The 57,671-nt window shown below is 51.1% G+C and carries 50 protein-coding genes (1 of these 50 running past the window's edge); 23 read left to right on the forward strand and 27 right to left on the reverse strand.

The window, feature by feature from the left end:
• Positions 1-469 precede the first annotated feature (469 nt).
• The 4 genes from glgX to CHB92_RS05565 all read left to right on the forward strand — a co-directional run bounded on the left by glgX (position 470) and on the right by CHB92_RS05565 (position 5,028).
• Positions 470-2,596 carry a glycogen debranching protein GlgX gene (glgX, locus tag CHB92_RS05550; RefSeq protein WP_089318200.1) on the forward strand — a complete coding sequence of 709 codons (2,127 nt, stop codon included), beginning with the start codon at positions 470-472 and terminating at the stop codon, positions 2,594-2,596.
• Between the two features lie 166 nt (positions 2,597-2,762).
• Positions 2,763-2,987, forward strand: a complete 225-nt coding sequence (locus CHB92_RS05555) for a phosphopantetheine-binding protein (protein WP_179222964.1) — start codon at positions 2,763-2,765, stop codon at positions 2,985-2,987.
• Positions 2,988-3,585: 598 nt separating this feature from the next.
• Positions 3,586-4,164: a hypothetical protein gene (locus tag CHB92_RS05560; protein WP_089318202.1), complete on the forward strand. Its 579-nt coding sequence runs from the start codon at positions 3,586-3,588 to the stop codon at positions 4,162-4,164.
• Positions 4,165-4,443: 279 nt separating this feature from the next.
• Positions 4,444-5,028, forward strand: a complete 585-nt coding sequence (locus CHB92_RS05565; RefSeq protein ID WP_089318203.1) for an EF-hand domain-containing protein — start codon at positions 4,444-4,446, stop codon at positions 5,026-5,028.
• 60 nt (positions 5,029-5,088) lie between these two features.
• Here the strand turns inward: CHB92_RS05565 and CHB92_RS05570 are convergent, their stop codons facing one another.
• The 3 genes from CHB92_RS05570 to CHB92_RS05580 all read right to left on the reverse strand — a co-directional run bounded on the left by CHB92_RS05570 (position 5,089) and on the right by CHB92_RS05580 (position 8,286).
• Positions 5,089-6,108 (reverse strand): LLM class flavin-dependent oxidoreductase, encoded by a 1,020-nt coding sequence (locus CHB92_RS05570; protein WP_089318204.1) that lies wholly within the window; start codon positions 6,106-6,108, stop codon positions 5,089-5,091.
• Positions 6,109-6,344: 236 nt separating this feature from the next.
• Positions 6,345-7,325, reverse strand: a complete 981-nt coding sequence (locus CHB92_RS05575) for an aldo/keto reductase (protein ID WP_089318205.1) — start codon at positions 7,323-7,325, stop codon at positions 6,345-6,347.
• 85 nt (positions 7,326-7,410) lie between these two features.
• Entirely contained in the window at positions 7,411-8,286 is an 876-nt protein-coding gene (locus CHB92_RS05580) for an aldo/keto reductase (protein ID WP_089318206.1), read from the reverse strand.
• A 213-nt stretch (positions 8,287-8,499) separates the two neighbouring features.
• Here CHB92_RS05580 and CHB92_RS05585 point away from each other — a divergent pair, with 213 nt between their 5' ends.
• Positions 8,500-9,504 (forward strand): FUSC family protein, encoded by a 1,005-nt coding sequence (locus tag CHB92_RS05585; RefSeq protein ID WP_089318207.1) that lies wholly within the window; start codon positions 8,500-8,502, stop codon positions 9,502-9,504.
• A gap of 85 nt (positions 9,505-9,589) precedes the next feature.
• Here the strand turns inward: CHB92_RS05585 and CHB92_RS05590 are convergent, their stop codons facing one another.
• Positions 9,590-9,877, reverse strand: coding sequence for a hypothetical protein (locus tag CHB92_RS05590; RefSeq protein WP_089318208.1), 288 nt, complete (start codon positions 9,875-9,877; stop codon positions 9,590-9,592).
• A 384-nt stretch (positions 9,878-10,261) separates the two neighbouring features.
• Between CHB92_RS05590 and CHB92_RS05595 the strand changes: the two genes are divergently transcribed.
• Entirely contained in the window at positions 10,262-10,942 is a 681-nt protein-coding gene (locus CHB92_RS05595) for a site-2 protease family protein (RefSeq protein ID WP_089318209.1), read from the forward strand.
• 71 nt (positions 10,943-11,013) lie between these two features.
• A complete protein-coding gene (locus CHB92_RS05600) occupies positions 11,014-11,622 on the forward strand; it encodes a MarC family protein (RefSeq protein WP_089318210.1) in 609 nt (202 codons plus the stop codon).
• 15 nt (positions 11,623-11,637) lie between these two features.
• Here CHB92_RS05600 and CHB92_RS05605 read toward each other — a convergent pair whose 3' ends face one another.
• From CHB92_RS05605 to CHB92_RS05620, 4 genes are all read right to left on the reverse strand, one after another.
• Entirely contained in the window at positions 11,638-12,513 is an 876-nt protein-coding gene (locus tag CHB92_RS05605; RefSeq protein ID WP_089318211.1) for a universal stress protein, read from the reverse strand.
• A gap of 17 nt (positions 12,514-12,530) precedes the next feature.
• Complete coding sequence (locus tag CHB92_RS05610; RefSeq protein WP_218824234.1) at positions 12,531-14,177, reverse strand: BCCT family transporter; 1,647 nt, start codon at positions 14,175-14,177, stop codon at positions 12,531-12,533.
• Between the two features lie 17 nt (positions 14,178-14,194).
• Positions 14,195-15,340: a hypothetical protein gene (locus CHB92_RS05615; protein WP_245842317.1), complete on the reverse strand. Its 1,146-nt coding sequence runs from the start codon at positions 15,338-15,340 to the stop codon at positions 14,195-14,197.
• 205 nt (positions 15,341-15,545) lie between these two features.
• Positions 15,546-16,385 carry a hypothetical protein gene (locus tag CHB92_RS05620; RefSeq protein ID WP_245842318.1) on the reverse strand — a complete coding sequence of 280 codons (840 nt, stop codon included), beginning with the start codon at positions 16,383-16,385 and terminating at the stop codon, positions 15,546-15,548.
• Positions 16,386-16,562: 177 nt separating this feature from the next.
• Between CHB92_RS05620 and CHB92_RS05625 the strand changes: the two genes are divergently transcribed.
• Together CHB92_RS05625 and CHB92_RS05630 are read left to right on the forward strand one after the other, a co-directional pair.
• Complete coding sequence (locus CHB92_RS05625; protein ID WP_144266272.1) at positions 16,563-17,141, forward strand: hypothetical protein; 579 nt, start codon at positions 16,563-16,565, stop codon at positions 17,139-17,141.
• Positions 17,142-17,352: 211 nt separating this feature from the next.
• Complete coding sequence (locus CHB92_RS05630) at positions 17,353-18,159, forward strand: NIPSNAP family protein (RefSeq protein WP_089318215.1); 807 nt, start codon at positions 17,353-17,355, stop codon at positions 18,157-18,159.
• Positions 18,160-18,238: 79 nt separating this feature from the next.
• On the opposite strand, the gene CHB92_RS05635 is transcribed toward CHB92_RS05630, so the two are convergent.
• On the reverse strand, positions 18,239-19,087 hold the full coding sequence (locus tag CHB92_RS05635) for a sugar phosphate isomerase/epimerase family protein (RefSeq protein WP_089318216.1): 849 nt from the start codon (positions 19,085-19,087) through the stop codon (positions 18,239-18,241).
• Positions 19,088-19,622: 535 nt separating this feature from the next.
• On the opposite strand from CHB92_RS05635, the gene CHB92_RS05640 reads away from it, so the two are divergent.
• The 3 genes from CHB92_RS05640 (at position 19,623) to CHB92_RS05650 (ending at position 24,097) form a co-directional block, all read left to right on the forward strand.
• The gene (locus CHB92_RS05640; RefSeq protein WP_218824235.1) at positions 19,623-22,229 is read left to right on the forward strand and encodes a zinc-dependent metalloprotease; all 2,607 of its coding nucleotides are present in this window, start codon (positions 19,623-19,625) and stop codon (positions 22,227-22,229) included.
• Between the two features lie 199 nt (positions 22,230-22,428).
• Positions 22,429-22,950 carry an ankyrin repeat domain-containing protein gene (locus CHB92_RS05645; protein ID WP_089318217.1) on the forward strand — a complete coding sequence of 174 codons (522 nt, stop codon included), beginning with the start codon at positions 22,429-22,431 and terminating at the stop codon, positions 22,948-22,950.
• 109 nt (positions 22,951-23,059) lie between these two features.
• Positions 23,060-24,097: a carboxypeptidase-like regulatory domain-containing protein gene (locus CHB92_RS05650; RefSeq protein WP_089318218.1), complete on the forward strand. Its 1,038-nt coding sequence runs from the start codon at positions 23,060-23,062 to the stop codon at positions 24,095-24,097.
• 16 nt (positions 24,098-24,113) lie between these two features.
• On the opposite strand, the gene CHB92_RS05655 is transcribed toward CHB92_RS05650, so the two are convergent.
• The 7 genes from CHB92_RS05655 to CHB92_RS05685 all read right to left on the reverse strand — a co-directional run bounded on the left by CHB92_RS05655 (position 24,114) and on the right by CHB92_RS05685 (position 33,825).
• Positions 24,114-24,578, reverse strand: coding sequence for a hypothetical protein (locus CHB92_RS05655; protein ID WP_089318219.1), 465 nt, complete (start codon positions 24,576-24,578; stop codon positions 24,114-24,116).
• Between the two features lie 126 nt (positions 24,579-24,704).
• Positions 24,705-25,154 (reverse strand): hypothetical protein, encoded by a 450-nt coding sequence (locus tag CHB92_RS05660; protein ID WP_245842319.1) that lies wholly within the window; start codon positions 25,152-25,154, stop codon positions 24,705-24,707.
• A 53-nt stretch (positions 25,155-25,207) separates the two neighbouring features.
• Positions 25,208-26,440, reverse strand: a complete 1,233-nt coding sequence (locus CHB92_RS05665; RefSeq protein WP_089318428.1) for a nucleoside recognition domain-containing protein — start codon at positions 26,438-26,440, stop codon at positions 25,208-25,210.
• Positions 26,441-26,686: 246 nt separating this feature from the next.
• The gene (locus CHB92_RS05670; RefSeq protein ID WP_245842321.1) at positions 26,687-28,177 is read right to left on the reverse strand and encodes a M14 family metallopeptidase; all 1,491 of its coding nucleotides are present in this window, start codon (positions 28,175-28,177) and stop codon (positions 26,687-26,689) included.
• Positions 28,178-28,364: 187 nt separating this feature from the next.
• Positions 28,365-29,759, reverse strand: coding sequence for a SusD/RagB family nutrient-binding outer membrane lipoprotein (locus CHB92_RS05675; protein WP_089318221.1), 1,395 nt, complete (start codon positions 29,757-29,759; stop codon positions 28,365-28,367).
• An 11-nt stretch (positions 29,760-29,770) separates the two neighbouring features.
• Positions 29,771-32,956, reverse strand: coding sequence for a SusC/RagA family TonB-linked outer membrane protein (locus CHB92_RS05680; protein ID WP_089318222.1), 3,186 nt, complete (start codon positions 32,954-32,956; stop codon positions 29,771-29,773).
• Between the two features lie 242 nt (positions 32,957-33,198).
• Positions 33,199-33,825 carry a hypothetical protein gene (locus CHB92_RS05685; protein ID WP_089318223.1) on the reverse strand — a complete coding sequence of 209 codons (627 nt, stop codon included), beginning with the start codon at positions 33,823-33,825 and terminating at the stop codon, positions 33,199-33,201.
• 280 nt (positions 33,826-34,105) lie between these two features.
• Between CHB92_RS05685 and CHB92_RS05690 the strand changes: the two genes are divergently transcribed.
• Entirely contained in the window at positions 34,106-34,663 is a 558-nt protein-coding gene (locus CHB92_RS05690) for a hypothetical protein (RefSeq protein WP_144266273.1), read from the forward strand.
• Positions 34,664-34,916: 253 nt separating this feature from the next.
• Positions 34,917-35,993, forward strand: coding sequence for a flavin monoamine oxidase family protein (locus CHB92_RS05695; protein WP_089318225.1), 1,077 nt, complete (start codon positions 34,917-34,919; stop codon positions 35,991-35,993).
• Positions 35,994-36,099: 106 nt separating this feature from the next.
• Here the strand turns inward: CHB92_RS05695 and CHB92_RS05700 are convergent, their stop codons facing one another.
• Both CHB92_RS05700 and CHB92_RS05705 read right to left on the reverse strand, forming a co-directional pair.
• Positions 36,100-36,333, reverse strand: coding sequence for a hypothetical protein (locus CHB92_RS05700; protein ID WP_089318226.1), 234 nt, complete (start codon positions 36,331-36,333; stop codon positions 36,100-36,102).
• Positions 36,334-36,700: 367 nt separating this feature from the next.
• The gene (locus CHB92_RS05705) at positions 36,701-37,729 is read right to left on the reverse strand and encodes an SDR family oxidoreductase (protein WP_089318227.1); all 1,029 of its coding nucleotides are present in this window, start codon (positions 37,727-37,729) and stop codon (positions 36,701-36,703) included.
• A gap of 420 nt (positions 37,730-38,149) precedes the next feature.
• On the opposite strand from CHB92_RS05705, the gene CHB92_RS05710 reads away from it, so the two are divergent.
• The 4 genes from CHB92_RS05710 to CHB92_RS05730 all read left to right on the forward strand — a co-directional run bounded on the left by CHB92_RS05710 (position 38,150) and on the right by CHB92_RS05730 (position 41,699).
• The gene (locus CHB92_RS05710) at positions 38,150-39,067 is read left to right on the forward strand and encodes a lytic transglycosylase domain-containing protein (protein WP_089318228.1); all 918 of its coding nucleotides are present in this window, start codon (positions 38,150-38,152) and stop codon (positions 39,065-39,067) included.
• A 246-nt stretch (positions 39,068-39,313) separates the two neighbouring features.
• Positions 39,314-39,685, forward strand: coding sequence for an acyl-CoA thioesterase (locus CHB92_RS05720; protein ID WP_089318230.1), 372 nt, complete (start codon positions 39,314-39,316; stop codon positions 39,683-39,685).
• Between the two features lie 226 nt (positions 39,686-39,911).
• Positions 39,912-40,784 carry a pirin family protein gene (locus tag CHB92_RS05725; RefSeq protein ID WP_089318231.1) on the forward strand — a complete coding sequence of 291 codons (873 nt, stop codon included), beginning with the start codon at positions 39,912-39,914 and terminating at the stop codon, positions 40,782-40,784.
• Positions 40,785-41,153: 369 nt separating this feature from the next.
• On the forward strand, positions 41,154-41,699 hold the full coding sequence (locus tag CHB92_RS05730) for a YceI family protein (RefSeq protein WP_089318232.1): 546 nt from the start codon (positions 41,154-41,156) through the stop codon (positions 41,697-41,699).
• Between the two features lie 120 nt (positions 41,700-41,819).
• On the opposite strand, the gene CHB92_RS05735 is transcribed toward CHB92_RS05730, so the two are convergent.
• The 8 genes from CHB92_RS05735 to hisC all read right to left on the reverse strand — a co-directional run bounded on the left by CHB92_RS05735 (position 41,820) and on the right by hisC (position 50,144).
• Positions 41,820-42,131 carry a metal-sulfur cluster assembly factor gene (locus tag CHB92_RS05735; RefSeq protein ID WP_089318233.1) on the reverse strand — a complete coding sequence of 104 codons (312 nt, stop codon included), beginning with the start codon at positions 42,129-42,131 and terminating at the stop codon, positions 41,820-41,822.
• An 8-nt stretch (positions 42,132-42,139) separates the two neighbouring features.
• Entirely contained in the window at positions 42,140-42,568 is a 429-nt protein-coding gene (locus tag CHB92_RS05740; RefSeq protein ID WP_089318234.1) for a SufE family protein, read from the reverse strand.
• Between the two features lie 11 nt (positions 42,569-42,579).
• Positions 42,580-43,830 carry an aminotransferase class V-fold PLP-dependent enzyme gene (locus tag CHB92_RS05745; RefSeq protein WP_089318235.1) on the reverse strand — a complete coding sequence of 417 codons (1,251 nt, stop codon included), beginning with the start codon at positions 43,828-43,830 and terminating at the stop codon, positions 42,580-42,582.
• Between the two features lie 6 nt (positions 43,831-43,836).
• Positions 43,837-45,180, reverse strand: coding sequence for a Fe-S cluster assembly protein SufD (gene sufD, locus CHB92_RS05750; protein WP_089318236.1), 1,344 nt, complete (start codon positions 45,178-45,180; stop codon positions 43,837-43,839).
• Between the two features lie 5 nt (positions 45,181-45,185).
• Positions 45,186-45,953, reverse strand: coding sequence for a Fe-S cluster assembly ATPase SufC (gene sufC, locus CHB92_RS05755; protein WP_089318237.1), 768 nt, complete (start codon positions 45,951-45,953; stop codon positions 45,186-45,188).
• A gap of 18 nt (positions 45,954-45,971) precedes the next feature.
• Positions 45,972-47,426 (reverse strand): Fe-S cluster assembly protein SufB, encoded by a 1,455-nt coding sequence (gene sufB, locus CHB92_RS05760; RefSeq protein ID WP_089318238.1) that lies wholly within the window; start codon positions 47,424-47,426, stop codon positions 45,972-45,974.
• Positions 47,427-47,460: 34 nt separating this feature from the next.
• Positions 47,461-47,787: a HesB/IscA family protein gene (locus CHB92_RS05765; RefSeq protein WP_089318239.1), complete on the reverse strand. Its 327-nt coding sequence runs from the start codon at positions 47,785-47,787 to the stop codon at positions 47,461-47,463.
• Between the two features lie 206 nt (positions 47,788-47,993).
• Positions 47,994-50,144 (reverse strand): histidinol-phosphate transaminase, encoded by a 2,151-nt coding sequence (gene hisC / locus CHB92_RS05770; protein ID WP_245842322.1) that lies wholly within the window; start codon positions 50,142-50,144, stop codon positions 47,994-47,996.
• Between the two features lie 274 nt (positions 50,145-50,418).
• Between hisC and CHB92_RS05775 the strand changes: the two genes are divergently transcribed.
• Together CHB92_RS05775 and CHB92_RS05780 are read left to right on the forward strand one after the other, a co-directional pair.
• Positions 50,419-51,003, forward strand: a complete 585-nt coding sequence (locus CHB92_RS05775; RefSeq protein WP_089318241.1) for a nitroreductase family protein — start codon at positions 50,419-50,421, stop codon at positions 51,001-51,003.
• 8 nt (positions 51,004-51,011) lie between these two features.
• Positions 51,012-51,725: a pirin family protein gene (locus CHB92_RS05780; RefSeq protein WP_089318242.1), complete on the forward strand. Its 714-nt coding sequence runs from the start codon at positions 51,012-51,014 to the stop codon at positions 51,723-51,725.
• Between the two features lie 59 nt (positions 51,726-51,784).
• Here the strand turns inward: CHB92_RS05780 and CHB92_RS05785 are convergent, their stop codons facing one another.
• Positions 51,785-52,450, reverse strand: coding sequence for a TIGR02117 family protein (locus CHB92_RS05785; protein WP_179222965.1), 666 nt, complete (start codon positions 52,448-52,450; stop codon positions 51,785-51,787).
• A gap of 434 nt (positions 52,451-52,884) precedes the next feature.
• Here CHB92_RS05785 and CHB92_RS05790 point away from each other — a divergent pair, with 434 nt between their 5' ends.
• From CHB92_RS05790 to CHB92_RS05800, 3 genes are all read left to right on the forward strand, one after another.
• Positions 52,885-55,440: a M14 metallopeptidase family protein gene (locus tag CHB92_RS05790; protein ID WP_089318244.1), complete on the forward strand. Its 2,556-nt coding sequence runs from the start codon at positions 52,885-52,887 to the stop codon at positions 55,438-55,440.
• A gap of 125 nt (positions 55,441-55,565) precedes the next feature.
• Positions 55,566-56,120, forward strand: coding sequence for a DinB family protein (locus CHB92_RS05795; protein WP_089318430.1), 555 nt, complete (start codon positions 55,566-55,568; stop codon positions 56,118-56,120).
• Positions 56,121-56,259: 139 nt separating this feature from the next.
• Positions 56,260-57,671, forward strand: partial view of an outer membrane protein assembly factor BamB family protein gene (locus CHB92_RS05800; protein WP_089318245.1) — the 5' portion only. The gene runs 148 nt beyond the window's last position; 1,412 of the gene's 1,560 nt are visible here — the first part of the coding sequence; it begins with the start codon at positions 56,260-56,262; its stop codon lies off the right edge, out of view.

Here is a 57,671-nt window from a genome sequence, read left to right on the forward strand (position 1 = left end):
GGACTATGTATTTGTAACGCAGGAGTTCGGCGTTGTGGAGCTGGAGCGCCTACCGGATTTCGGGTCTGACCACTTCCCTTTTTATGCCAAGTTAAACTTAGTGCGCTAAAAGCACCGGGGTAAGAGAGGCCACGCAGGCACCAAAGAAGACAGCAGTTGACCAGGGAGAGGGACTGTAGGCAAAATAACACAACAGGTATAAAGCAGCGAGAAGCTTCGTGCAGAACAACGTTTGAAACAGCCTAGCACGTAAAAGCCATTGGACAAAAAGCCCGATGGCTTTTTATGTGTTTGGGCTTCCTGTATGTCTGTTGCCGGAGCTATTTGTACGCAAGTTAACCCATTAGGCGGCAATAAGGTATAACAGGAAAGCCCGCAACAGGTGGGTTTGAAGCTAGGTTGTTGCACTACTATCAAAGCAGGGCATCAGCATACAGCGTTAAGCAAATCAAAAGAACGATAGACCTATATGAAGCTAACTACATATCCTGGAAAACCATACCCCCTGGGTGCCTCCTGGGACGGCAACGGCGTTAATTTTGCGCTATATGCCGACAATGCCACAGGGGTAGACCTTTGTCTTTTTGATTCGATTAGAGAGGGAAAAGAATCAGCCAAAGTTAAAATGGAGGAACGCACGCACCAGGTGTGGCACGTGTACCTGCCGGGCATTAAGCCAGGGCAGCTCTACGGCTACAGAGTGCACGGTCCTTTTGACCCTTACCAGGGGCACCGGTTTAACCCCAACAAGTTGCTGATAGATCCCTATGCAAAGGCGATTTCCGGTACCATTGAGTGGCACGACTCCTTGTTTGGGTATCAGTTGGGGCATGAGGAGGAAGACCTGAGTTTTAGTAAGTCCGACAGTGCCCCGTTTATACCAAAGTCTGTGGTCATTGACTCTACCTTCGACTGGGGCAATGACAAGCCTCCTAAAATAGCCTATAACAACTCTATCATTTATGAGATGCACGTCAAGGGCTTCACCATGATGCACCCAGACATTCCGGAGGAAATCAGGGGAACCTATGCTGCCCTTGGCCACCCTGTCACTATCAAGTACCTGAAAGAGTTGGGCATTACGGCTGTGGAGCTGATGCCGGTGCACCATTTTATTACCGACCGTTACCTGTTGGATAAAGGGCTGACCAACTACTGGGGCTACAACACCATCGGCTTTTTCGCGCCCGATGTGCGCTACTCCAGCAGCGGCGTGTTAGGCGAGCAGGTCGTGGAGTTTAAGCAGATGGTAAAGGACCTGCACGAGGCAGGGATAGAGGTGATCCTGGACGTGGTGTATAACCATACCGGGGAGGGCAACCATTTCGGGCCCACGCTGTCTTTCCGGGGGATTGACAACGAGGGCTATTACCGCTTAACGGAAGACAAGCGCTATTACATGGACTACACCGGCACCGGCAACACCCTGAACGCTAACCTCCCCAGCGTGCTGCGCCTGATCATGGACAGCCTGCGCTATTGGGTGGTGGAGATGCACGTGGACGGCTTCCGCTTCGACTTGGCCTCGGCCCTTGCCCGGGAGTTGCACGCGGTGGACCGCCTGAGCTCTTTCTTCGATATTATCCACCAGGATCCCATCATATCCCAGGTAAAGCTGATCGCAGAGCCGTGGGATGTGGGCGAAGGAGGCTACCAGGTGGGTAACTTCCCGCCGGGATGGACGGAATGGAACGGGAAGTACCGGGACTGTATGCGCGATTATTGGCGGGGAGAGAACAGTATGCTGGCAGAATTTGCCGACCGCTTTACCGGCAGCTCCGACCTCTACCAGGATGACTTCCGCAGGCCGACTGCCAGTATTAACTTTATCACTGCCCATGATGGCTTTACGTTGAATGACCTGGTGTCGTACAACGAGAAGCATAACCTGGAGAACGGGGAAAACAACAACGACGGGGAAAGCCACAACCGCTCCTGGAACTGTGGGGTAGAGGGGCCTACCAAGGACCCCAAAGTCCTTACCCTACGTGCAAAGCAGAAAAGGAATTTCCTGACGACACTGTTCCTCTCGCAGGGGGTGCCGATGTTGGTAGCGGGCGATGAAGTGAGCCGTACGCAGTTTGGCAACAACAACGCCTACTGCCAGGACAATGAGATCTCCTGGATCAACTGGGAGAAAGCCGATACCGACCTGCTGGCCTTTACCCGAAAGCTCATAGACCTTCGAAAAAATCATCCTGTTTTCTGCCGCCGCCGCTGGTTCCAGGGGCAGCCGATCAAAGGAGTTGGGGTAGAGGACATTGCCTGGTTCCTGCCGGAAGGCACCGAAATGACAGAGGAAAACTGGAACCACGATTTTGCCAAATCACTGGGTGTTTTCCTGAGCGGGCGGGGCATTCACTCCCGCGGGCCGAAGGGCGAGCAAATTGTGGACGATAGCTTTTACGTGATCTTTAACGCCCATTATGAGCCTCTGAAATACAAGTTGCCGCCCAGTAAGTACGGTACCAAATGGACAAAACTGCTGGATACCAGCGCCAATAGAATTGAAGAAGAGGGGATCACGTACGCAGCCCAGGAAACGATCAAAGTAGACGGCCGCTCGGTGGTACTGCTGCATCATCCTATGCGGTAACGTGTTGCCTGGCAGTTCTTTTTCCTGAATAATGCGACTTTGGTAGTAAGGTGCGAAAAAAACAGAGTATAAGTGCAAACTTTATTCTTTACAATGTGTTTATGACTAATATGTTGTAATTATTGTAAATTGTAAGCGTATGTATGATGTGTTTTGCACTATCCGAATGGAAGTTTCCAAAATAGTAAGCGAATATAAAGAGAAAGAACTTGACAGAGTACTATTTAGTGCGAACTTTAAACAACTAGGGCTGGATCTCATAGATGTGGCAGACATTGTGTTAGCAGTGGAGAAGGAATACTCCATCACGATACCGGAAACCGAGCATATAGGATCTGTGGATGACCTGGTAACTTGTATATGTGCTAATGCCCTGCCGAAAGCCGTATAGCCCCTTTTAATCATGCTGTGAACATGATTAGATAGCTTTATACTAAGTGCGCAAGCCTGATAGGGAGCAACTGCTGTCTGTTGTTTCCTGTCGGGTTTGCTTTTGCTTTTTTATGGAATGCCCGGTGCCTGCGTGCTCCTGCCAGGGCCAAGGCAGGACAGGTCGTACCTGTAAAAAGCGCTTATTCCTCCTGCCGCCCACACGCTTCTACGGCAGGTATTATTTTCAATTTTTCTCAGTTCAGAAGTCCTGATAAGCCATGGGAGACCAACGGTATTTCGCCTTGATTTTTATGCTTGTTAGGTACCGGGCTGCTGCTCTTCAGGAAGCTTTTGTCTTTGAAAAAGGATAAAACAAATAGGGCAAAAGTGCACTGTTACTACCTCATGGCGGGTTTAATATATAGGATAAAAATCTCTGTTTAACTTTTGTATTCCGGTAAAATTTGTCTCTTCTTATCGTGTTTTCTGCCTTTTTTATCTGTCTGTTTTGTACTGTTTTTCTTAGGGTTACACCAAAAACATTAAACTTTGTGTAGCTGCCGCCGTAAGTTTTAACAAGCTTGACAATAATATTTCAAACTTAAAGTGCAAAAACTATGAAAATGAACAGAACAGAAGCTACAGAAGCTATTAAAATGAATAAGACAGGCCTTTGGCGCAAGATGGGGATGGGACTTTGCATGTTCCTGATGCTAGGTGCCGTAAGCTGTGACGACGACGACGAAGACGAAGTAGAGGTGTTTGACAACAACACTTTCTTTCAAGATATGACTGCAAACAGCATGTTCGATGATTGGGATGCTGATAGTGACGGTGTTTTCAACGATGATGAGTTTACGGTTAGTTTCTTTGAAACCTGGGATACAGACGACAATGGCGTACTGAGTGATAGTGAACTGACTGCGGCAGAGAATGACTTTGCTATAACAGGGGCCGACTGGGACACTTGGGATTACGACGCAAACGGTACGATTGAAATGAGCGAGTTCCAGACAGGAGCCCAGTCTACCAACTTGTTTGATACCTGGTACACCACTTGGGATGCCGACGCTGATGGTATGTTAGAGGACCGTGAGTACACCGACGGCGTTTTTGACCTGTGGGATACGGATGCTGATGGTATGTTGACTGATGTCGAGTATACTACCTTCTACGATACATACTATGGTGTGTAATCCCTGCAAGGGTTAATCACGAAACAGAATAAGCTAGGCCTGTGTCGGGAGTTACCTGACACAGGTTTTGTTTTTAAATTTGTTTTTAAAAAGGCGAATCCCAAAACAGAAAACCTGAGCGGACAGCTGCCTTTACCACCTTTACATTGGATAGAAGGAAAATTAGCTTTTGCGAGACGAGGGCAGACATGAACAAGTATGGTGAAGCTTTCCCATACTTCATCGTTTTTGTTACGTAGTCTCTTTATAACAGCAAATATTAACCTAAAAGAAACAGCTATGAAAAAGAATGAAATGAACATCCTGAAAGGAATCAGAAATGGACTATGCTTTTTTCTGGTGGCCGGTATGGTTGCCTGCGGTAACGAGACTGGCGTTGCAGAGACTGAAGCCCTGGAAGACGAAGTTGTGGCCGATGATGTGGCTGCAGTAGAGGCCGATACCTGGGACGAGAACGAGTTCAACACGACTTTTGTGTCCACGGACTACTATGAGACCTGGGACGAGGACGATGACAACTTTCTGAGCGAGAATGAGTACTACGGTGGCTTCTACGACACCTGGGACGTGAATGACGATAACCAGCTGGACGAGAACGAGTGGAACACCGCTGTGAATGACTTCGGCCTGGAGAACGAGACCTGGTCAGCGTGGGACACCAGTGGCGACGGCATCTTAGATGAGAACGAGTACAACACCGCCTTCGCTAACACCGGCTGGTATGGCGAGTGGGACGAAGATGACGATAACCTGCTGAGCGAGGAGGAGTATACCGGAGGACTGTTTAGCCAATGGGATGAGAACGATGACAACTACCTGGATGAGAATGAGTATGGCCTTTACAACACATACTACGGCGTTTGATAGACAAACATAAGTGTAATAAAAAAAGGAGGTCCTGTAAGGACCTCCTTTTTTTATTTGTTACCTGCCGGTGTTATGGTCCTGTAACTGAGAGAGGATTTCATAGGAGCGTAGCCTGGCTGCATGTTCGTAGATATGGGAGTTGACCATGATTTCATCTACCTGTGTGCTGTCCAGAAAGCCCTGTAACTCTTCCTGAACTGTTGTAGGCCCTCCTATAAAGGAGTACTGCAGCATCTGGAGCACAGAGTACTTTTCGGAGGTGTCCCAAAGGCCGTCCATGCTCTCTACCGGCGGCTGCATTTTCTTTGCTGTTCCCCGTACTACGTTCAGGAAGGACATGTACATGGTGGTAGCCAGAAACTCGGCCTCTTTATCGGTGTCTGCCGCCACTACGTTTACGCAGGCCAAAGCATAGGGCTCCTGCAGCGACTCCGAAGGCCTGAAGTTTTCTTTGTACAGTTTCAGCGCAGCGTGGAGACTGGCCGGGGCAAAATGGCTGGCAAACGCATAGGGCAGGCCCAGGTAGGCCGCTAGTTGTGCCCCGTAGGTACTAGAGCCCAAGATCCAGATCGGAACCTCCAGGCCCTCGCCAGGTACCGCACGTACCCGTGCGGTAGGGTCTGCCGGGGCAAAATACTGTCTGATCTCCTCCACGTTCTGCGGAAAGTCGTCTACAGCCCCCCTCAGGTCCCGGCGCAGCGCCATAGAGGTCAGCTGGTCTGTGCCCGGCGCACGTCCCAGCCCCAGGTCAATGCGGCCCGGGTACAGCGACTCCAGTGTGCCGAACTGCTCTGCTACGATCAGGGGGGCATGGTTAGGCAGCATCACACCGCCGGAGCCGACCCGTATCGTAAAGGTCTCCCTGGCTACGTGCCCGATCAGGATAGAGGTGGCCGAGCTGGCTATACCGGCCATATTATGATGCTCCGCCATCCAGTACCGCTTGTAGCCCCAGCGCTCCACGTGCTGTGCCAGGTCCACGGTGTTGCGGAAAGAGTCTGCCGGTGTTTTCTCCGTCAGAACAGGTACCAGGTCCAGGACGGAGAGGGGAATATCTGCTAGCTTCTTGCTACTCATAGTGTTCTTGGTTTATGTCATACTTGCTTCATGCCCAGGCAGGGCACGGTGCAAAATAAATTTCTTTTTAATATTAATGCTTAAACATTGATACTGGTGCTCCTCCCTAAACCAGGAAGTGTTCCGAATGTTTACAGTCCTCTTTCTGTACGTACAGGCGGTTGAATGATCTGCAATGGTCGAGCAGCTGCCTGTTTTATTTCTGTAAGGCGCAGGAGGTAAGGTTGCTGAAGAGATCAGGAAAAGCCGAGTACCGGGTGCGGCTGATAAGGGGCCTCCAATCGTTTGGTCTCATCCTCCGATAGTGTCAGGCTGAGGGCACCAACGGCATCTTTCAGGTGCCCGGGCTTGCTCGCACCCACAATTGGGGCCGTGACAACAGGCTTGGAAAGCAGCCAGGCGAGTGCTACCTGTGCGCTCGATACACCTTTTTCCCGTGCTACTTCATCTACCAGTGCGGAAATAGCAAAATCGTCCTCACGGGCGTAGAGGTGTTTACTGAAATTGTCTGTCCGGGCACGCTCTGTTTCGCCGCCACCTTTTGTGCGCTTGCCGGTGAGCAGGCCGCGGGCAAGGGGCGACCAGGGAATAACGCCTATTCCCTGGTCCTGGCAGAACGGCAGCATTTCGCGCTCCTCCTCCCGGTACACCAGGTTGTAGTGTGGCTGCATAGATACAAAACGCGTCCAGCCATGCAGGTCGGCGGTGTAGAGCGCCTTGGCAAACTGCCAGGCGTACATGGAGGAGGCCCCGATGTAACGCGCTTTCCCTGCCCGCACAATATCATGCAGTGCCTCCAGTGTTTCTTCTATGGGTGTCTCATTGTCCCAGCGGTGAATCTGGTAAAGGTCCACGTAGTCTGTGCCCAGTCGCTTCAGGCTGGCGTCTATTGAGCGCATGATGTGCTTGCGGGACAGGCCTTTGTCGTTAGGCCCTGGCCCCATGGCGCCACGCACTTTCGTGGCAATCACCACGTCGTCTCGGGAGGCGAAGTCTCGGACAGCTCTCCCAAGCACTTCTTCGCTGGCTCCGTTGGAGTAGACATCTGCGGTGTCAAAAAAGTTAATGCCCAACTCCAGCGCTTTCTGCAGGAAAGGACGGCTTTGTTCCTCGTTCAGTGCCCAGGGCCAGCGCTCGGTAGGCTTACCATAGGTCATGCAGCCGAGGCAGATCGCAGAAACCTTCAGGCCTGTGTTGCCTAATCGAATGTAGTTCATGGTAATTTAGAAGAAGGGGTATCACCCGTTGTAAAAGAAAAGGCCCCGGCACGCAGGTGCCGGGGCGGTAACTGAAGCAGTTGTGTTAACCGGATATGGGGGCAGAGCCTAGTCCGTTAAGCTGGTCCATCTCTTCTTTGGAGAGCGAAATAGACGTGGCCTGGTAGTTCTGCTCCAGGTGCTTGACTTTGGAAGTACCTGGAATCAGCAGGATATTAGGGGCATGGTGCAGCAGCCAGCTTAGCGCTACCTGGTGCGCTGTGGCATCATGGTTTTTAGCGATCTGTTCCAGCTTTTCCATTACTTCTATGTTTCCTCCTCCTAAAGGGTACCAGGGGATAAAGGCTATATCATGCTGGCGGCAGTACTCCAGTTCTTTCTCCCACTTGCGGTTCTCGACGCTGTACATGTTCTGCACCGACACTACCTTTACATACTCCTGTGCTTTCTTGATCTGGGCTACCTCTACCTCTGAAAGACCGATGTGTTTCACTAGGCCCTCTTCCTGTATCTGCTGCAGGAACTCCAGCGTTTTCTCAAACGGCACTTCCGGGTCTACCCGGTGTAGCTGGTACAGGTCTATCTTGTCGAGCTTCAGGCGCTTCAGGCTTCCTTCCAGGGCTTCCCGCAAATGATCAGGGTGGGCGTTGATCGGCCACTCGTTAGGACCCGTGCGCAGCAATCCGCCTTTGGTGGCAATCACCAGGTCTTTTGGATAAGGGTGCAGGGCTTCCGCGATGAGTTCCTCCGATACATTCGGGCCGTAGCTATCGGCTGTGTCTATGAAGTTAATGCCTAGCTCTACGCTTCTTTTCAGAACCCGTATTGCCTCTTCTCTGTCTTTCGGTGGTCCCCAGATGCCTTCCCCTGTAATGCGCATGGCGCCATAACCCATTCTGTTTACAGTGAGGTCGCCACCTATGGTATAGGTTTTCTCGTAAGTTGTTGCTTCGTTTGCCATAGCTTGGTTTTGTAGGTAATAACAAAATGTATATTCATGTTTGTACGCTGGCCGGTTCCTCTGGTTTAGAGCCCCGGTCTTTTAGCTCTTGCAGCTGCAGCGGCTTTATCTTTGAACGTGTGTTTGCAAAACTGCGGCTCACGTACAGAAGAAGGATGCTTAGCAGGAGCGCTTTGTTACAAGAGCTGACTGGTACATGTGTGTTAAGTTAAAATGAAGAATATCCCTACCGAAAGCAGGCAAGTTGTTATTAGCAATACCCAGAACGCCCTTTTTTCAGCTGTGGTCGTTGTGCTGGCACTTTGGCTGAGTAATTATTACCGGCTCGCCTCACTCACGGGTTTTTTAGTGGTGGCGATGCTCAGCGTGACAGGCGTGAACTTAAAAGAAACCTTCCGGGCACGGATGACGACCGCCGCCCAGGCCGCGTTGGTTTTAACAGGTACCGTTGCCCTCGCCGTAGTCGTGAAAGATAGCCTATTGCTTTCCGCGTTCGGCGTCGTGGTGCTGGCCTTTAGCCTTGGCTATTGGCGGCGGGCCTTCCCGATGAACTGGCCTGATATCAACATTCCTGCAGGGGTTCTCTTTTTTATGGCGCTCGCCGAGCCTGAGGTTGCCGCCCCGATCGGTACCACTGCGCTGGGGGGTGGGGTAGCTCTGGTCTTTCAGGCTGTTTTAAGTATTGCCTTCCGGCAGCGTACACGACAAGGAGAAAGTTCAGGAGAAGAACAACCCAAAGCAGCAGCTCCGGAAGGCAAGCCAGGCAATGTGTTTTACTTAGGCCCCGACCTGCTGATTTACTGTATAGAGCTAAGCATCCTGCTGGTGATCGGCCTGCTTGTTTACAGGCTGACTGGCTATGCCCATGGCTATTGGATGCCCTTCACGGCCATTGTAGTACTGCAGGTAAGCCATACGCATACTAAAAAGCGAATCGGGGAGAGAATGATTGGTACCCTGATCGGGTGCGTCATTGGCAGCGGCTTACTACTGCTACATGTAAACGTACTAATACTGACAGCGCTGATAGCCCTTAATGTTTTTCTCTTCCTCTATTTTGTGCGGAAGAACTACGCGGTGGCGGTAACCTTTATCACTATTTTCGTTTTGCTGTTGCTTGGCAGTATTTCCAGAGAACCTTTGCAAATTGCCCTGGAGCGCATTGCCTTTACCTTAGCAGGTGGGGCCCTGACGTTTATGAGTTCCTTTGCTTTCTGAAGGAGGAAGGAAGGGTAGGGGCAAAAAAAAGGGGAAGCATTGCTCCCCCTTTCTACTGATAAAGGTTGTTACTACCTCTTAGTTTTTAGTCGTGGCCCTGTACTTTTACGATCTTGTTATAGTTTCCTAAAATCAGGAAAGTAGGTGCCCATTGTCCTACAAACAAGGCCGTCTTATCTTTGTCCATCATTTTCAGTACAAGAGAGGCCGCTATAGAACCGAATGCAGCCCACAGGTACACATCGGATGGTAGCCTGGAGGTATACTCTTCTATAGTGCTGGCTACTTTACCTTCTCTATGCTCCGGGTTGAATCTGTTTGCCTTCTCTGTTACGTCTTTTGCTTTGTCTTTTAAGTCTTTAGGTGTTTCCATAGTTATATCTTGGTTTACAATGAATACTTGTACTAGAAAACGTGATAAGCATTTTTATTGTTCTAAAAAAATAAAGAGGGCCTAATAAGAAAGCACTGATGCGTCTTTTAGGTGTATTTGGTAGTGAAGCCTTCCCCTTCACTACCTCATTGGCTGTTTCACGTTTTATTTCTACCAAAAACCTCAGACACCGTAAAAGGTCGCTACTAACAATTGGAAGAAATTGAATTTATCAGTGCATGGTGTACCTGATCCTGTGTAAAAGGTGAGAAGCTACAGTAGCGTTTCTCACTAAGTATCTTTAGCTACAGCACTTAGCTGTTCTAGGTAAAAAGAGGGAGAAACAGTTATAACACCTGGCCTGGTACTCGTATAGGGTAAGCTATGTTTGGAGTAAATGATATCCCGAAGTTCTTTCTGGCCTTTTTCCTGGTGCTGCCCATTATTTCTTTTGTGCACGAGGCAGGGCACGTGTTTTTTGCCTGGCTGATGGGGGGCAAGAATATTAAAGTCACTGTCGGGACCGGAGGCGTTTTGTTCCGCGCAGGAATGCTGGAGGTCCGGAAGTATTACTTTTGGTACGGCTTCTGTTCTTTTGACAATCTCAGGCGCAACCATCGTGTTGCTAATATCCTGATCTTCTCCGGAGGAGCGTTGTTCAATACCTTAGCAGCTGTCGCCGTGATATCGCTGATAGAGAACAACCTGCTGGCCTCCAACATGATCACCTACCAATTTACATACTTCTCTTTCTACTATATCTTCTTTGCATTGCTACCCATGCATTACCCGGATGGCAGCAACAGCGACGGAAAGATAATTCTTGACCTGATTCGGAATAAGGGGCTTGACAGGGAGAGGATTTACCGCGTGCAGTGGAATGAGGAAAAGAAGCAGTGGTGCGTGCTGGATCATGACAGGAACCTGGTTCAGGCGTTTGATGATGAAGAGCAGGCACTTGCCAAAGCGCACGAGGTGGCGCAGCAAAACCGGCCCAGCCGCTTACTTAACAGCAAAAGCGGCGAAGAGACAGAAGTGGAGAATTATCCGAGGATACCGCTGTAACCTTGCCGGAACCGGCATCTATCTTTGTGGTGTCCCGTAACAAGTAGGATGTTAAACACCAACCTTTCCCTATGATAGCAGCTATATTTAGCTTTCTGGTCATGCTCAACCCTTTTGCGCTTTTCCTTTACCTAAAACCTGTGATGAAGGACTTGCCGGATGCTGACTTTCGGGGGGTGTTTCTGAAGGCATCGTTGATCTCTTTCTCCATCTTTCTGGTATTTCTGCTCTTCGGGGATATTGTTTTCCAGAAAGTATTCCGCATCAACTTCGAGTCCTTCCGGATCTTTGGTGGCATCGTTTTATTTTCCTTTGCTTACATCTTCATCGTGCAGGGTAAGAAGGCTTTCATCCAGATCAAGGGCGACCTGCACGATCTGGCTTCTGAAATAGCGCTGCCGTTCATGGTTGGTGCTGGTACGATCTCCCTTACGATCCTGATGTCTGAACAGCTGGTGCTGTGGCAGGGGGTGCTGTCCCTCTTTCTGATCATGCTTATCAACTTCATCATCATCATGGGTTTGAAGCAAATACGTAGTAGCATGCGCTCTAAAAACGTGCAACTGGCCTTCGATAAGAACATGGAGCTGCTGCTGCGTATCAATGGTTTCTTTCTCGGCGCAATTGGTGTAGACATGGTCGTGACCGGGATTAACAATCTTTTTACGGCGGCACGGTAAGAAGGGTAAAACCCCCTACTTTATTACTTCTTCGGAATACACCAGCCATAGCGGGATGTTAATATCTGTGTTGTAGATCTCTGTCGGAACGCTGCCCAGGCTCAAAGAGGGGATAGGGTTGTGCCCTTTCAAACCAAGTACCAGCAGGTCGTGCTTTCCTTTGTTCAGGTGGATTATGATGCGTTCCGCTATGCTTTTGTTCGCGGCGCGCACCAGGGTGTAGGGTACGCCTGCTATCTCCTTGTGCCGCTTCTGCAGGTCTTTAAACCGCTCTTTCACCAGTTCTTCCGCTTTTCTTTCGGCTTTCTCTTCGGATATGAGCGGGAAATACTGTGACGGCAGCCTGTACACATGCAGGATCTCAAGCTGAAGCCCCAGTTGATCCACCAGGTTTTTGCTGAGCCGGAGCGCATGCACCGAAGCATCCGAGAAATCGATCGGGGTTAGCACCTTCCCGATCTTATAACTAGCTGTTTCCGGGAAAACGAGCACACTGCAGGGCAGGATGCGAAGCAGCTTCGTACCCAATGCCCCCGTGCTCTTATCGCTCATGCGCTTGCCCAGCAGTGTCAGTTTGATCTTGTACCGTTTGACCAGCTCAGCCATGATCACCTCTGTGTTTGGCTCTTCGCTCACCAGTATTTCATGGTCGCAGCCTCCGGTAAAGTGCTCCGCCACAATGTCGGCGATGTTATCCTCCACCTCTTTGCTCAAGTCAACGTCACCAAAGGTTTCCCGGAAGTCTTCGCTTAGCTCAGAGGTTTTGACGTTGTGGACAAAATATACTTTTCCTACTGCCAGGCGCTCACAGATTGTGCGGGTAAAAGCTACCAGCTTTTCGTCTATGTCGCTCAGGTCGAGGCAAACCATCATAGCGTCAATTGCAATCATCTTTCTGACGTTTAAAGTTATAGGATATCGTTTCTTTTTTCTTCTGAAACGCGCGTCTGCTGCTTTGCGGCACGTTTCGCCAGCAGTTCTGTAACCAGTTGCTGATAATCTTTCCGTTGCTGCGCCTTGGTCAGTTTGTTCTCGTCCGCCAGTTCTTCACTTAAACCCCTGTAAAGGCTGTAACACATCACCAGCAAAATAATTGTAAAGGGCAGTCCCGTTATGATAACTGCCGTCTGCAAGGCTTGCAGACCACCTCCTAGTAGTAATACCGCGGCAACGGCACCTTCTGCCAGTGCCCAGAAGATACGGATGCCTACCGGAGAGTCGGCTCTACCGCCGGAGGTAAGACTGTCTACTACCAGCGAACCGGAGTCGGAGGAGGTCACGAAAAAGCCTGCCACCAGCAAAATCCCTATCACAGAGAGGATTGTGGAGAAAGGAAGCTGCTCAAAAAAGACAAACAAAGCTGTCGATATGTCAACAGCCACGGCCTCGGCTATAGCGGTTTCCCCAGCCAATACCTGGCGTAGGGCCGTACTGCCGAACACCGTCATCCACAAAAAAGACAGCAGCGAGGGAACAATCAGCACCCCAAGCACAAACTCGCGGATCGTGCGTCCTTTTGATACCCGGGCAATAAAAATCCCCACAAATGGTGCCCAGGAGATCCACCAGGCCCAGTAGAAGACAGTCCAGGCACCTTGCCAGTTGCGGGGAGAATAGGCCTCGTTCCAGAAGGACAGCTGCAGGAAGTTGCCCAGGTAGGAACCTGTATTCTGCACGTAAGAGCCCAGGATAAAAACAGTAGGCCCTAAGAACAGTACCGCCAGCAATATCACCAGGGCAATGCGGATGTTCCACTCACTTAAGATGCGCACGCCTTTTTCCACGCCTGTTACCACCGAAATGGTGGCAATTCCCGTGATTCCGGCTATTAGTAGGATCTGGGTAGTAACATCATTATCGATAGCCGGGAACACATGGTTCAGCCCGGCAGCCACCTGGCTCACACCGAGCCCCAAGGAAGTGGCCAAACCGAAAAGGGTGGCCAGCACCGCCAGGATATCAATTACATCCCCAATGATACCATGAATACGTTCACCTAGGAAAGGGTAAAAAACAGAGCGCACGGTTAAAGGCAGTTTTCGGCTGTAGGTGAAGTAGGCAAGCGACAGCCCCACCAAGGCATAAATGGCCCAGGCATGGAAGCCCCAATGCAGAAAGGTAAAGTTCATGGCCTGTCGCGCTGCTTCCGGCGTGCCCGGCTCCCCGAGAGGGGGTGTCTGAAAGTGGTTGATCGGCTCTGCGATACTCCAGAATAAAAGCCCGATACCCATGCCGGCGCTAAACAGCATGGCAAACCAGGACGAGGTGCTGAACTCAGGCTTAGCCTCCTTGCCCCCCAACCTGATGTCTCCGAACTTGCCGAAAGCGAGATACAGGCAGAAAGCTACGAAAATGTTCACACTCAAAATGAACAGCCAACCCATGCTGGAGGTGATAGCGGTCTGAATCTCACTGAAATAGACCTCCGCACTTTCCCTGTAGATAAGCACTAGGGTTATGACGATGATCAACAGGATAATAGATGGCCAGAAAACAGATCCATTCACTTCCAGGCCTAACGACTTCTTGGTATCACTTCTTGTTACTTTACTCATCAAATAGTTCTTTTAGATCAGAAATAGTAGCCCATGTTTATGTTAAAACGCAGGTGCCAGTCGGTTTCTCCGGGGGTGCCAAAGGCAAGCGCATTTTCCCACTCAGGACCGAGCCAGGGATGGTTATACCCGAAGGCAGCGTCTGTGTAAATGAACATCGGTCCGGCAGTCCATAGAGCGCCCAATACGTTCATTTGGGAGTCCTCGAAGCCGCTGACCCGCTTGTTAAAATAACCATAGTTGTCGTAGATGAGGACACTCTCCAACAAGCGGGACTCTATGGGCACCAGGTAAGCTACGCCAGCCGTATAAATTTCGCCATCGGTGGCGACATTATAGTTAGCTCCATAGGCACCCATCTGGACTAAGCCGAGGTCTCCCTCCACCGGATATTTGGGGTTAATGCGGTAGAACATCGCCTGTAGCTTCACGTTCCAGCGGCTGTCGGGCAACTCGTGTTCATAGTGTACAGCACCGGCATACCGTGTGCCGTTTTGTTCTGTATCCAGGTTATAAACAAGCCCGCCCTGCAAAGAGGCTCCAATCTCGTGGTGAAGACTGTCTCCCAGAAGTCGGACTACTTTCAGATCGATCTGGTTATTTTCCTTGTTTCGCCCGGTAATATCGTAGGAGTAGCGGTTGGGGCTAGCCTCGGCCATACCAAACACAAACTCTTCTGCATTTTTATAATAAGCGGCCTGCCATTGCCATCGATCACCTTCGTGTATGTATTTTATCCCCATGTCGTGGTCGTCTTCGAAACCGATATAATAGGTTAAGTTGAAGAAAAAGTTGTTGGAGTTATACTGCTGAATGCCGAAGGGGACCTGGTGCAGGCCCACCTGTATAGCGGATTTATCCGAGAACTCGTAGCCAAACCAGCCCTGCTTCAGAAAGCCGCCGCCAAAGCCCGCTGCGTAGTGCCGGTATTCCGCATTCAGGAGGATGCCTTTGTACTTGGCCTCTACATTTAGCCGGAACAGGTCATAGCCAAAGTCACCGCCGCGCTCCAACTGGTCTTCCTTCCAGGTAGACAGGTTGTAGTTGAAACGCACGGCGCCGCCTATCTTTAGGACTGGCTCGGCTGGGTCTTCTTCCGGATATTGTCCGTAGCAGAGCGTACTGATCAGGCATGAAACCAGAAGTAAAAGTGTTTTATGCATTAGTTCGTAAAGCTAAATTTAATGTGTTTTACTAAATATCTCCATAGAGAGACGATTGTCAGGCATGAACGTTGTCTGTTTATTAAATTCCTTTTGTATGGCAACAGTTTAAGGCAGTGTGAGTGGAAAAGTATAACGGGAAAGTAGAAGGGGTTTCTCTAAGCGGGCATGGCACAGTCTTAGATCTGCGTACGGATTAGCAGCACTACAGGGCCAGCAGGAGGGCAGCATAGGCGCCAGCACCGAGCAGGAATGCCCAGTAACGGCTCTTGCGTTCCTCCGGCAGTTCTTCCTTCAGCACGTTCAGGATCACGGCCCCACCAATAAAAGCCATCACCATAGAGGTTACATGTTCGGGCAGGACAATGACAAAGCCCAGCACCCAGCCCAGCACCAGGGCCACCACCAACACCCATCTGCCCTTCTTGCGGTAGTCCTCGTGGTAGTGATCCTGCAGGCCATAGTCGTTTACTACAAAGTGCAGTGCCATGGCAACGGCGAAAAGGATCATTTGCTGTATCGGCCCCTCTTCCCGCTGGAAGAGGAGGTAGCCGATCAGGGCGTTATAAACGGCGAAAGAGCTGATGTGCACCCAAAAGACTTCTGCTACTGGTTGCTCCGTTTCTCCTTTTTTAACCTGGTCGTGTTTAGAGCTCAGAGCGGCCCTTTCCAAGCCATAAAACAGGGCTAGCCCGATCAGAGCCAGCAGGTAAATATGATTTTCCAGAAAACCGAGAGAGCTCAGTACTTTATTTACCTGCTCCTGTCCTTCGCTTAGCTCCGGAAAGAGGTGCAGAAAGATATAAGCCACCGAAATGCCTCCTGCTACTGAAAGCCAGGAGCTTCTGGGGATACCGGTCAGAAAAGAAAAGCGGCCTCCATAGTAATGAATCAGGGCAAGCACTGCCACAGGTACAACCGAAACATACTCCATCATTTTAATAGCGTTGTTCTGCTCTGCTACTCGTTTTTTCAGGTGAGAGTTCTGTGAGGCGGGCGGGCTATCTGGGGAGTATGCTTGCTTTAGTGCTACTTGTAATAGCATCAATTAGAAACAGTGCCCTGAACAGGCAGCTTAAAATAAGCTACAGGTGCGGGAGGCAGAGGATAGCGGCAGCCGGCGCGTGCGCACCAGGTAAACCTTTAGGCAGCTTACATACCCATTATGCTGTGGCCCCGTAGAAAGCAGTACGAACACATGTTAAACAAAACAGAAATACCTATGAAAAAGCATGAAACAAGCTTAGCGAAACTGATCAGAAACGGCCTTTGCCTTTTCCTGGTAGGCGGTATGGTAGCCTGCGGAGGAGAAACAGAAGTGGCTGATGAAGGCGCAGTGGCAGATGCCGAAGTAACGGAGGAAGTCGCCGTGGCCGACACCTGGGATGCAAACGAGTTTAACACGACCTTTGCTTCTACTGACTACTATGAGGGCTGGGACGTGAACGACGATAACTTCCTCGACGAAAACGAGTACCGCACCGGTTTCTATGACACCTGGGACGTAAATGACGATAACCAGCTGGACGAGAATGAGTGGAACACGGGTACCAGAGATTGGGGAGTGGACAATGCGGCCTGGGCAGGCCTGGATACCAGCGGTGACGGCTTTGTGGACGAGAACGAGTACAATACAGGTTTTGACACAGCTGTCTGGTTTGGCGAGTGGGACCAGGATGATGATAACCTGCTTAGCGAAAGAGAGTACACCGACGGCGTGTTTGGTCAGTGGGACGAGAATGACGATGCAGCACTGGATGAGAACGAATATCGCCTGTACACAGTGTACTACGGCGTGTAATAGAATACATACATGATAACCACTGAAAGAGCGCCCTCTAGGCGCTCTTTTTTTAGCTGTTACGGCAGCCAAGGAGGAAAGCATGTGTTGCCTATCTGCCGCATGTTTCTCCTTTTTCTTTCCGGCAGGCTATGTTTTGGCCTGTAACTTTAGTAAACTTAGCTTTCTGTTCTTACATCCTTAAATTTTTCATATCATTCTCATCATCCCTATGAAACATAAAAACCTGACGCTTTTTGCGCTTTGTTTAATGGTGCTGTGGCTGGGGAACGCCCTGCCCGCGCTTAGTTTCGCGCCACAGCCCGCCCTTTACCAGCTGAAAGTGTATCACCTGAAAGACGGAGAGCAGGAAGCACGGCTCGACCGCTACCTGCAAAATGCGTATCTGCCGGCCCTGCACCGCGCAGGTATCGACAAGGTAGGCGTGTTTAAACCTATAGAAAGCGCAGACAGCAGCACGCCTGCCCCTGCAGAAAAGCTCGTGTATGTGTTTGTGCCCCTAAACGCTGCCGAACAAATCCTGAAGCTGGACCAGACCCTGCTGAAAGACAAACAGTACCTGGCTGCCGGGAAAGAGTATATCGAGGCGGCTCATGATAACCCTTTCTACAATCGCATAGAAACTATTTTGATAGACCCTTTTAAAGGCATGCCTGTCGTAAAAAAGCCAAACCTGAAGGCTGCCCCGGGCGAAAGGGTATATGAGCTGCGGAGTTATGAGGCTGCCACCGAAAAGCTGCACCAGAACAAGGTGGCCATGTTTAACAACGGTGAGATCGAGATATTCGACAAGCTGGGCTTTAACCCTGTGTTTTACGGCCGGGTGGTTGCCGGCAGCAAAATGCCTAACCTTATGTACATGACCACTTTCGAAAACATGGCGGAGCGCGAAGCGCACTGGAAAGCCTTTGGCGAGGATCCGGACTGGAAAAAGCTGAGCGCCATGCCGGAGTATGCCCATAACTTTCTGCGTGCCGATATCCACCTGCTACGGCCTACCGCTTATTCTGACTTATAAGAAGAAAGCATCAGGTAAAAGCAAAAGCCCGGGCCTTTTTTAAGAGGCCCGGGCTTTTGCTCGTATAGTGAACGAAGCCTTAAATACTCAGCTTCTGTAGGTAATTATAATTGTGCCGGACACTGTCCATTGGGGCTCCGGCATATTCTTCCTGCTCTACGAAAAAGTACTTCATGTCCGACTTCCTGGCATTTTGTAGCATGCGGGTAATGTTAATGGCGCCCTTTCCAAACTCCGTGCTCTCCAGCTTTGTCCTGTCCATGTCCTTCAGGTGCCAGAGCGGGAAACGGCCCGGGTACTTCTCAAAGTAGTCCACTGGGTCGTTGCCGGTTAAAATAACCCAGCCCAGATCCATTTCCATTTTCACTGTTTCGGGGTCGGTTTCGTCCAGCAACACATCATAAAGTACTTGCCCCTTATCTTTCTCAAACTCGTACTCGTGGTTGTGGTAACCGAACTTGATGCCTGCTTTTTTACAGTCTTCGGCAGCCTTCGAGAAAATGTCAGCTACCCGCTTGTAGTTCGATACGGTCTGCCCGTTGGATGGGAGAGAGGAGCAGATCAGGTACTCCTGCCCCGTTTCGGCCGCAGCGGCCACCGTGCGCTCCCAATCCTTGTCGACGTGCACGTGGCCGCTGCGCAGGTTCATGCCCAGGTCCTTCGTGATTTTACTGATCTCCCTTGGCTGCAGGCCATAGTACAGCCCTTTTTCGCTTCTGGCCGATTCCAGTTCTTTATAGCCGATGCTGGCGAGTTGCTTTAAGGTACCCACCGCATCCTGCAGCATTTCGTGGCGAACAGTGTAGAGCTGTATGCCCACATTTTTTACCCCTGCTTTGCCTTTCGCCGATGCGGTTAAAGAGGGGAGCATGAGGGCCCCAAGGGCCAGGTAACCTGAGCTTTTAAGAAAATCACGTCTGGAGTTCATGGTGTTTGTTTTAGGTGTTTTGGACGATGAGCACGTGCAGCGCTGTTCTTAAGACAATGTAAGAAAAACTTTGTGAACTGTTGTCGCCCGCCCCTGCGAAAGGCGAAGATTCCTTTTGTTTTCCCGCTCCAGCCTTTGTCCTTTCCATGTCTTCTCTACCTAGGTGACAGCCGGGAGGCTTCGTGTAACAGCTAGTTTGGGCAAAAGGGCAGTAGGCAGAAGAGCCGATCTTCTTTAAGCAACAGTAGGACCTGATGCATCCTTGCTTATGTTGGTACTTTTCTGTTTATTTATGTAACGAATCAGAAGTATTACGTATACACTCTGTGCAAATAAGCTAAAGAAATACCTGGGTCCTCTTCTGCCAGGTGCTGTTCTTCCTTCTCTGTACAGTTACCTTTCCTCGTAGCTGTTTTCGATTTTGATGCCCTGCTTAAAGATAAAGCCATAAAGCACAGTCGCAGAACTGTTATCGTTGCCATCCCATGTCAATTAGAGCTTCTTTTATCAATTTAACCATTTGAGCCACTATCATATGATGACACTGTTTAAAGCCGGCATGTGTTCAGCCGCCCTGGCAACTTGCCTATTGGTAGCACCGCTTAGCGATGCCCACGCGCAGAAAAAGCGCAAGGACAAAAAGAAAGAAAACAAAGAGGTACCAGCTGCTTCTGAGGAAAAGAAGGATACGGCCAAAAAGCTATCCGACGTCACCAAAAAATGCAAGGTGTACCCTGGGCTCTTTACCATGTACCAGGACACGACCAACGGGACGGCTTACCTGTTGGTGCGCAGCGATCAGATCGACAAGGAGTACATTTACTTTAACCACGTAACGGACGGGGTACTAGACGCGGGTTACTTCCGCGGGGCGTATGGCGACAATGGGGTCTTTTCTGTGCGGCGCTATTTCGATCGCATCGAGCTGGTGGGGGAAAACACCTCTTATTTCTTTGACGACAGCAATGCCTTAAAGCGGGCCGAAGGGGCTAACATCAACCGCCCTATACTGGCCAACCAGAAGATAGAGGCGGTAAACGACGAGAAAACTGCTTTTCTGATAAAGGCGGACGACATTTTCCTGGGAGAGATCATGGGGCAGGTAAAGCCCTCTCCGAACCCCAAAAGTAAACCAGGGGAGTCCTTTGACCTGGGCAAGCTGAGCAAAGAAAAAACCAAGACCTCGGCTATCCGGAACTACCCGGAGAACACGGACATCATTGTGGAGTACGTGTTCGAGAATCCCTATCCGGTAAAGTATGGCTCCTCGGCTGTAACCGATAGCCGCAACGTGAGCGTGAAGATACAGCACAGCCTGATCGAGATGCCGGAGAACAACTACCAACCTCGCCTGGACGACCCGCGTGTGGGCTATTTTACCAGCCAGGTAACGGACATGACCAGCCCTGAGGTTACGCCGTACCGCGACCTGATCCACCGCTGGCACCTGGAAAAGAAAGACCCCTCGGCGGCGCTTTCTGAGCCTGTAGAGCCTATTACCTGGTGGATAGAGAACACGACACCGCATGAGTTCCGCCCAACAATTAAAGCGGCCCTGCTAGAGTGGAACAAAGCCTTTGAGAAAGCCGGGTTTAAGAATGCGGTGGTGGTCAAAGAACAGCCCGATGATGCCACCTGGGACGCTGGCGATATGCGCTACAATGTGCTACGCTGGACCTCCTCCCCGATTCCTCCTTTCGGGGGCTATGGCCCCAGCTTCGTAAACCCCCGTACAGGCCAGATTCTGGGTGCCGACATTATGCTGGAGTATGTGTTTGTAACAAACCGCCTGCAGGCTGGCCGCGTGTTTTACAGTGCTGCCCTAGGCCTGGAGGGGGCAGCGGGCCAGGAACTGCAGGCAAAGTACTCCTGTAACCTGAGCAGCCAGTTACACCTGAACAACTTGTTCGGCATGCAAATGCTGGATGCTTTTAGCAGTAGCGCTGCTATAGAAGTAGAAAAAGATGAGCTGATCAAGGAGTCGTTGTACTACCTGGTGCTGCACGAGGTGGGGCACACGCTTGGCCTGAACCACAACATGAAAGCCAGCCAGATGATACATCACAAAGAGATCCATGACAAGGCAAAAGCAAAGCAGCTGGGCCTGACCGGTTCTGTGATGGACTACCCGGCCCTCAACTTAAGCCCTGAAAAAGAGAAGCAGGGCTTGTACTATACCACACAGCCCGGCCCCTATGATCTGTGGGCCATCGAGTATGGCTATGCCCCGCTCAGCGATGCACAGTTGCGGCACGTACTCGCCCGGTCTACGGAGCCTGCCCTTGTGTTTGGCAACGACGCGGACGACATGCGCTCTCCTGGCAAAGGCATAGATCCCCGGGTAATGATCAACGACATGTCGGGGGATGCCATTGGGTATGCCATGGAGCGCGTGGCGTTAGTCAAAAAGGCTTACCCGAGCCTTAAGAAAAAGCTTATCACCAGGGACCAATCCTTCCAGGAACTGCGCAACGCTTACCTGGTGCTCACAGGCGAACAGGCAAACAGCCTTCGGGTGATCAGCCGGTACATTGGCGGGGTTTACGTAGACCGTGCCTTTAACAACCAGCCAGGCGCTACCCGGCCATTTACGCCTGTTCCGGCTGCAGACCAGAAACGGGCCATGAAAGCCTTGACCGACCTTGCCTTTGCGCCAGATGCCTTTGATGCGCCGGATGAGCTCTATGCTTACCTGCAGGCACAGCGACGGGGCTTTGACCATTTTAACCAGAACGAGGACCCGCAGATTCATGCCCGGGTGTTAATGATACAGAAGGACTTGCTGAACCAGTTGATGCACCAGAACGTGTGGGAGCGTATTACGAATACACAACTCTACGGAAACACCTATGACCTGCACAGCTTTACAAACGACTTAACCAGTGCGGTATTTAAAGCTGACCTGGGGAAATCTATCAACAGCATGCGTCAGAACCTGCAGCAGGAGTACGTAGACCGTTTAGTGGCCATTGTGGAAGGGAAAGATAGCTACGACCATGTGTCCAAGACAGCGGCCTTTAGTCAGCTGAGAGCCATTCAGGGGATGCTGCGGAGCAACAACTACACCGATGCCGCTACCCGTGCGCACCGGGACCACCTGAAGTACAAAGTGGATGCTGCCCTGGAAGTGAAGAAAAGCTAGCTCTTATCCGTCTTATTTCGAGAGAGGGGCTGCGTTGTTGGAGGCAGTCCCTCTCTTTTTTGCAGTGCTTCCTTTACTGTAACCTGGGTTAGAACAATGGTGATTCCCATTTGTTTTTAGCTTTGAAAGGAGAGCAGTTGTAGCCCTTTGTGCTTTTACTGCGTATGCTGCAGCATACAACAACTAAAACCCAACCACGATGACCTTTTATTCAACCAGCGCAGAGCACCTTCTTTTCGACGCGGCCAGAAAAGGCGATGTTGAATATATCAGGCAAAGGATAGCAGACGGTGCTGACCTGGACATAACGGATGGCCGCGGATTCACTCCTTTAATTATCGCCGCCTATGACGGCCACCTGGAAGCTACCCGCTTGCTCCTCGAGGCAGGGGCGAACGCTAACGCACAGGATGGTGGCGGAAATACTGCTTTGATGGGCGTATGCTTTAAAGGTTATCCGGAGATCGCCAGGCTGCTAGTTGATAACGGCGCCGAGTTAAACACACAGAACGGGAATGGCGGTACAGCCCTGATGTTTGCCACCCTCTTTGGACGGAATGAACTGGTGAAGGTGATGCTGGAGTATGGCGCCGATACATCCATCAAAGATGTTCGGGGGCTGACAGCCCTGGACCTGGCTTACCAGCAGGGAAACGAGGAGGCGATCGCTTTAATGCAGCCGCCGGCAGCAGACGCCATGGAAACCGACACGCCAGCTTAGGAATAACAAAACTTAACCGACTCAAAAAAAGCACCTGTTGGCAGGTGCTTTTTTCATTGGCCCCTGTGTCATACCTTGTCAGGTGAGCGTTCAAGGGAGCTTTTCGTTTATGAACACTCCTGCTTCCATGGGCACAAGAGAAAAGCTTGCCCATGACAGACGCTCACACATGCTGATTGCGTTTGTTAGCCCCTACGATACACCCGCTATGACAAAGCTTTGCCTGCAACGGGCACTTTTACCACTAGTTCTTTTCTGCACTGGGCTGTTGTCGTCCTCAAGCAAAGTGCTAAATCCTGCGCAGCTTAAAACGGAGCAGGTTACGCACGAAGCCCTGACTGTGAAGGGCATTGTGCTGGATGAAAAAACGCACCTCCCTGTTCCTTATGCGAACATTGCTGTCCTGAACAACTTAACTGGCACACAGACGAACGCCAGGGGTGAGTTTGTGTTATCCCTGAAGGCAGGGCCGGAAGCACGCATAAAAGTTACCTCTGTTGGTTACATAGCCAAGGAGTACCAGGTGTCTGCTTTGCTGGGTGCGCAGAGAAGGTCGGGCTATGTCAAGCTCTTTTTAAAGCCAGACAATGTGAAGCTCGGTACAGTGGAGGTAAAGACAAAAGCAGGCAAATGGAAAACAACGAAAGCAGGCTTTAACATCGACCAGGGCTCTGTTTATCATCACACGTTTGAACCTGTGAAAGGGGCTGTTCCTAAAGCATCCGGGCAGGAGATAGGCAACAGAATACAGTTAAAAAAGTACCCGGCAGATGTGCAGAGTATTTCTTTTGGGCTAACGGGTTCCGGAGATTTCGGGCTTGTAGCAGGAGTGCGGCTGTATTCCCTGAAAGACAACAAGCCTTCTAAAAACTTGCTGCCAGAAAACGTGCAGGTGCAGGTTCCGCCTCACCACACAGGCTGGATCACTGTAAAACTGGACCAGTACCGGATCAGGCTGCACGAGGATGTGGCCGTGGTAATTGAGTGGCTGAACGAAGAAAACAAGCTGACTAAAAACTCGCTGCTAACTTTTGCTTCCTTCCCCAAAGAGCAGGTTATCTATTACAGAAACACGGCGGAAGAGCCCTGGAAAGTACTCCGCGACAGAAGTATCGGTATGTACCTGACGGTGCTACAGGAAAAGTAAAAAGGCAGGAGCGACTTCAGATATCGTTGTCCATGTCATCTTCAGAGGTATCCACATCTATGCCCGGTGGGTTAAAGAGGCCCCACTTGTCTACCACGTAATTCCACTGGTCGAAGTCTTTTACCCACTCAATGAATAGCAGGCGATACGCTTCTACGGCTTCCCGGATCAGGTGGAGGTACTGCGCTTCTTTAAAGCCAAACATCTCCAGCCCGGTACAGTGGGCGAGCAGGTCGCGCGCTGCTTTTCGGATGATGGCGGCATTTTCCATGCGCAGGTCATACAGATCGGCCGCCTCGGCACTTACTACTTTAACAGAGAGCATGGCCGCATCTTCTATCAGCAGAGGCCGGATAATAGCCTGTGCCTCATCATCCGTGGGGATAAGCTCCACAATTTTGGCTGTGATCTCGTAAATCTCCTGTCCTTTTCGGTACAAGGGCAGGTGCTTCGGGTGTAAAGGGTCGTTGTACTGCGTCATTGTAATTGCTTACGTAGGCTTTTCGCATCCGTTCCGAAAGCTACTGACAAAGAACCAATACTTTTTGCGCCAGCATTCCCCGCAAATTGAACAGTTTTAGCAGGGACGTAGTGGGTGAAACGAAGCTTAATCCATGTTTTCGAGCCGCTGCGTGATTTCCTCTATCAGTTCGTTGCACCACTTTTCCGCCACACGCTCCAGTTCCTGCTGTGTCCAGGCCTCCTCGTAGTCCTTTTCCAGCCAGACCTTGTACTTGTCGGGCGCCACCTCATACTTATCCGTATCCAGTTTCAGGATCAGGTCTTTTGACATATCAAAAGAATGGGCACCTGCCCTGGTGAAGCCTTCCAGCCGCAACCTTAAGCCTATCTGTTGTACATTCCCGTTTTCAACGCTGATTTCCTCGTCAGGGTCTGCCTCAGGGCCTCTTGTCCAAATATCTACCACTCTCTCCAGCTTATAGTCATGGAACAGAGGGATAATCTCCGTCAGGTTGTTGTTCAGATGAGTTGCGAGTTGAGGTAATACCTTGTCCAGCAGCTGCCGTATCGTTTCTTTGTTTCGTTTCTTTAGCACGTTTTCCTCCTTTAAGTTAATCCCGTTTGCGCAACCGTTGCGAGCCTCCCCTTTTAATGAAAGAAGAGGTAAGCGATACAGATAGCGGCAATAACACCGGCTAAGTCTGCCAGAAGACCGCAGACAAGCGCATACCGTGTTCTTGTAACGCCAACGGAGCCAAAGTAGACCGCCAGTACGTAAAAAGTTGTTTCCGTTGATCCTTGTATCGTGGCCGCCAGTCGCCCGACGAAAGAATCCACGCCATAGGTGTTCATCGCTTCTACCATCATTCCTCTGGCGCCACTGCCACTCAAAGGCTTCATAAAGGCAACAGGTAAGGCGGGCACAAAGTCCGTGTTCAGTCCTGTCAGCCCAAACAGGTACCCTAAGCCCTCTACCAGCATCTCCAGCGCGCCGGCTGCCCTGAACACGCCAATCGCGACTAAAATAGCCACCAGGTAGGGGATAATGGAGATCGCAACGGAAAAGCCTTCTTTTGCGCCTTCTATAAAAGCATCGTACACGTTCACTTTCCTTATCAGGGCCAGGGCAATAAAAGAGATGATGACGCTGAACAGAATAACATTGCTGGCCACAGTAGAGATAACAGCTACCTGCTCTTGCGGGATGGTACTGAAATAATAGATTAACCCGACAATTAACAGCATCAGGGATCCCAGGTAGGCTACAATTACCGGGTTAAGCAGGTTGATCCGCTGGTAGAGCGCCACGGCTATCAGGCCTACTATGGTCGAGAAGAAAGTGGCCAGCAGGATAGGAATAAAAACATCCGAAGGGTCGGCGGCCCCTAGTTCAGCCCGGAACACCATAACGCTGATGGGGATAAGTGTGAGCCCTGAGGTATTGAGTACCAGGAACATGATTTGCGCATTGGAGGCCGTGTCTTTATCCGGGTTCAGGGCCTGCATCTCGCGCATAGCTTTTAGCCCCAGGGGGGTAGCGGCATTGTCCAGCCCCAGCATGTTAGCAGAGAAGTTCATGAGGATAGACCCGAACACCGGGTGGTTGTTAGGGATTCCGGGGAACAGGCGGTTAAAGAAAGGGCCAACCAGGCGGGCCAGGATGTCTACCACGCCGCCCCGTTCGCCCACCTTCATCAGTCCTAGCCAAAGGGTCATCACCCCGGTCAGGCCCAGGGAAATCTCAAATCCCAACTCAGCGCTTTCGAAGGTGCTGGCCACCAGCTCCTGAAATATACCCACGTCCTGAAAAACGATGAGCTGAAACAGGGCGATAGCGAAGGCGATCAGGAAGAAAGCCGCCCACAAATAGTTTAAAACCATGGCTAAAAGGTTGAAGAGGTACGGAACGAGCCTGTAAGTTACAAAGCCGCGCGGCATAAAAAAAACGCAGGTTTTAGGGGAACACCTGCGTTTTTTAGGACAGCTTGATTATTCGTGCTAAACTCAAAAGGGCGTTTATGGAGTGCAATTAGGAGTAGCTATGAGGTCTTTGCTCTACCAAGTGCTAAACCTGTTCCTTTGCACATGGATGGCTTCTTAACTTACTAAGCAGGGGAGGGCTGACAGTTAAAGTACTACACCATGAAAGAGGATCGGCTGCTCACCTTTCAAGTCATACAAAAAGCCGTTCACGACAACATACCGTACTGTTCCATCTGTTTCCTGCAGCACAAAATTAGCGCCGCTGTCCAGCTTAAGGGCATGGTTTACCTTGCTTTGCAGGGTGGTTACGTTCAGAGGCAACTCCCATGGGTTTAGGGTATCTGGCAGGCTATCAAGCTGCACAGTGGTATAGCCTGCCTCGAGTAAGTTGCGGACAAACGCTGGTGTGAGGTCTTTGATACCCTGCAAGGGCCTTTCATAAGTTTTGCCGGGCACGAACAGCAAGCCTTCGGCATTCAGTTCTTCATAGCCATAGAACCCCAGTAGATCACCGATCTCCTGCACGCTGCTACGGCGGTAAAACTGCTGCGGCACAGCAGGTGCTTCTATTTCCTCGTGCACGATGCCGATGTCTACAAGCGTGTCCTGGCCTTTGTGCTGGTAACGTGCATTCCGGATCACCAGGTCGTACAGGATACGTTGGTTTTCCGGTATCTCGTAGTAATCCGCCCGCTTGTACGGGGTGTAGCCTTGTGTGGCAATCAGGTAGAACGCAGAGAGCATCGCAGCGAAGTTGAGCCGACGGATCACCTGTTTCTCAGGATCATTTTTGTAGCCGCCCGACTCGATCAGGATCAGGCTGGTGCCCCATTTCTGGATGTTGTCCCCGAAGGCGCGGGGCTCGTGCTCGTCTGAGAACTTAGCCACCTGACCCGGAATAAACTGTTGCAAGCTCTCGTTCAAGCCCACGATCATCTGCATGGCCCGCTCCCGCACAGAATCGACGGTTTGGGCATGGTCAAAGGCCGGAGCCAGAAAAGAAATGGTGGCAGGCTTGGAGGTAAAGCCGGCGGCATAATAACGGCTCTGGTCGTGCAGGTTAAAACCGAAGTCGGGTGCAATGCTATCCCGCAGGCTTTTAAGCAGGCGCGCCTCGGGGCTTTCCAGCCGCAGGGCATCTCGGTTCAAATCAATCTCCAGCGCGTTGCGCCGCTGATACAAAGCTGCCCCGTCGGGGTTTAGCATGGGGACTACGTAAAGGGTTAACTCCTGCAGAAGCTGCTGCCGGAGCGGGTCTAACTGGTCAGCCTGTTGCAGAAAGTTAAAGAGGTCGAACAGGGCCATGGTGGCAGTTGGCTCGTCGCCGTGCATTTGAGACCACAGCATTACCTTCGTTTTTCCCGTTCCTACCTTTACCAGGTAGATGTCGCGCTGCTCTACCGACTTGCCTACAACCTGCACGTCGAACAAAGTATCCTGCTGCAGCTCTTTTAAAAGCGGCACGATGTCGTGGTGCTTGAATCTTCGATGGCTCAGGGCAGGCTCCTTGTAAGCGGCGTGCTGCGCAAAAGCTAGCTGGGCTATTTGGGTAACAGGTGTCATAGGATCATCGGGTTTGCACCCCACAGTGAAAAAGGTCATAAAGGCAAACATGAGTACGGTGAGGGCTTTCATGAGGCGCACTGCTTGTAGAGACGTGTATACGATAAAAGAGCATGCACAGTACCTGAAAGACCCATCGAGCAAAGTTAAGCCAAGGACTTAAATCTGCTTGCCCAAACAGCACTTTTGAGTCGAAAAGCAAGAAAACAAAAAGCCCCGCGAGAAAGCGGGGCTTCTTGAAGCATAATAAAAGGGAAGACTAGTCTACATCCCACCAAACGTGTCCGTACAGGTTGTCCTGTCCGCTGAACTGCCGCTGAACAGCCTCACCATAATTGCTTATGTTGTTAAAGCCTTCTTCGGTAGGGTAGCCCTGGCGGGTAGGCACCTGCTTGCCGTCTGGCGTTACCAGCTCCGGGTAGCCGGTTCTTCTCCACTCAGCCCAGGCCTCGTAACCGTGCATGAAGAGATGTAACCAGCGCTGGGTTGCGATCTGCTCTATCGCCCTTGCCGGATCGTACGCTACCGCTGGAGTTTCCAGCATTTCGGCCACACCCACCGTGCTGCCGTTCCGCCATTGCTTCACAGACTCCTCGATGGCCATGTTGTAGTTTGCTTCCGCCTCTGCGTCGCCACCGGCTATCCAGCCAAGCTTTGCTGCTTCTGCCTTGGCAAATAAAGCCTGTGCATAAGTTACAAGGTAAACGGGAGCATCCTGCTTCCAGATGGTGGTTCCTAGCAGCGAAGGGTCCTGCTTGTCCAGGCCCTCTGTGAGACCGTATGGTAAGCCAACGTACTCGCCTTTACTGTTCGGGTCGCCAAACACGGGGAGGCGCGGATCGTTCACCGGTTTCATGTGTTCCACCAGCGTTTCGCTCAGCGCCCACCAATAGCGGCCCTGGTTGGCGATCTGGTCGTACCAGTAGTTCTGGTTGGCTGCCTCAGCAAGGTGCTTGAAGGTAAAGTTATCGTCGTTCGAGCCCATGATACCGGCCTCCAGGGCTTTGTTGAACTCCTCTTTCCCTTTGGCGGGGTTCACCTCGGAGAGGCGCAGCGCCATGAGCAGGCGCATGGTGTTCGCCAGCTTTTTCCACTGTGCAATGTTACCGCCATACACAATGTCATTCGTGATATTGCCGGGCACGGTCATCTCATTTGCCTCTTCCAGCTGCTTGAATAGGTCGTTGTAAATGGCCTCCTGGGTATCATACTTCGGGGTATACTCCGCTTTGCCTTTCAGGGCATCCGAATAAGGGATGTCGCCCCAGCGGTCAGTCATGTGCCAGAAATAATAGGCTTTCAGGATTTTGGCCACTGCTAACTGGTTGTTAACCGGTCCTTCGTTCCCGTCCAGATCCTTGGAAGTCAGCACTGCCTCCAGGTTCATGAGCGGACCCGTGTAGAGGTTGTAAAAGTTAAAGGCAACCGTGTTGTAGAGCGACAGGTTAGGGTACTGCGTTTCGGACAGGTACTGTGCGTAATACGCTCCTTGGGGCGAAGAGCCTAAGCCCGAGAGGTACAGCTCCGCATTGGCAATCAGTTGCGTGTTAGAGGCCTCGCTGGGTAGGTTCGGGTTTACGTTTATGTCCTCCTCAAAATTACTGCAGCCACCCAATAACAAGCCAGCTAACAGTAGGGTATATACTTTTTTCATGGGATTACAAATTAAAAGGTAATGTTTAAGTTCACACCGTAAGAGCGCACGGTATTCAGGCTACCTGTCTCCAGCCAGCTGATGGGAGAGCTACCGGTAGAAAGCTCTGAAGGGTCCAGCCCTTTCGGGGCCTTCTGCCAGATCATGGCCGGGTTGCGGGCAATCAGGGCGATGTTCGCTCTTTCGAACGGCAACCAGCCTATTGTCTTCTTATCGAGGTTATAGCCCAGGCGCACCTCTCGCAGCTTCACGTAAGAGGCGTCGTAGAGCCACTCCTCGTACACGTGTGTTCCCAGTGTTGTCCTGTAATAGGCTCTTGCGTCTACATAGGCCGTTACTTCCTCCCCAGACTCGGCAGAGATGCCTGTTACCTTCACGCCACCTCCTTCTCTCAGCGGATCGCGCACGTTCTTGCCATTGTCGTTCAAAGCGGCAGTTTCTTCGGCCATACCCGTCTTCACGGCCAGCATGCGCGACCAGCTAAAGAACTGGCCTCCTACCTGGTAGTCGATCATGGCCCCCAGGTCTACTTTCCCGAAGAAGCGGAAGTAGTTCTGGAAACCACCGGTAAAGTCTGGCAATACGCTGCCAAAGTTGTGGTTCGCCTCCGTGTACAGGGGCAGGTTATTAGTGCCTAGCAGAATCTTGCCTGTTGCCGGATCGCGCTGGTAGGCCTTCCCGATCAGGCTGCCAAAAGACTGTCCCTCATACGAGTTCAGGTACACAGACACTCTGGAGTAGGTGTTCATGTCGTGGGCATACACGCCGGACTCGGAGCCAAGCTCCTTTACCATGCTTTCGTTCTTGTTGAAGTTGAAAGTGGCGTCCCACGAGAAGATCTCAGACTGTACCGGTGTTGCTGTCAGGCTAAGCTCTATGCCCTTGTTTTCGATCAAACCGGCGTTGATGATCGTAGAGCTGTAGCCGCTTGTGCCGGAAACATCCAGGTTGATGATCTGGTTCTTGTTTTTCTGCATGTAGTAAGTCAGCCCCATGCCCAGGCGGTTCTGGAAGAACTTCAGATCCACACCTGCTTCGTACGAGTGGGCAAAAGAAGGCTCTATGTCAGGGTTGATCAGGTTGTCCGGTACATACAGGCTGTTTACGCCATCATAAATACCACCTGGGGCGTAGGTAAAGGCCGTCTGGTAGGCATCCAGGTCAGAGCCTGCCTGCGCATAGCTTACACGCAGTTTACCAAACGACAGGGGGTTCCAGGCCAGCATGTCGCTAAACACAAAGCTACCGGAGATGGAAGGGTACCAGTAGGAGTTGTTATCCTCTGGCAGGGTAGAGGAGTTGTCGTTGCGCAAGGAGGCATCGATAAAATAGGTGTCCTTGTAGCCAAAAGAGGCCATGCCGTAGAAACTGCGGATCTCTTTACGTAGCAGGTAAGACCTGTTGGTAGGACGGTCGATGGAGGCGGCGATGTTGTAATAGCCGGGGCTGGAGAGGCCTCCCTCAGATTCCTGGTAAACGGAGCTATAACGGCGGGTATAAAGGTTGGTACCCACGTTTGCGTTAAGAGAGAAGTCGCCCCACTCTTTGCTGTATGTGCCCAGAAACTCGTAGTTCACTTCCTTGTTCTGATACTTACCCACGGTATAGGCCGGTACATACCTGCCACCAACAGCTTCTCTTGTCTCGATGTTCTGCGTATACAGGTCGCCACGTATAAAGCCGCTTAGCTTTAGTTCGGGCAGCAGTTGATAGGTCAGTCCCACATCGCCGAACAGCCGGTCCCGATTATCGTTGCTGTAGTTCTCATAAGCCTCGAAGTAAGGGTTGTTCCAGTAAAGGGCCTCAAAGTTGGTGATCTCCCCGCTGGAGTTCGGACGGCGAAGGTTCCAGTGCAGGAAAGTGCCGTCGTCGTAGCGGTAGTTCTTCAGGCGGTTCATGTCCATGTTTCGCTGGAACCACTGCACCAGATAGCGGGATCCGCCATCGTATCCCTGTGACGGACGCTGTGCATAGTTGTTCGCGTAGTTCACATTGGCCGAAGCCGTCAGCTTTTTGGTCAGGTCCAGACCGGCACTCAGGCCAAAGTTGTTGCGCTTCAGCCAGGTGTTTGGTTCCACCCCTTCAATCTGGGTGTTGTTATAACTTAAGCGGAAAGTAGAGTTCTCGTTGCCACCGGTGATAGAGACCCCGTTGTTGATGGTGTGGCCTGTTTCAAAGAAGTCCTTGATGTTATCCGGGTGAGGCACAAAGGGCGTCAGCTTGCCATACTCCGGGTCTTGCGGATAAAAGCTGAATACCTGCCGAACAGGCGTCCCGTCCATTCTCGGGCCCCAGCTTTCGTCGTAGCTCATGTCCACGTATTTATCGCCGTTCGGCAAGGTTCTCCAGGTCTGGCTGCCGCCACCGCCATAAAGGTCCTGTAGGGGCATAAAGTTACCTACTCTCTCCACTGAGAAAGCAGAGTTCAGCTGCACCTGTACCGCTTTAGGGCCTCTGGCGCCTTTCTTTGTGGTGATCATGATCACACCGTACTGGCCGCGGATACCGTAGAGCGCAGATGCGGCCGGGCCTTTCAGCACGTTCACAGACTCGATGTCCTCGGGGTTGATATCCTGGGCCAGGTTACCGTAGTCGCCGCCATTTCGCCCTGCAAAGTTGGCGTTAGAGATAGGCGTACCGTCTATCACGATCAAGGGCTGGTCGGTACCTGTTAAAGAGTTTACCCCACGGATCTTGATCTTTTGTGTGCCACCCATGCTGGCTCCTGATGCACCCGTTACCTGTACACCGGCTATTTTACCGGCCAGAGAGCCAATTACGTTCTGTTCCTTGGTCAGGGTCAGCTTTTCGCCTTGTACCTCCTGCGTAGCATAGCCCAGGGAGCGTTCACTTCGCTCAATGCCCAGGGCTGTTACCACCACCTCATCCAGGCTCTTGCTGTCGAGGTTCAGGCTCACGTTGATCACCTGTTGATTGCCTACTACTACCTCCCTGGTCTCATACCCTAAAAAGCGAAACACGAGGGTGGCGTTGCTGCCAGGTACCCGAAGCTGGTAGGAGCCGTCTCCATCGGTGGCGATACCCGTGGTGGTACCCTTTACCACCACACTGACACCAGGCAGTGCCAGGCCGTTTTCAGCGGCAGTTACCTTGCCGCTAACTGCTTGTCCCTGGGCCAGCGCACTGTTGACCCAACATACTAACAGCAGTAAAAGGAGTGTAAAAATTTTTCTCATACTGAAAAGGTTAGATTAGTTTAAAAACAATATACATGATTTTAACTATACTTCCATAAGAAGCACTTACTGTTTGTGTTATGACAACAGAATTAGGTCAGGGGAGTGGGGCAGAACCTGGTGCGGCAGTTGGATGGGTTGAGGAGTTGGTGCGAGGGCTCGGTTTCACAAAAAAGGTAGAGCCTGTACCTCTAAACGCAAGAAACCCCGGTGCCTTTTTGCAGGTACCGGGGTTTGAGTTGTTAGCTTTTATTTTTTTTCTTTTTGCCTTTTTTATTCTTTTTTTTCTTGTCCTTTTTCTTCTTTTTACTCTTTGTTTCCTCGGCTTTGTTCATGGCATCGTACACGACACCGGCCGCTACCGCATAAACGGCGTGGTGCAGTACATCAAGCACTATTTGCCGGGCAGACCATTTGGTGATAGGCTTTGCAGCATTGGCAGCAGGCAGCATAACCTGTGCCGTGCCCCAGATCGCACCAAAATGAATGGCGGTGGCAGGCCAGCCGTTCACCTGAGCCAGGTCTAAACCACCCCGAACAAGCCCCCAGCCGGTACCATAGCCAAAGTGCATCAGCTGTGAGAAAACCTGTTTGTTCATTTCTACTTCTTCCTGCAGCTCTTGCGGAGCCTCGTGCTGGTCGGAGCTGGCTTTTTCTTTTTCGAGTTCGGCCTTGCCCCTTGGTTCCACGCCCAGCACTTTGCCGCCCACTTTAGCGGGAGCGCTGCTCATGCCCCTGTTCGTCAGTTGCATCGCAATCATCTGCGACACTGTAATGGCAGCAGTACCGGCAAAACCAGCAATCAAACCTTTTCCAATTACTCCGCCTACTTTGGCGAGTGTTTTAAATACAGTAGTGTTATCAGCCATACGCATACGTTTTTTTATGATGATGGGGCGGCGTTGCTATGACAGTTAAACGCCACTCTTCACTTTGCCAACGCAGGAACTTCTGAATGGTTTGGCCCCTGCCATTGCGCACCCTTATTGCTTTAAAAGACACCACAAACCAGCCGTAAGGGGGGAGGAGCGAAGCTGCTTATGCTACTCGGGTGTATACCCAGTAACAAGCGCTTCGTAGTTTTTTATATAAACATATGGGAACGACAAATTTAGGCCTATGAAAAAGCATAAGACAAAATTTAAAAATATGACCATAAGCGGGTTTGCCCTTTTCCTGATGCTGGGCATGGTCGCCTGTGGTGGAGAGACTGAAGTTGCCGATGATGGCGTGGTAGAGGACGCTTGGGTGGCAGATGATCTGGAAAATGATACTGGTGTGAGCACCTGGGACAGCGAAGCTTTTAACACCAGGTTCGCTTCTACAGACTATTATGAGGGCTGGGATGCGAACGACGATAACTTCCTGGACGAAAACGAGTACCGGAGGGGCTTCTATGACACCTGGGATGTAAATGACGATGAGGCCCTGGACGAGAACGAGTGGACCATGGCAGCTAAGGACTGGCGCCTGGAGAACCAGAGCTGGACTGACTGGGATACCAGCGGAGATGGCGTGTTGGATGAGAATGAGTACAATGCAGGTTTTGATACCATTGTATGGTACGGGGAGTGGGACCAGGACGACGACAACCAGCTTAGTGAAAGAGAGTATACCGATGGGGTATTCAGGCTTTGGGATGCCAACAATGACGAGGTGCTGGATGATACGGAGTACCGCGTGTACAGTGTATACTATGCTAGCTGATAGAAAAGTACTCCCAGTGAACAAAGAGAGCGCCTTCATGTAAAGGCGCTCTCTTTGTTCACTGGGAGTCTGTAAAAGGAACACGGCTTAGCTTCTGTGAGCCTGCTAATACTTGTACCATCCTGTTCCTGTGGAGAAGTAAAATCAGGTTACCCCCTGTGTTATGCGGGAGCTTTCGTTTCTTTGCAGGTATATATCAGTGAAGAAGCGAGGGCACATGCCCTTGCTTCGTTGCTGAAAGGGGCGAAAAAATATGGTTATACACGATGTAATTATAGTTGGGGCAGGCCTAAGCGGACTGTCTGCCGCTTATTATTTAGAGAAGGCGGGGATAGATGCGCTGCTGCTGGAAGCAAGGGAGCGACTGGGAGGACGAATACTAACAGTTGCTGCCGAGGGGAACGCATGCCCTGTTGAAATGGGGGCTACCTGGTTTGCGGATAAACATGAATACCTGATACGGCTTTTGCAGGAACTGCAACTCCCATTTTACGAACAGTACCAGCAGGGGCTAGGTGTTTTTGAAGCAAATAGTTCTGAACCACCGCAGCTATTTGAGCTACCAAGCGCTGCAGAGCCGTCTTACCGAGTTAGAGGTGGTACTTCCAAGCTAATAGAGGCACTGGTTAGCCAGGTAGGAAAGGAACGGGTTGCTTTAAATTGCCCCGCTACCAAAGTTTCGGAGCATGAGAATTACCTGGAAGTCGAGTGCAAGGATGGAACCCAGTTGTACGCCAGGCACCTCATCAGCACGGTTCCTCCTTTTCTGTTAGCAAAAGGAGTTGAGTTTACCCCGGCCTTACCTGAGGAGGTGAGACGGGTGATGCAGCAGACCCATACCTGGATGGGGGAGGCCCTTAAGTTTGGAGTAGCATATGCCCGGCCATTCTGGCGGGAGCGAGGCTATGCCGGCACCCTGTTTAGCCAGACAGGCATTGTGCAGGAAGCTTATGATCATACAGACCAGGAGAAAACACGCTTCAGCCTGAAAGGCTTTTTGGCAGCAGGGGCATCGGCACTTGGTAAAAAGGAAAGGGAAGCACAGGTGCTTTCCCATTTAAGAAAGCTCTTAGGGTCGGAGGCTGCAGGCTACCTGTCGTACACGGAAAAGGTGTGGCAGGAGGAAAAATATACGTATGCTCCTTACGGGCAGTATATTTTGCGCCATCTAAACAACGGACATCCGCTTTACGCACTACCACTTATGAACGGCCGTTTACATTTGTCCGGAACAGAGACATCTCCCGGCTTTGGCGGATACATGGATGGAGCTGTGTATAGTGGCATAATAGCATCCTCTGCCGTGGCTGAGAGACTAAAGAAGGGTTAGGCTGAGGGAGCCTTGTTTTTGCAGAGCAGGAGGGGGAAAAGGTAGGGGGAACAAAGCTTTGTTCCCCCTACCTTTTTATTATAATTTAAGCGTGAGTAGCTGCGAATTACTCTACAACTTCTTCCTCACCTACTACGCCTGGTTCTTCAATAGTTTCTGTTTGCGTTTCCACGGTTGTATCAACATCCATGATGGTTCTCTCTACTTCAAGTTCTGATACGGCAGTATCACGCTCTACCACCACGCCGTCTTCCGCAACGCCTTCTTCGGTTTCTCCTCCGCAAGAGTAAAGGCTAAGCGATCCTAACATTAAGGCTGATGCAAAAAATATCTTTTTCATTTTTCCAAGTTTTAAATTCTAAACACATTTACAAATTGTAAGCAAACGAATAAATAGTTTAATAGGGGTTTATTCATTTGTCCTTACCTATTACGAGATAAAAGCCACAAAAGGTTTAGTTCTCTGTTTCTAGGCAGGTAACGGGGTTTTGGCTTTTTCACTGTTCCTGAGTTGTTGAGGGCTATACTCCTTGTACAGGAAACACGAGATGTTGTTTAGGAGAGAAGGGTTGCTATAGGATTAAAGGAGGATAACAGTTGAGGTTAAGGGGGGAGTGTCGCGTGCTTTCAAAAGGTCAGGGCCTTTCTTCTTAAAAATAAAGCCGCTGCCTTTCGGTAAAGGCAGCGGTCTTCTTAGGTTATCATTCTTAATGATCGTTATTCTTCTGTTTGGATCGGGTACTGCCAACGAAAGCAATTGCCGCTGCCCCCGCTGCCGCTACAATGGCTCCCGTCATCATGGGGTGCATTTTGGCGCGGGTATAAAAGCTGTTTTTCATCACGTAGCCTTTATGGTCGCCGTGCGTCTGGCCATCCTCGCCCGGTTGGTGCAATGATCCTTCCCGATGGCTGGCCGGTGTTTTGCGAAGCTCTTTCTTAGACAGAAAGTTTTCGCTTAGCCAGTCCATCATGCGCGGAGAGCGCCAGTTAAAGCTACTCATCATCTTGCCGCCACTACCCACAAATAGGTCGCGCTGCTGGTGGGTGGCCGAAAAGAGGATAGCGTTTGCCACTTCCTCCGGTTCATATACTGGTGGCGGCAGTGTCAGTTCGTGCTCCATGTAGTTTCGGGCGTGCTTCGGATAGGGGGTGTTAATGGAAGACGGTTTTATCAGCGTGACCGAGATCTTTGCTTTTTCCTGTTCAAGCTCCTGGCGCAGGGCATCGGTAAAACCTTTCACCGCGTGCTTGCTTGCTGAGTACATCCCCTGTATAGGAATGGAAACATCAGAAAGTACACTACCCAGGTTAATTATGGCGCCGCCCCCGCGGGTTTTAAGGTGCTTTGCAGCAGTGAGGGAGCCATATACCACACCCCAGAAGTTCGTGTCGAACAGGCGACGGTTGTCTTCATCGCTTACTTCCTCCAGGTGCCCGTAGATAGCGACACCAGCATTGTTTACCCAGGTATCAAAGCCGCCAAAGTCTCTGACGGCCGCATCGGCTATTTTCTGTACTTCCTCTTGTTTTCCTACGTCAGCCACCACGTGTATTGCCTGCCCGCCGAGCTGTTTTATTCGCTGCTCAGCCTCCTCCAGTGCCTCCTTGTTACGGGAGGCTAGCACAACTTTAGCGCCCTTCTTGGCCGCAGCCAAGGCAGTGGTAAGGCCAATACCACTCGAGGCGCCCGTAATAACGATCACCTGCTCGTGGAGAGGTTTTAATGAAATTCCCATGTTTTTTAAGTTTGTTTTAGATGTATGATGTCGCTTAAGGTATTTCTTACTATAAGTTCATACGCAAGCCCGCCATTAAGTAGTTGTGCTTTTTTAAAGAGTTATGAACGAGGTGCTTGTGTGGGGGCTGCCTGTAATTGAGGAGAGCGGAAAAAGGAGCATGCTTCTGAAAGGCGGTTTGCTCCCTGCGTTGTGCCGCTTTTTATAACAGGAGGCATCCGGGGACTTGGGCTAGAGTTAGAATAAATGTAACCTGCAGATGAAAGTGCCGGTGGAGACCATGCAATAGCGGTTTAAAAGCACTTTTACGGACTCTTAGGCCCGTCCGGACTTACTTAAAACGCTGTTTTTTTCGTATGTTTAAAGTATAGGGGCCAGCGGCTCGTAAAAATAAGGAAGGCATCTTAAGAAGGAGGACACATGACACAGCAGACTTGGAGATACGTATGGGCAACAGGCATTATGGCGATGGCACTGCAGCTTTGCAGCCAACAGCAGCTGCCGTATAATCCTACCGATGTGGCAAGCGAAACAAAGAGTACATCTGCCAGGCTGATGTACAAGCCTCCTACTTTGCCTACTTCGCTCTCTTTTGCCGGAGAACCCGTGCCGCTTCATGTCCCCGATGTCGCCGAACGGCTGGACAAGGAGCTGTTGAAGAATAGTTATTTTCACTCCAACACCTTGTTAGCCCTGAAGCGGATGCACCGGCACCTGCCCGAGATAGAGCGCTTGCTACGGGAAAACGACATACCGGAGGACTTTAAGTACCTGGCGCTGGCCGAAAGCCTTTTCGGAAATGTGACTTCACATGCCGGTGCCTCCGGCTTTTGGCAGCTAATGCCTAGCACCGCCCGTGGCTATGGCATGATTGTGAACAAGGAGGTGGATGAGCGCTTCCATGTAGAAAAGTCTACCTTGGCTGCCTGCCGGTACTTAAAGACTGCGAAAAAGCGCTTTGGCTCCTGGACAAACGCTGCCGCCTCTTATAACCGGGGCATGGGTGGCCTGGCGCGGGCACTGGAACGCCAAGGAGTCAGCTCTTACTATGACTTATACCTGAACGCAGAGACCTCCCGCTATATGTTCCGCATTCTGGCACTAAAGGAGGTCCTGGGAAGCCCGGAGCGCTATGGCTTTGACTTTTCGGCAGAACAGGGCTACAAACCCTTACCTTCGCGGCCATACAAAGTAGACAGCTCTATCCGGGACCTGCCTGCCTTTGCCCTGGAGCAAGGCACCAATTACAAAACGCTCCGGCTCTACAACCCCTGGATCAAAGGCTACTCCCTGACCGTGCCTAGCGGAAAAGAGTTTGTGCTACAGCTGCCAGAGTAGCACCTGTAACAAAAAGCGTCGTCTTTTTCCCAAAGTTCATGTTTCTGTTCCCAAGCTTTATCTGTGTCATCGAAGTTTCTGTAGAGGCTGCCCCCTCATTTTATTGAAGTTTCTGAGTGTTGGTACACCAGAATAAAAGGCCTGGGCTTGTTCTCCCTTGCCCTTGTAAGGCGTGGCCGTAAACCATGCAGGCTGTTTATCCCGTAAAACTGGTAAAACCCTCTTACCAAATACTAAGATAAGCACATGAACTTTCATACTAGAAAATGGGTGAAGCCCGAAGACCTGAATCCTAATGGGGGCCTTTTCGGGGGCAGCTTGTTGCGCTGGCTCGACGAGGAGGCAGCTATCTACGCTATCGGGCAGTTAGGCAGGCGGCATGTTGTAACCAAGCTAATCTCAGAAGTCAACTTTATCAGTTCTGCCAAGCAGGGAGACATCCTGGAGCTAGGTCTGGAGGTAATCTCCTTTGGCAAGACCTCCATTACCCTGCGGAGTGAGGTGAGAAACCTGATTACCAGACAGACGATCCTGCGGATTGAGAAAATGGTATTCGTGCACCTGGACGAGGACGGGGTGCCGGCTCCGCATGGCAGAACAGAAGTGAACGTAATCTGATCTGGCGGAGGCAAACTGTTCATCGGTTACAGATTTTGGCTACTTAAAAAGCCCTGCTACTTTTTCTTTCAAAGTAGCCCTACCATCATTTTTGAAAAGCAGCCTGCCTCATCCGCGCAAATTTTTGCCCGGTGTCAAACTTTGCCTCTATAATTCTGTTACCTAAGTACCGTATAAACACTATATATGCTTTCATGGCTAGAAAGCATCTTTTACCAGGAAGAGAATGGATAACAAGAACAGAAGAATATTTCAGATTATTGATGGCGTGCGGAAGCAGGTGGGGGAAGGGTTTGAGGTGACCAGTCCTATGCCCGGCTCCCGTATCAGGCAGTTGAGCCCTTTCTTACTGCTGGACCATACCGGCCCGATGGAGGTGCAGTCGACGGACAAGCCATTGGGTACCGGCCCGCATCCCCACCGTGGCTTTGAAACTGTAACGGTAGTCTACCAGGGAGCCCTGGCGCACCGCGATACGGCGGGGCACACGGGCAAGCTGGGGCCAGGCGACGTGCAGTGGATGACGGCAGGGGCAGGGCTCTTGCATGAGGAAAAGCACGAAGAGGAGTTCTCCCGCCGGGGAGGCGTGCTGGAACTAATACAGCTTTGGGTAAACGTACCAAATAAAGATAAGCTGGCGCCCCCGCGGTATCAGGAATTGCCAGCCGCAACTATTCCGGTTGTTAACACACCGGATGGAAACGGAACTGTACGGGTGGTGTCGGGTACCTATGCGGGTACCAAGGGACCTGCTGAAACTTTTTCTCCCATAACTCTTTTAGACGTACGGCTACAGCAGGGCGGAAAACTGCACCTGGACTTACCGGCGGACTATAATGTGGGCCTTTATGTAGTGAAGGGGAGCGTGCAATTACACGGCGACAGGAAAGCCCAAACGAAGCAACTGGTGGTACTGGGTTGGAATGCTACTGGCTTAGACATAGTAGCGGAAGAGGATACCACTTTTCTGGTCTTGTCCGGCGATCCAATCGAAGAGCCTCTTGCAACCTACGGCCCTTTTGTGATGAACACCAACAAAGAACTGGTGCAGGCCATAGAAGACTACGAGCAGGGACGGATGGGTACTTTCGACAGTTAACTAACTCCCTTCCCTAGCTACAGCACTTTTTCAGCGAAGGTTACTTACCTTTCAAAACGCTAAAATAACAGGGCGTAGCACCTCTGCTCGGTACGTTTTTTTCTTATCTAGGATAGAAAAGCAAAAGATTTTCGCAGCAAAAAAGAGGATAAGGATGTAGCAAAACGAGGAAAGATTTACGTAAAATAATTAGTGTTTCAACGGTAGACCACACCTGTTCCCGGTCTTCCTGCTGCTTCCCGAAAGGGGCATATAGCGGCAGTTTATGTCATTCGGACTAATATTTGCTTTTAAATATATAGGGAAGGGTAGGGGAACAGTACCTACCGGGGAGCACATCATATCTCTAACTTAAAGAACAAAACAATTATGGCTATAACAAAGTGGGTAGTAGACCCAATGCATTCAGAAGTACAGTTCAAAGTAAAGCACCTGGTTATTTCGACCGTGTCTGGAACGTTTAAGAACTTCACGGGTGGGGCAACTGCGAACGACACGGATTTTGAAAATGCCGAAATTCACTTTTCCGTGGACGTGAACAGTATCGACACCAACCTGGAGGTGCGGGACAATCACCTGCGTTCTGCAGAGTTTTTTGATGCGGCGCATCACCCGCGTATCAGCTTTCAGTCAACGTCCTTTCAGAAGGTGAGTGAAAACAGGTACCACCTATTTGGCATGCTCACTATAAAAGGAATTACAAAGCCGGTGGAAATGGACGCTGAATTCGGTGGGATCGCGGAAGACCCGGAGGGGAACGTTAAAGCGGGCTTCGAAGTATCTGGCCGGGTTAGCCGCTGGGAATTCGGGTTGACGTACAATCCCTTAACCAGAACAGGAGGATTAGTTCTTGGGGAGGACATCAAGCTAATCGCTAACATTCAGCTAGCCCAGGAAACCCCAGAAACTGTTTAAGCCGCAGAGGGTACGGCTTAAAGTAGTTGGTTGACCAGTAACAGAGGCTACTGGCCAACCTTAAAATGTTTTTTTTAGCTGGAGGAGTGGGAGAGGTAAGGCCCTACAGACAAGGGGGCATTACAGAAAGCCTAGTTCCAGCTTTGCTTCTTCGCTCATCATGTCGCGCGTCCAGGGCGGATCAAAGGTAAGCATCACATACGCATCCGCTACCCCCTCGATTGCCTCCAGTTTCTGCTGCACTTCAAACATAATGTCATCGGCCACAGGGCAGGCAGGGGCTGTCAAGGTCATGGTTACGCGTACGTTTTTCCCCTCTTCCACTTTTATCTCATACACCAGTCCGAGGTCATAAATGTTCACCGGTATTTCCGGGTCATGTACCGTGCGCAGTACATCCTCAACCTTGTCTCTTATTTCTGATGGGTTCATGTTTGTGCTTATTTTTGTAGGGACTGCGCCTGGTAAGCCACGGCATATAACTTGATCTGCTTTAGCATAGACAGCAGCCCATTAGACCGGGTAGGAGAGAGGTGGCTCTGCAAGCCGATTCTGTCTATAAAGTAAATATCAGCCTCTGCGATATCCTTTGGCTTCTGGCCTGACAGTACCTGAATCACCATGCTCACCAACCCTTTGGTAATAAGGGCGTCACTGTCGGCGGTAAAATGCAACTTGCCGTCCTGTTTCTCGGCATGCAGCCACACTTTGGACTGGCAGCCTTTGATCAGGTTTTCCTCCGTTTTGTACTTGTCGTCTATGATGGGCAGCTCCTTGCCAAGCTGTATGATGTACTCATACTTGTCCATCCAGTCATCGAACAGCTCAAAGTCCTCTATTATCTGGTCCTGTCGTTCGTTTATTGTCATTCGTATCTTGTTTAGCGCAATAGCATCACGGCTTTTTTAACGGCTGCTATCAGCTTGTCTATTTCTTCTGTGGTGTTATAAAAAGCGATGGACGCCCGCACAGTGCCGGGTATGCCAAAGTAGTGCATTATTGGCTCAGTGCAATGGTGCCCTGTCCGGACGGCTATTCCGTGCTTGTCCAGTATCTCCCCTACGTCAAAAGGGTGCGTGTCCCCTACCAGGAAAGAAATGGAGGCCGCCCTGTTGTCAGCCTCCCCTATAAAGCGAAGCTCATCAATCTCCTGCAGGGCATCCACGGCATAAGAGAACAGCTGCCCCTCAGTCTCAGCAATGCTTTGCAGGCCCAGATGCTCCAGGTAGTCGATCGCAGCTCCCAGGCCCATGCCCTCGGCTATGCTCGGCGTGCCGGCTTCAAACTTCAGGGGCAGCTCATTATAGGTCGTTTTGGCAAAGGACACGCTTTTGATCATGTCGCCGCCACCCTGGTAAGGAGGTAGTTGGTTCAGCCACTCTTCCTTGCCGTACAGCACCCCGATTCCTGTCGGCCCGTACATCTTGTGCCCGGAGAAAGCCAGGAAATCGGCGTCCAACTCCTGCACGTCTATCGGCACGTGCTGTATGGCCTGCGCTGCGTCTACCAGTACCGGTATGCCCTTTTGGTGGGCTGCCTGTATGATTTCCTTCAAAGGGTTTACTGTACCGAGTGAGTTTGAAATGTACGTAACGGACACAAGCTTTACGGTATCGTCCAGCATCTGCTCAAACGCATCCATCATCAATTCTCCCTTGTTATTCATCGGGATGACCTGTAACCTGGCCCCGCGGTCTTCGCAGGCCATTTGCCAGGGCACTATGTTGGAGTGATGCTCCATGGCGGAGATCATAATGCTGTCCCCCGCCTTTAAGAACTTGCGGCCAAAACTATTAGCCACCAAGTTGATACCTTCCGTCGTGCCTCTGGTAAAGATCACCTCGTGCAGGTGCTCGGCGTTGATGAAGGCCTGTACCTTTTTGCGCACTAGCTCATACTCCGAGGTCGCCTTTTGGCTCAGGTAGTGTACCCCACGGTGAATGTTGCTATTGTACTCGGTATAATAGTCATCCATCGCCTTGATCACAGAAGCCGGCTTTTGAGTGGTAGCAGCATTGTCTAAGTACACCAATGGCTTGCCGTACACCTGTGTCTGCAGGATCGGAAAGTCGCTCCTTAGCCTCTCAATGTCCAGTTTGCGGACGGTTGAAATAGATGAATTACCACTCATGTTATGCTACGCTTTTATCAATTCCTGATTAGCAGGAATATGATGGGTTATCAGATTATTTATATGCGCCTCCAGTTCCGGGATCTTGATCTTCTCCGTCACATCGAACGCAAAGGCACTTACCAGCATGGCCCGGGCAGAGTCTTCTCCAATGCCCCTGGACTGCAGGTAAAACATGGCCTCCTGGCTTAACTGGCCTATGGTAGAGCCGTGGCTACACTTCACGTCATCCGCAAAAATCTCCAGCTGGGGCTTGGAGTTGATGGTGGCCGTGGGGCTTAGCAGCAGGTTATTGTTTTGCTGAAAGGCATTTGTTTTTTGTGCATCCACCTGCACAAACACCTTTCCGTTGAATACGCCGACGGCCTTGTCCAACAGTACCCCTTTGTACACCTCGTTGCTTTCACAGTGTGCCTTCTGGTGGTTCATGAACGTGTGATTGTCCAAGAGTTGCTGGTCAGCCCCCAGGTACAAGCCATAAAGGTGGCTCTCGGTGTGCTCATCGTCGAGGTTCACGTGCAGGTTATTGCGCAGCAGCTCCGCCTCAGGCAGGGAGAAGGTATAGTTGCTGTACACGCTATCTCGCTTTTGGTTTACCTCCGTGTGCTGTAGCTGACGCAGTCCCTTCTTCGCTGTCTGAAGCGTGTAATGATTCAGGTTTGCGTTCTCTTCCACCACCACTTCTGTGAGGCTGTTGACAAAGATCTTCGCGGCACTGCTGTCTGTTACCACAGATTCCACAATGCTTAAAGCGGCACTGCGGTGCAGCACGATCAGGTGCCTTGGCTGCACGAACAAGTTGTTCTCAGAAGAAAAAGCATGTATTATGTGCAGGGGCTTGTCTATACTGGCATTTGCTTTTACCTCTATCAGCAGCCCGTCTGTGAACATGGCTGTGTTCAGGGCTGCAAAGTGGTGCTTCTCCACATCCGTGCCTTTGCCGAAGTAATTCAGAAAGGTTGCTTCCTGCTTGGCCTCTGCCATGGGGCGGATGCTGATCGAATCCGGAAGCTTCTCATCTGTAGCAGTTTCCTGTAGCTGGCCATTCAGCAGTACTATTCTGTAGCTGTCTAAGTCTTCTATGGTGGCCGCTTCCACTGCATGAGCCAAGGCAGCGCCTGCTTTCGCCTTGTCCTGCAGGGCATAGTCTTCCTTCAGGAAAGGAATAACGTTGGTGTATTTCCAGTCCTCTACCCGGGTAGTAGGAAACCCGGACTTTCGGAAATTCTCTAAAGCTTTTTGTCTGGCCTGACGCAGGGCGTCGGGCTCTGCTTTCTGTTCAATGGCAAACTTACCATCAAATCCATCCAGCAGTTTTTGGTATAAAGGTATGGATACCTGGTTTGCCATGTCTCTTATCGTGCGTTTTCGGTTACGGGGTATGTTTCTTTAAGCCAGTCGTAGCCTCTTTCCTCCAGTTCCAGGGCCAGCTCTTTCGTGCCTGACTTCACAATGCGGCCATCGTACAATACGTGCACATAGTCTGGCACGATGTACTCTAACAGGCGCTGGTAGTGTGTGATGATCACAAAGGCATTGTTCTCGCTACGCAGCTTATTAACACCATTAGACACGATGCGCAGGGCATCAATGTCCAGGCCGGAATCCGTCTCGTCCAGGATAGAGAGTTTTGGCTCCAGCATGGCCAGCTGCAGGATTTCGTTTCGCTTCTTCTCACCGCCTGAGAAACCCTCGTTCAGGGAGCGGTTGATGAGCTTGGCATCGAACTCCACCAGCTTCTGTTTTTCTTTTGTGAGCTTCAGGAACTCCTTGGCCTCCAGGGCGGGTAGTCCTCTGTATTCCCGGATCTCATTCAGCGCCGTGCGCAGAAAGTTGATGTTTGAGACACCGGGTATCTCCACGGGGTATTGAAAGGCCAGGAAAAGGCCTTCCCGGGCGCGCACCTCAGGCGCCATGTCCAGCAGGTCTTTTCCTTCAAACTGTACTTCCCCTTCCGTTACAACGTAATTTTCACGCCCAGCCAATACAGAAGACAAGGTACTTTTACCGGAGCCGTTCGGGCCCATGATGGCATGTACCTCGCCGGCTTTTACTTCTAAATCAATCCCTTTCAGGATCTTCTTGTCTTCTACGTCTGCGTGCAAATTCTTTATACTCAGCATGCTTTTATTCTTTTAAGTTTAACCTACACTACCTTCCAGGGTGATGGAAAGTAGTTTTTGTGCCTCCACGGCGAATTCCATCGGGAGCTGATTCAGCACTTCCTTCGCATAGCCGTTCACGATCAGGGCCACTGCCTTCTCGGAGTCTATGCCGCGCTGATTCAGGTAGAAGATCTGGTCTTCCCCGATTTTAGAGGTGGTTGCCTCGTGCTCCACCATGGCGGTATTGTTCTTTGTTTCTATATATGGGAAAGTATGCGCCCCGCACTCGCTGCCAATCAGCAGAGAGTCGCACTGGGTAAAGTTACGGGCATTGTCTGCCTTGGCCCCCACGTGCACCAAGCCACGGTAACTGTTGTTGCTGTGACCGGCGGAGATACCTTTCGAGATAATCCGGCTCTTGGTGTTGCGACCCAGGTGGTACATTTTGGTTCCTGTATCAGCAATCTGCTTGTTGCGTGTAACTGCCACGGAGTAAAACTCGCCAACGGAGTTATCACCCTGCAAAATTACGCTTGGGTATTTCCAGGTGATGGAAGAACCTGTCTCTACCTGTGTCCAGGAGATCTTGGAGTTTGCCCCGCGGCACGCCCCACGCTTGGTCACAAAATTGTACACCCCGCCTTTCCCTTCCTTATCGCCAGGGTACCAGTTCTGCACGGTGGAATACTTGATCTCTGCATTATCCAGGGCAATCAGTTCCACCACTGCTGCGTGTAGCTGGTTCTCGTCGCGCATAGGCGCTGTGCAGCCTTCCAGGTAACTCACATAGCTGCCTTCATCGGCAATGATCAGGGTACGCTCAAACTGGCCGGTGCCCTGCGTGTTAATCCTGAAGTAAGTTGAAAGCTCCATCGGGCAACGTACCCCTTTCGGGATGTACACAAATGATCCGTCAGAGAAAGCAGCTGTGTTCAGCGCCGCAAAAATATTATCAGAATGCGGTACCACTGTTCCCAGGTACTTCTTCACCAGTTCAGGATATTCCTGTACAGCCTCTCCAAAAGAGCAGAAAATAATGCCTAGTTCTTTCAGCTTCTCTTTGTAAGTGGTCGCCACCGAGATACTGTCAAACACAGCATCCACAGCCACCCCTGCCAGCACCTTCTGTTCGTTTAGTGGAATGCCCAGTTTCTCGAACGTTGCCAGCAGTTCCGGGTCCACTTCGTCCAGGCTGTTATACTTTTTCTTGTTCTTAGGTGCCGCATAATAGGATATTCCCTGGAAGTCTATTGGAGGCAGTTTAAAATTCTGCCATTCAGGGAGGTCCTGCTTTAAGAAAGCTCTGTATCCTTTCAGGCGCCACTCCAGTAGCCACTCCGGTTCCTCCTTTTTGGCAGAGATAAACCGGATCGTATCTTCACTAAGCCCGGGAGGGGCTATGTCCATCTCTATATCCGTCACGAAGCCATGCTCGTACTCTTTCGTGGCGAAGTCGTTAATAATCTCGTTGCTATCTACTGTATTTGCCATATCTTAATATATACTAACTACTTACAGTACATCGTTATACTGCAAAGCTTTCCCCACAACTGCATGTTCTGGAGGCATTGGGGTTATTAAAAAACAACCCTTTCCCATTTAACCCACTGGAGTAATCCAACTCTGTTCCGAACAGGTATAGCAGGGCTTTCTTTTCTACAACAACAGTAATGCCATTGTCTTCAAACACCTCATCGCCGTCCTTTCTGGCAGTATCAAACTCTAGCAGGTACTCTAAGCCAGAGCACCCCCCGGTTTTTACACCTACCCGAACAAACGTTTCAGGGCCTTTTTGTTCCTTCTCTATCAAATTGCTTATGTAAGCTCTTGCGCTTTCAGATACCGTGATCATATGTCCTTGTTTTAGGATAAAACAAATACGTGTTACATTTAGTGCCTTTTGATTAACACAGCCAGGAGGTAATTGTTTTAAGTAAAGATACTTCTTCTGGGCTTGTGCTTCCCCTTTTGTCCTGCTTTACGGTGCAAAAAACCTGCCGCTCCTGCCTCCTCTGCTTGCCGCCTGCCTAAAACTCGCAGCATTGTTTGGGCTACGACTTATACCCAAGCCGTGGCGGCTACAACAGCGGTTTCTTTCCAACAAAGGGAATAGCCTGCTCCGTTCTCCTTAACTGAAAAGGATGCATGTAGCCCATGGAGGCCAGCCAGTGCCTCAGGAAGCGGCAATAAAGGCGCCGGGAGAAAGCCATTTCTGATCAAGCGCTGTTGCCAGGCCTCCTGGCGCTCGTGCCTTTCTACGCGTGCATGGCCCTCACAGGAGACCACATTGATAATTTCCCTTCCGAAGAACTCCTGCTCTATGATCTGACGCTCCGGTAGCATCGGCGGCAGCAGGGTATCCAGTACATCGAAGACGGTTCTGTAGTGCCGCAGCGACTCGCGCAGGCGTGGTAGGAACTTTAGCCGGTTGTGCTCTGAGTCGGGCTCTGTAAGTGTCAGCACTTTTGGCTCCAGTGCTCTGATCTGTTGCAGTATTCGGTCCCGGTAATCAGGCTGCGTTAAGAGCTGATCCGGTAGGTGATGCAGCGTGAGGGCGGAGTTAACTACCAGCGTTTCTGTAGGTGCGAAGTCCAGCTCCTGCAGATTTATCTCTTCTAGCCTCGCTGGGATAGGGGTGTAGGTGAGATGCAGTCCTAAGCTAACTGCATGCCGCTGCAGCATCTCGCCGGCCAACTGTAACTTATGATCAGGGGCACCCCCGGGGGCAGGGATGTCGATACCGGTAATCCGTATGCTGGGTGCGGTGCCGGGGCGCATGGCCAGTACTTCCAAAAAGTGCAGCCACTGCAGTCCGCTCCCGATGCCAAGGTCCAGAACATGAACCTCCCGGGCATCGGCCACAGCCTCTAAAATGGCCAGGTTAGCGAATTGATGCCCAAAAGTTACAAGCGGGGTGGACCTGACTAACACATTGAAAGCTGAGATCATGTCCCTCTCGCCGGGGTTGCTGTTACTGTAAAGGTTCCCTGCATACAGGTTCCCGTCCAAATCAAGGCAAGCACTAAAAGCCCGCAGGTAGGCCAGGGCAATCCGCTCTGATGCGCTGCCTTCCGGGTTTACCACCTGCGTAAGTGCTTGTATCTTATCATGAATTACCTGGGGTTCCTTCTTGGCAAGTGCGTAGCCGGTCTCTAGGATTTGAGCTAAAACACCATCCTGCCAGATATTCTCCGGGGAGAGAGCCTGTCCGAACAACCCGTGCAAGTGCTCTTGTTGCGCTTTCTTCCCGATCGTGATCCTGAACGCAAAAGCGCTTTTCGTTTCGCGCACCTGCACCCCGTTTCGGAGAAGATGCTGGATGACCGGGGCAGCGGGGACACCGGCATCTGCCAGCAAAAAGTTACCCTGCGATGGCCACCACTGTACGCCTTCTTCATCTAATATTTGTTGCAGGTGCACCTTGCCGGCAGCTGTTTGCTGCAAGGTATATTGTAAGTGGTCTTCATCCGCCAGGGCGGCCAGAGCGGCGACCTGTGCCAGCTGGTTCACGTTGTATGGCTGCTTTACGGCACACACCTTCTGCAGCAGGCTTTCCTGAGCCACCATGTACCCAACCCGGAGAGAGGCTAGCCCATAGGCCTTGGAAAAAGTCCGCAGGATTACCAGGTTGTCCCGTTGCGGCATGTACTCCTGCGCGCTAGCATAATCCGGTGCCGTCGCGAACTCTTGGTACGCTTCATCCAGCACCAACACCACGTGGGGGGGGACCGCCTGTATCAGAAACTCCAACTGAGAGCGGCTAAGGTAGCTGCCAGTAGGGTTGTTTGGGTTAGAGATAAACAGTAAGCGGGTGGAAGGGGAGATTTTTGCTAACAGGCCTTGCAAGTCGAACTCATAGCTGCTGTTAAGCGGTGCCGCTTCATAAGAAACTCTCAGTGCCTCTGCCTCCATCTGATACAAGGGGTAAGTAGGAGAGGCGGACAGAGCAATTGCCTTTCCGGGATACGGCAAGCAGAAAGCCCGAAGCAACAAGGATATCAGCTCAGCAGACCCGCTGCCCACCACCACCTGCACGGGCAGGACCCCCAGCTTTTGAGCGATCGCCAGCCGCAGCGGGCCAGCATCCGGATCAGGGTAGATGTTGGTGTTGGTTAGGGCTTCCTGAAGTGCAGTTGCGACTTTTGGGGATGTGCCAAAAAGGTTTTCATTTGAGGAAGCCCGATAAACACCCATGGGGGAGTATTTCATTTTTAAGCGTGACATGAAAAATGGCCAGGTAGATGACTGTGGCCGCGTGAAAGTCTCAATATAGCTAGATGTTAATATAAGTCCACCATCCCAACTTAATTTATTGCAGTAGTAAGCAGGCGCAGCACGTACTGCATAGGACAAAGATACATGTTCTTGTAATATGTTTGTACATTAAATGTATATACAATAAATTGCGACCGCAACACAATCCCCTCTCAGGAGTTAAAAGAAGAAATAGTACAGTAAGCAGCGTCAGAAAACAAGTATAGCAATGGCAACAACAGAAAATAGCATCACACCACATACTCTCATAGAAAAACGCAGAAGCCCAAGGGCATTTGCTGACAAACCCATAGCAGCAAATAAGTTAAAGGCCTTGTTTGAAGCAGCGCGCTGGGCTCCCTCTGCTATGAATGAGCAGCCCTGGCGGTTTATCTATGCCACACAAGAAGACAAAGAGGCGTATGAGCGCTTGTTAAGCTGCCTGGCGGAGTCGAACCAGGTATGGGCCAAAAAGGCACCGGTTCTTTTTTTAAGTGTTGCTAAAAAGGAGTATGACCTGAACGGCAAACCCAACAAGCATGCCTGGCATGATGTAGGGATGGCTACCGCCAACTTACTGCTGCAGGCAACTGAACTGGACCTGCACGTGCACCTGATGGGTGGTTTTGATGCTGAAAAGGCCCGCACCCTGCTAGGAATAGCAGAAGGGTTTGAGCCTGTTTCGATGGGAGCCGTCGGCTACCTGGGGGACCCCGACGAATTACCCGAGAACCTGAAGCAGCGGGAACTGGCGCCGCGCCAGCGGAAGCCCCTGGAAGAACTTGTTTTTAAGGGGAGGTGGCAGCAAAAGTAACAGTATACATGAGCAAGAAAGTAATACACAGAGCCGACACAAGAGGACATGCCAACCACGGTTGGCTGGACACGCACCATACCTTTAGCTTTGCCCACTATCTAAATCCTGAGCGCATGGGTTTTGGTTTGCTGCGGGTACTGAATGATGATGTGGTGGCACCGGGAATGGGCTTCGGGACGCACGCCCACGATAATATGGAGATCATCTCTATCCCGCTTTCTGGTGCACTGGAGCATAAAGACAGCACGGGTAACCGCGAGGTGATCCATACCAATGACGTACAGATTATGTCCGCTGGCATGGGGCTGACGCACTCGGAATACAACCACTCTACAACTGAAAAAGTAAACTTTTTGCAGATCTGGGTGTTTCCTAAACTGAGAGACATTGCACCTCGCTACGAGCAAAAGACCTTTAAGCCTGAGGACCGCCAGAACAAACTGCAAACGGTCGTGTCGCCGGACAAGAACGATGAGGCTGTCTGGATCAACCAGGATGCCTGGTTTACGTTGGGCACACTGAAGAGCGGCTTTGCGGAGGAGTATAAACTGCATAAGGCAGGCCACGGCGTATACGCTTTCGTAATAGACGGAGACGTGGAGTTAGGCGGTGAAAAGTTGCGCAAGCGTGACGGCATGGGCATCTCTGAGACAGAAAGCTTTTCTGTAAAAGCCTCTTCTGATGCAGAGTTGCTGCTGATAGAAGTGCCTATGAAATAAGAATTTTGTGTTTAGTATCGATAGGAAAAGGCCCGGTAAGTATACGGGCTTTTTTCATTTTAGCGGAGGCGCCCGAGTACGGCAAAGGGCAGTGGTGCCCAAAAGGCCGGTTTAATCCCCATCGCCTTCAAGCCTTTGTTTACCCAGTCGTTGCAGTTCTTTAACACATGGTACTTCCCATTCGCCTCATAGAAGGTGTCCTGCCCCGTATAGCCAGAGCCGGGAATGTGCTGGTACACACCTTTTTCTTGATAAAAGGAGGCATCAATATAATCTACCAGTTGCTGGTACTGGCGGGGCGACAGGAAAACCTGTTGCTGCTGCTTAGTGGGCCTAAGCCGTTTCTGAATGTACTCTACGTGCATGGCGGTAGGGGTAGGCCAGAAGGCAGCCAAAAGAGCGGTGCCGGGCTTCAGGTCTTTCCACTCTGGGGTTTCCATGAAAAAGCGACGGTCGCCCCAGCCAAAAGAAATGTACTGGAAACTGCTGTCAACGTTCGAAAAATGATCGAAGGGAATTCTTTCACGCCAATCTACATAAGGGCTAACTACGGGAACCACTATTTCGGTGTGCACCCCGTTCGATGTTATAAACACCTCCATTTGTTTATCCTGTGCTACCTGGGCAAGGCCGCCATTCACAAACAAACAGATTAACAGAAAAGCGAGTAGTATTCCGACTCTGCTCAAGACAGACTGTGGAGCCTTGTTAACTAACTGTTCCATACCTTGCATACGAAGTCAAAAGCCTTGGCTATAGTTCCCCAAAAACAAAACCCGGAGCAAAGCCCCGGGTCTGAGTGAAAGTTTAGTTAATTTAGTTTCTGCTAAAACGGGCTGCAAAGCAGGTTCAGGGTAGTTCGCTCGCTGCAGTGCCGTAACACGTCATCTCACTACAAGAACAGTACCACCACTCCTGCGACTAGTCCTCCTATCCTCATGATCGTTGCTTGACGTTAAAGGCGGCGGCAAAAGTACGTACTTTTAAAGCAAATCTAACAATAGCTGTAGCTCTTGCAATTAAATAGTTGTGGCAACACTAAATTAAATATCCTCGCTTGCCGTACCTCCCTGCCAAAAAGCGACAGATTTGTCTTATCCGGTATTTTTCCTCAGATTGTACTTTATTCCAACTCAAAAACATAACCAAACAGAAAAACATGATACACCTGTTAAAGCGAAACCTCGCTTTGATATTAGTACTGCTGTGCGTGCAGGGAGCCCTGGCACAAAACCTGCAGACACCCGCGCAGTTCCTGGGTTACGAATTAGGGGAGCAGTTCACGACCCAGAACCGTATTCTGGACTATGTGCACTACCTGGCAAAGCAGTCTCCCAACCGCATAAAACTAAAGGAGTATGGGCAGACCTACGAAGGGCGCCCACTTACCCTGGCCTTTGTGGCTTCTGATGAGAACCTGCAGCGCCTTGGGCAAATCCGCGAGAATAACCTGCGACAAGCAGGGCTACTGAAAGGGGAGGTACAGGGCGAGCAGCCGGCCATTGCCTGGCTTAGCTATAACATTCATGGTAACGAGTCGGTAAGTTCTGAGGCCGTGATGCAGGTCCTGTATGACCTTGTGGACCCAAACAACCCGCAGAGCAAAGAATGGCTGAAGAACACGGTGGTGGTGCTGGACCCGATGGTGAACCCGGATGGGCGCGAGCGTTATGTGCAGTGGTACAAGCAAGCCTCTAACCGCGGGGGCAACGCCTCGCCGTATGCCTGGGAACATTACGAGCCCTGGCCGGGTGGCAGACCCAACCATTACTACTTTGACCTGAACCGCGACTGGGCCTGGCAAACGCAGGTAGAGTCGAAGCAGCGACTGGCTGAGTATAACAGTTGGCTGCCACAGGTACATGCTGACTTCCATGAGATGGGGCCAGAGTCGCCTTACTACTTCTCACCGGCCGCCAAACCTTTCCATGAGAGCATTACCCCTTGGCAGCGCCAGTTCCAGAACACGATCGGCGACTATAACCGCCAGTACTTTGATAAAAACAACTGGCTGTACTTTACCCGCGAGAACTTCGACTTGTTCTACCCCAGCTACGGCGATACCTGGCCTACCTATAACGGTGCCATCGGGATGACTTATGAGCAGGGAGGATCCGGGCGCGCAGGTCTGGCCTATAAAAAAGAAGACGGAGATACTCTGACCTTAACCGACCGGATCGCGCATCACGTGGCCGCGAGCAAGGCAACACTGCAAGCCACTTCTGAAAAAGCAGAGCAGCTAAAGCAGGAGTTCCGAAAGTACTATGCCAACAACGTGAACAATCCTTCGGGCAAGTACAAGGCCTTCGTGATAAAAGCCGATGCGAGAGACGCAGGCAACCTCGCGGCCCTTACAGACTACCTGGACCGCCAGGGGATACAGTATGGCTACGCCGGGAAAAGCAGTACGACCAAAGGCTACAATTATAGCACCGGCAAAGAGGAGCGCGTAAAGATTGGGGAGAATGACGTGGTGATCAGCATGTACCAGCCTAAGTCAACTTTGGTAAAAGTGCTGTTTGAGCCAAACGCCGTGCTGGAAGATTCCCTGACATATGACATTACGTCCTGGTCGCTGCCTTATGCCTACGGTTTGCAGGCTTTTGCGCTAAACAACCGGCTGGAAGCTTCGGCAGCAAAGCCTGTGGCATCTGTTAAAGAAACTACTTTGGCAGAGCGCCCTTATGCCTACCTGGCCCGCTGGGATGACCTGCAGGACCTGAAGTTTATGACAGACCTGATGCAGCAGAACGTAAAGGTGCGCATGGCAGAGAAAGCCTTTACCATGAACGGGGAAGCTTATGCCCCGGGTACCCTGATTCTGACGCGCACAAGCAACGAGCGCCTGGGTGAAGCCTTTGATCAAAAAGTGCGGGAGCTGGCACAGAAACACCAGGTACAGCTACACACTACGGCTACTGGTTTTGTGGGCAGTGGGGCTGATTTTGGCTCTGGCAGCGTGCGAAGCCTTAAAATGCCGAAAGTGGCTGTGCTATCCGGAGAAGGAATTTCGCCGTATGGCTTCGGGGAAGTGTGGCATTACTTTGAGCAGCAGATCGGTTACCCTATCACCGTGCTAAACACTTCTTATTTCAGTAATGTGCCACTAAACGAATTCGATGTGCTCATCCTGCCGACAGGCTCTTACGGCAAGGTGCTGGACGAAAAGACACTTGAAAACGTGCAAAACTGGGTGAAAGCAGGCGGCAAGCTGATCGCCATGGAAGGTGCCGCGGCTTATCTGGCAGGTAAGAAAGGATTTAACCTAAAGAAGAAAGACGGCAACAACGACGAAGAGCAGGAGAAAGAGAAGGCTAAGCAAGAAGATCCTTACGAGAGCCTGCAGGTGTACGGGAACCGCGAGCGCGAGGCCCTGAGCAGCGAAGTACAGGGAAGCATTTACCGGGTAGACCTCGATAAAACGCATCCATTGGCTTTTGGCTACGACGATACCTACTTTGCCCTGGTGCGCTCTGCCGACACTTTTAACTACCTGAAAGACGGCTGGAACGTGGGCGTGCTGAAAAAGGACAACTATGCTACCGGCTACGTAGGAAGCAATGCGAAGAAAAAGCTGCAGGATGCCCTGATCCTGGGTACGCAGGACATGGGGCGCGGGCAGGTCGTGTACCTGGCTGACAACCCCCTGTTCCGCGGTTTCTGGCAGGGTGGTAAACTCCTGTTTGGAAACGCTGTTTTCCTGGTAGGGCAATAGTCCCGCTAGCCTTCTGAAAAGCCCCTCGGCCTGTACTGTCCGAGGGGCTTTTGCTTTTAAAGGCCCTGCCGCTTACAAGGTAAATGTTGTACCTTGTGCCCCATCCACTGTTACTGATATTCAACATGCAAACCCCTCTTATCATTACCTACCCAACGCCGGAAGAGTACAGCGGTTTCCTGAGCAGTTATGTAGCGCAGGCAAAGGCCGATGACTTGATCGAAGGACTGACGGCGAGTTATGTCTTTATTACGGGCATGATCCAGGGCCTGACGGAAGAGCAGTTGCTGTACCGCTATGCTCCGGGCAAGTGGAGTGTAAAAGAACTGCTGGTGCACCTCATGGACGCGGAACGCATCTTCGCTTATCGTGCCTTGCGCTTTGCCCGGCAAGACAAGACCGAGCTGCCAGGCTTCGATGAGAACGCCTACGTGGCACCCTCTAAAGCTGATGCCAGAGACATCAGCGCCATCCTTGCTGAATACACCGCCGTACGAACGGCCACCATCGAACTTTTCAAGAGTTTTGATGTGGAAGCACTACAGCAGAAAGGAACTGCCAGTGGGTTGGAGGTAAGCGTACGTGCCCTTGGCTACATCATCCTCGGCCACGAAGTGCACCATCAGAAGGTCATCCGAGAGCGCTACCTAAAATTACCTGATGCTGCTACTGCTTCTTAGCGAAGTGTGTCCCTTGTTTATTCGCGCTGTAGGGTTATTTGGGTGAATCCACCTGAAAGTCTTTCGGTTGCTTGTTCTGTGTTTAAACTTTTTATAGTTTGTGTTGTCTGAAAGACAGAAGCTACAAAGCGTTTAAACTATGCCCCTTGTCACGCCCGATACACCGGAAACAAAACGAAAGCGAAACCAAGCCCTGTGGATAGGAATCGCTCTGTTTTTTACTCTTGCTGCCACCCTGTATATCATCCTCAGTAATTCCCGGCCAGACAGTTGGATGGTGCATTACCAGGGCATTGGCACTGGTTCCTCCCCCCGAATGGTAGACCTGAACGAGGATGGGGTGCTAGACGTGGTGATGGGCGCAGGCGGTGCCGAGAATTCCCCAAGCGATACGGCGGTACTAGCCATGGACGGTGCGACAGGGGACTTGTTGTGGTCTGCATCTGGCCGAAACCAGGTAGTGGGCTCAGCACTTTTTAATGATGTAACGGGGGACGGTGTGCCGGACGTGTTTATTGGCGGACGTACGGCGGAGTTAATGGCTATAAACGGGGCAAGTGGTGAAGTGCTCTGGAGGTTTTTCCCTTATGACCAGACGGTAAACCCAGCCGATTCGGGTATTTACAACTTCTATAACCCGGTACTTGTGCCGGATCAGGACCAAGACGGAATAGAGGATATCCTGATCTCTAACGGGGGGGACTACACGATCAAAGCCTACGACCCTGACAGGCCGGCCGGAAAGCTGATGGTGATCAGCGGCGAAAGCGGTAAAACCCTGACACAGGTTCCGATGCCCGATGGAAAGGAAACGTACTTCTCCGTAGTGCGCGTGCGCTTTCAGGAAGATGGCGCCGAGGAAGTTGTTTTCGGTACGGGTGGCGAGACAATTGGTGGCAACCTCTACCGGGTAAACCTGGAGGATGTGCTAAAGGGAGATTTGTCCGGGGCAACCGTGCTGGCGACAAGTGAACGAAAAGGCTTTATTGCCCCGCCCGCACTGGTAGAGCTAACGGGAGATGGGGTGCTGGATGTGGTCGTGAACGTGGTAGACGGGCGTACGATAGCCATAAACGGTGCCACTAACGAGCAGCTATGGAGTGTTACCTTGCCCGATACAGAAATATATTCCAGCCCGGCTATTGGCTACTTTAACGGTGATGAGGTGCCGGACGTATTCACCAATTATAGCATAGGCATGTGGCCCATGATCAAGCGGTCTACGCAGCGCATGATTGACGGTAAAACAGGGAACGTGCTGGCTACCGACACGGCAGGGGCTTTTGCATATGCCTCACCTGTCGTGGCCGACCTTGATAACGATGGGTACGATGAGGTATTGATGAATGTCAACAGTTTGGTGCGCCTGGACCCTTACAGTTACAACAAGAGCCATATTAGCCAATTAACAGTCTTTGACTTTCATCACAAAACAAAATACCAGGTAGGGGATACCCTGTTCGGCACCAATGTGGCCAGCACTCCCTGGATAGGAGATGCCGACGGGGACGGTAAACTGGAAGTGGTGACCACTACCATAGAACTGAACGG

It is taken from the genome of Pontibacter ummariensis (assembly GCF_900188175.1).
Classification (GTDB): Bacteria; Bacteroidota; Bacteroidia; order Cytophagales; family Hymenobacteraceae; genus Pontibacter; species Pontibacter ummariensis.

Coding starts and splice junctions, on each gene's coding strand:
- CHB92_RS05595 (WP_089318209.1), top strand. CDS start 10,262: ATGTTTGGAGTAAATGATATCCCGAAGTTCTTTCTGGCCTTTTTCCTG.
- CHB92_RS05670 (WP_245842321.1), bottom strand. CDS start 28,177: ATGAAAGCCCTCACCGTACTCATGTTTGCCTTTATGACCTTTTTCACT.
- CHB92_RS05785 (WP_179222965.1), bottom strand. CDS start 52,450: ATGGAACAGTTAGTTAACAAGGCTCCACAGTCTGTCTTGAGCAGAGTC.
- CHB92_RS05555 (WP_179222964.1), top strand. CDS start 2,763: ATGGAAGTTTCCAAAATAGTAAGCGAATATAAAGAGAAAGAACTTGAC.
- CHB92_RS05745 (WP_089318235.1), bottom strand. CDS start 43,830: ATGAGTGGTAATTCATCTATTTCAACCGTCCGCAAACTGGACATTGAG.
- CHB92_RS05700 (WP_089318226.1), bottom strand. CDS start 36,333: ATGAAAAAGATATTTTTTGCATCAGCCTTAATGTTAGGATCGCTTAGC.
- CHB92_RS05570 (WP_089318204.1), bottom strand. CDS start 6,108: ATGAGTAGCAAGAAGCTAGCAGATATTCCCCTCTCCGTCCTGGACCTG.
- CHB92_RS05780 (WP_089318242.1), top strand. CDS start 51,012: ATGAGCAAGAAAGTAATACACAGAGCCGACACAAGAGGACATGCCAAC.
- CHB92_RS05765 (WP_089318239.1), bottom strand. CDS start 47,787: ATGATCACGGTATCTGAAAGCGCAAGAGCTTACATAAGCAATTTGATA.
- CHB92_RS05665 (WP_089318428.1), bottom strand. CDS start 26,440: ATGGTTTTAAACTATTTGTGGGCGGCTTTCTTCCTGATCGCCTTCGCT.
- CHB92_RS05610 (WP_218824234.1), bottom strand. CDS start 14,177: ATGAGTAAAGTAACAAGAAGTGATACCAAGAAGTCGTTAGGCCTGGAA.
- CHB92_RS05720 (WP_089318230.1), top strand. CDS start 39,314: ATGAACTTTCATACTAGAAAATGGGTGAAGCCCGAAGACCTGAATCCT.
- CHB92_RS05675 (WP_089318221.1), bottom strand. CDS start 29,759: ATGAAAAAAGTATATACCCTACTGTTAGCTGGCTTGTTATTGGGTGGC.
- hisC (WP_245842322.1), bottom strand. CDS start 50,144: ATGAAATACTCCCCCATGGGTGTTTATCGGGCTTCCTCAAATGAAAAC.
- sufB (WP_089318238.1), bottom strand. CDS start 47,426: ATGGCAAATACAGTAGATAGCAACGAGATTATTAACGACTTCGCCACG.
- CHB92_RS05705 (WP_089318227.1), bottom strand. CDS start 37,729: ATGGGAATTTCATTAAAACCTCTCCACGAGCAGGTGATCGTTATTACG.
- CHB92_RS05620 (WP_245842318.1), bottom strand. CDS start 16,385: ATGCTATTACAAGTAGCACTAAAGCAAGCATACTCCCCAGATAGCCCG.
- CHB92_RS05645 (WP_089318217.1), top strand. CDS start 22,429: ATGACCTTTTATTCAACCAGCGCAGAGCACCTTCTTTTCGACGCGGCC.
- CHB92_RS05685 (WP_089318223.1), bottom strand. CDS start 33,825: ATGGCTGATAACACTACTGTATTTAAAACACTCGCCAAAGTAGGCGGA.
- CHB92_RS05735 (WP_089318233.1), bottom strand. CDS start 42,131: ATGAACCCATCAGAAATAAGAGACAAGGTTGAGGATGTACTGCGCACG.
- CHB92_RS05585 (WP_089318207.1), top strand. CDS start 8,500: ATGAAGAATATCCCTACCGAAAGCAGGCAAGTTGTTATTAGCAATACC.
- CHB92_RS05590 (WP_089318208.1), bottom strand. CDS start 9,877: ATGGAAACACCTAAAGACTTAAAAGACAAAGCAAAAGACGTAACAGAG.
- CHB92_RS05740 (WP_089318234.1), bottom strand. CDS start 42,568: ATGACAATAAACGAACGACAGGACCAGATAATAGAGGACTTTGAGCTG.
- CHB92_RS05790 (WP_089318244.1), top strand. CDS start 52,885: ATGATACACCTGTTAAAGCGAAACCTCGCTTTGATATTAGTACTGCTG.
- CHB92_RS05635 (WP_089318216.1), bottom strand. CDS start 19,087: ATGAACTCCAGACGTGATTTTCTTAAAAGCTCAGGTTACCTGGCCCTT.
- CHB92_RS05650 (WP_089318218.1), top strand. CDS start 23,060: ATGAACACTCCTGCTTCCATGGGCACAAGAGAAAAGCTTGCCCATGAC.
- CHB92_RS05680 (WP_089318222.1), bottom strand. CDS start 32,956: ATGAGAAAAATTTTTACACTCCTTTTACTGCTGTTAGTATGTTGGGTC.
- CHB92_RS05560 (WP_089318202.1), top strand. CDS start 3,586: ATGAAAATGAACAGAACAGAAGCTACAGAAGCTATTAAAATGAATAAG.
- CHB92_RS05605 (WP_089318211.1), bottom strand. CDS start 12,513: ATGATTGCAATTGACGCTATGATGGTTTGCCTCGACCTGAGCGACATA.
- CHB92_RS05615 (WP_245842317.1), bottom strand. CDS start 15,340: ATGCATAAAACACTTTTACTTCTGGTTTCATGCCTGATCAGTACGCTC.
- CHB92_RS05640 (WP_218824235.1), top strand. CDS start 19,623: ATGATGACACTGTTTAAAGCCGGCATGTGTTCAGCCGCCCTGGCAACT.
- glgX (WP_089318200.1), top strand. CDS start 470: ATGAAGCTAACTACATATCCTGGAAAACCATACCCCCTGGGTGCCTCC.
- CHB92_RS05775 (WP_089318241.1), top strand. CDS start 50,419: ATGGCAACAACAGAAAATAGCATCACACCACATACTCTCATAGAAAAA.
- CHB92_RS05625 (WP_144266272.1), top strand. CDS start 16,563: ATGAAAAAGCATGAAACAAGCTTAGCGAAACTGATCAGAAACGGCCTT.
- sufC (WP_089318237.1), bottom strand. CDS start 45,953: ATGCTGAGTATAAAGAATTTGCACGCAGACGTAGAAGACAAGAAGATC.
- CHB92_RS05730 (WP_089318232.1), top strand. CDS start 41,154: ATGGCTATAACAAAGTGGGTAGTAGACCCAATGCATTCAGAAGTACAG.
- CHB92_RS05580 (WP_089318206.1), bottom strand. CDS start 8,286: ATGGCAAACGAAGCAACAACTTACGAGAAAACCTATACCATAGGTGGC.
- CHB92_RS05795 (WP_089318430.1), top strand. CDS start 55,566: ATGCAAACCCCTCTTATCATTACCTACCCAACGCCGGAAGAGTACAGC.
- CHB92_RS05575 (WP_089318205.1), bottom strand. CDS start 7,325: ATGAACTACATTCGATTAGGCAACACAGGCCTGAAGGTTTCTGCGATC.
- sufD (WP_089318236.1), bottom strand. CDS start 45,180: ATGGCAAACCAGGTATCCATACCTTTATACCAAAAACTGCTGGATGGA.
- CHB92_RS05695 (WP_089318225.1), top strand. CDS start 34,917: ATGGTTATACACGATGTAATTATAGTTGGGGCAGGCCTAAGCGGACTG.
- CHB92_RS05690 (WP_144266273.1), top strand. CDS start 34,106: ATGACCATAAGCGGGTTTGCCCTTTTCCTGATGCTGGGCATGGTCGCC.
- CHB92_RS05600 (WP_089318210.1), top strand. CDS start 11,014: ATGATAGCAGCTATATTTAGCTTTCTGGTCATGCTCAACCCTTTTGCG.
- CHB92_RS05710 (WP_089318228.1), top strand. CDS start 38,150: ATGACACAGCAGACTTGGAGATACGTATGGGCAACAGGCATTATGGCG.
- CHB92_RS05565 (WP_089318203.1), top strand. CDS start 4,444: ATGAAAAAGAATGAAATGAACATCCTGAAAGGAATCAGAAATGGACTA.
- CHB92_RS05725 (WP_089318231.1), top strand. CDS start 39,912: ATGGATAACAAGAACAGAAGAATATTTCAGATTATTGATGGCGTGCGG.
- CHB92_RS05630 (WP_089318215.1), top strand. CDS start 17,353: ATGAAACATAAAAACCTGACGCTTTTTGCGCTTTGTTTAATGGTGCTG.
- CHB92_RS05655 (WP_089318219.1), bottom strand. CDS start 24,578: ATGACGCAGTACAACGACCCTTTACACCCGAAGCACCTGCCCTTGTAC.